Source organism: Streptomyces sp. NK15101 (assembly GCF_020400725.1).
Taxonomy (GTDB): Bacteria; Actinomycetota; Actinomycetes; order Streptomycetales; family Streptomycetaceae; genus Streptomyces.
In genome coordinates, this window is the sequence record NZ_JAINVG010000004.1 from 1 (window position 1) to 56,675 (window position 56,675).

The window sequence follows — 56,675 nt, forward strand, 5'->3', positions numbered from 1 at the left end:
CCCGCCGCAACCTCGTCGCCGTCGGCGCGGGCGCGCTCCTCGTCGCCGTCCTCGGCACCGTCGTCACCCTCGGCGCCACCTCCGGCAACGGCGAGAACCCCGCCACCGACCGCGTCACCTCCGACAGCACCGCGAGCGAGAGCGGCACCGACGACGGCCTCGACGGCGAGGAGCCGCCGGCCGACGGCGAGACCGCCCCCGCCGAGACGGGACAGTCGACCCGCTCGGACTCCCCGAGCCCGTCGAGCTCGGACAGCGCGTCGCCGTCCGCCTCGACGGACCCGTCCGCCTCGGGCTCGCCCTCGCCCTCGGACAGCCCGACGGGCACCAGCACTCCCACGACGACCAAGGCGCCGACGAGTCCGGCGGCCACGACCACGACGGGCGGGCCGCGCCCGACGATCACGCGCCCGCCGACCACGCCCACGTCGTCGACGTCCGCAAGCCCTTCGGAGAGCCCGAGCTCGTCCCAGTCGACGCCCACGTCGCCCTCTCCGACAGGGTCCACCAGCTCTCCCGCGACCGGCGAGACCACCACCCTCGGCGCCCCCTCCGCCTCCGGGACCACCGCCGCCTCGGAGACGCCGGCCTGACCCCGTACGAGAACGACGACGGCCCCGGGCGCGCTCACCGCGCCCGGGGCCGTCGTCCGGAAGACAGGTCTCAGAAGAGCCGCAGCTTGTCGTCCTCGATGCCGCGCAGCGCGTCGTAGTCGAGGACCACGCAGCCGATCCCGCGGTCCGTCGCGAGGACCCGCGCCTGCGGCTTGATCTCCTGGGCCGCGAAGACGCCCTTCACCGGTGCGAGGTGCGGGTCGCGGTTGAGCAGCTCCAGGTAGCGGGTCAGCTGCTCGACGCCGTCGATCTCGCCGCGCCGCTTGATCTCCACCGCGACCGTCCCGCCGTCGGAGTCCCGGCACAGGATGTCCACGGGGCCGATCGCGGTCGGGTACTCGCGGCGGATCAGGGTGTAGCCCTCGCCGAGGGTCTCGATGCGGTCGGCGAGCAGCTCCTGAAGGTGCGCCTCGACGCCGTCCTTGATGAGGCCCGGGTCGACGCCCAGCTCGTGCGAGGAGTCGTGGAGGATCTCCTCCATCGTGATGATCAGTTTCTCGCCCGCTTTGTTGATCACGGTCCAGATGCCCGCCTCGCCGTCGGCGCCCTCCTTCAGGGTGCACGGCGGGGACATCCAGTTGAGCGGTTTGTACGCCCGGTCGTCCGCGTGGACGGAGACGCTGCCGTCTGCCTTGACCAGGATCAGACGGGGTGCGGAGGGCAGGTGGGCGGTGAGCCGGCCCGCGTAGTCCACGGAACAACGGGCAATGACGAGACGCATGGTCGGCAACGCTACAAGACGGGCGCTCTTCCGCGCGATTCGGGCATCGCCCCGGCGTCTCCCAGGGGCCGTCGTGAGCCGAACACCCGTCGGTTATCAGCCGGTTGTGTGCCCATTCTTCTGGTGTCGCCCGGACCGCGCGCTTACCGTGGAAGCTGGAGGTCGTCGTCCGTGCACGCTGCGTGGCGCACGGCGGCCTTCGTCCCTGCCCGCAAGACCCCGTCCGCGGGGTCGCGAGAGGAGAACCCATGTCGCTCGACGTCTCACCGGCCCTGTTGGAACAGGCCGAGCGAGGCGAGGTCGACGAAGCCGACTTCGTCGACTGCGTCCGGACCTCCCTGCCCTACGCGTGGGAGATGATCAGTTCTCTGGTGGCCCAGCTGAAGGTCGACGGCGGAGAGTTCGCCGACAACCAGACGCCGCCGCCGAATGAGCAGGCACGTGGTCAGCTGCTGCGCGCGCTCGCGAGCGATGCCATTCGCGGTGCGCTGCAGCGGCACTTCGGGGTGCGTCTCGCCTTCCAGAACTGCCACCGCGTGGCGGTCTTCCCGCTGGACCCGTCGGTGGACGAGCGGCTCGCCCGTTTCACGTCCGTACGGGGGCAGCTGCTGAACCAGTCGCCGGAACTGCGCGACTGCTGAGACATGGTGCTGCCGCTCCGCACCGCGGGAGAACGCGACCGATGCGAGCCGACGCGCATCGCCGCCGACGGGCGCGGAAGCGGCAGCACAGTCCCGGACAGGAATCCGACGAGGCCCGGAGGGGTGATGAACGCCCTCACACCAGGAGCGGGAGGACCTCCGCGCCCAGGCGCCGGACGTTCTCCTCGGTCGCCGCGAGATCGCCCGAGCCTTCCGCGAGGAGGGCGAAGCGCGTGATGCCCGTGCGCTCCGCGGTCGCCGCGAGCCGGTCCGCCGCCAGCCGGGGCGTGCCCACCGGGTGCAGCCCGCACAGCAGTTCCGTGTACGCCAGGGGGTCCCGCATCACCCGGTGCCGGCCGTCCACCGTCACATGCGCGTCGAGCCCCTGCTTCAGCCAGCCCGGCATCGCCTTGACCAGTGCCTCCACCGCGTCCGCGCCCCGGTCCGCGAGCTGGGCCACCCCCGCCGAGACATGGCCGGCGCCGATCCGCGCGATCTCGTCCGGGTCCCGCCCGGCCTCCCGCGCGCACCGCGCCCAGGCCGCGACCATCTCGGCCTTGTCCTCGTCGCCGCAGTGCATGCCGAGCAGCATCGGCAGTCCGCGCTCCGCCGCGAGCCTCACGCTCTTCGGCGAGGTGCAGGCCACCACCACCTCGGGGGAGGCCGCGCCGCCGATCAGCTCGTCGGGGCGGGGCACCACGGGCACCTCACGGAAAGCGAATCGTTCCCCCTCGGCGCCGACGCGCGGCTCGGTGAGCCAGCGCAGCAGCAGGTCGAGCGATTCGGGGAACCCCTCCTCGTACGCCGCCAGACCCGAGCCGAAGACCTCCAGGTCCACCCAGGGCCCGCCCCGGCCCACCCCCAGGGTGAACCGGCCGCCCGAGGTGAGGTGCAGCAGCGCCGCCTGCTCGCCGAGGGCGACCGGGTGGACGGTCGGCAGCACGCTCACCGCCGTGCCGACCCGGAGCCGCCGGGTGCGGCCGAGGAGCAGCGCGGCCAGCGTCACGGCCGAGGGACAGACCCCGTACGGCACGAAGTGGTGCTCGGCCAGCCAGACGGAGTCGAGCCCCGCCTCCTCCGCCACCTCGGCGGTCCGCACCGCCCGGTGCAGTGCCTCCCCCTGGCCCTGGCCCGGGAACTGGGCTGCCAGAACGAACGTACCCACGCGCATCGCCTTCTGCCTCCTTGCGGCCGACGCGTATCTCCCCTCGCACTGGCACCAACGTCTGACACGTGCCAAAGGCAACGGCCGTTCATGAAGTTCTTGCGATTTTCCGCTAAGCCGTCCCGGGCGGGGCCCGGGGCACCACGTGGCGGCCCGTAGGCTGGAGGGAACGGTCCGTGTTCCCAGACCCCGTGAGGTGTGCCCGTGTCCCCGCGTCACAACCGCTCCCGAGGCGGCGAGAAGCCCGCGCAGCAGGGCGACCACGGAGACAGGTACGGGGGCGTGCAGCGCACCGAGACCTGGCAGGGCGAGGAGTGGTACGTCCGCCTCGTCGCCGGGGCGAGCGCACCGGGCAAGCGCTACCGCTGCCCGGGCTGCGACCAGGAGATCCCGCCGGGCGCCCCGCACGTGGTCGCCTGGCCGGAGTGGGGCGGGGTGGACGACCGCCGCCACTGGCACAAGGCCTGCTGGAACGCGAAGGACCGCCGCACCAGCAGGGTGCAGCGGTCCCGCAACGCGCCGAGGTACTAGGTCGGCCGAGGTACTGGGTCACACGTCCCGGCTGTTCAGCAGGGCGTACGCGCCGCCCAGCGCCGCCGCCGCGATCGCCGCCATGATCAGCAGCGGCTCCCAGCCCGCCGGGCCCGAGTCCCCGAACGGCGGGGTCTCGCTGTAGAGCGAGATCATCTGCGAGGGGATCGCGTACGTGAACAGGAACTCCTGCACCGACTTCAGCGCCGCCGAGAACATGAACAGGGCCGCCACCAGCGGAAGCAGCAGCAGACCGATCATCACCGTGATCGCGCCGGCCGAGTGCCGGATGAGCGTCCCGATCGCCAGCGACAGCAGGCCGAGCACGGCCAGGTAGCCGCCCGCGCCGACCGTCGCCCGCAGCCACTCCGCCGTCGTCGGCGTCGCCGCCGTGTCCACGATGGCGACCTGCGCCACCGCCACGAGCGTCGCGATCAGGGTGGTGACCGAGAAGACCAGCAGGAAGAAGACGATCGCCTTCGCCGTGAGCACCCGGGCCCGGCTCGGGCACGCCGTCAGGGTCGTACGGATCATGCCCGTGCCGTACTCGGAGGCGATCGTCAGGACGCCGAGCGTGATCACGCAGATCGACGCCGGCAGCATCCCGAAGAAGCCGAAGGCGAGCGCGGACTCCTCGCCCATCGGGGCGTCGGAGCTCGCGGCGACCGCCGCGACCCCCAGGCCGATGGCGAGCATCAGCAGGATCATGACCCCGAGCGTCCACATCGTCGAACGCACCGAGCGGATCTTCGTCCACTCGGAGGCGAGCGCGTCACCGAGGTGCGCGGCGCGGACCGGGATGGGGGAGACGTAGGCGTGCGGAGCCGGGGCGTGGTGGTGGGCGGGGGCGGTCATCGGGCGTCCTTCGGGGTGTCGCTCGGCTGCGGGAAGCCCGGCTGCGGGGCGGCCGGAGGGGCGTACGGACCCGGCGCGGGGGCGTGGGGGGCCTGCGGAGCAGCGCCGTACGGGTTCTGCCCGGGCGGCGGCGGGGCGTACCAGCCCTGCTGCGGCACGTCCGGGACCGGCGGCTGCGGCGGCATCCCGTACCCCGGCTGCCCGGGCTGCACCGGCGGCTGGAGGTGGGCGAGGCGGTCGTCGGTGGAGCGGTAGTCCACGGCGCCCTGCGTCAGCCGCATGTACGCCTCCTCCAGCGACGCCTGGTGCGGGGACAGCTCCCAGAGGCGTACGTCCGCACCGTGCGCGAGGTCGCTGATCCGCGGCAGCGGCAGGCCCGTCACGCGCAGCGCCCCGTCCGGCTCCGACAGCACCTGGCCGCCGGCCTCGGTGAGCACCGACGTCAGCTTCTCCCGCTGCGCCGGCTCGGTCCCCGGGGTCCGCACCCGGGCGAAGTCGGCGGAGTTCGCCGAGATGAAGTCCTTGACGGACATGTCCGAGAGCAGCTGCCCCCGGCCGATCACGATCAGGTGATCGGCCGTCAGCGCCATCTCGCTCATGAGGTGGCTGGAGACGAAGACCGTGCGGCCCTCGGCGGCCAGCTTCTTCATCAGGTTCCGCACCCAGAGGATGCCCTCGGGGTCCAGGCCGTTGACGGGCTCGTCGAAGAGCAGCACCTGCGGGTCGCCCAGGAGCGCCGCCGCGATGCCGAGCCGCTGGCCCATGCCGAGCGAGAAGCCCTTCGAGCGCCGCTTCGCGACGTCCTGGAGGCCGACCACGCCGAGGACCTCGTCGACGCGCTGCGCCGGAATGCCGGCCAGCTGCGCGAGCGAGAGCAGATGGCTGCGCGCGCTGCGGCCGCCGTGCACGGCCTTGGCGTCGAGGAGCGCGCCGACCTGCCGGGGCGCGTTCGGCAGCTGCCGGAAGGGGTGGCCGCCGATCGTGACGTGACCCGCGGTGGGCCGGTCGAGCCCCAGGATCATGCGCATGGTCGTCGACTTGCCGGACCCGTTGGGTCCCAGGAACCCGGTGACGACACCGGGCCTCACCTGGAAGGAAAGGTTGTACACGGCCGTCTTGGCGCCGTAGCGCTTCGTCAGGCCGACTGCCTCGATCATTCTCCAGCCCCATCGACAGGTCGGTCGCATCCATGTCGGGGCGTGGCGGCCGTCGGCCGGAGCCCCCCGTATGAGCTAGGAGCTTATCCAGCCGTTGACGGTTCTGGCCAAGCCCGGGGAATCAGGCGTCCCGTTTCTTCATCACCAGATAGCCGCCGACGAGCGAGGCCACCACCCAGAGCACCATGATCCCGAGCCCGCCCCACGGCCCGTACGGGGCCTCCTCCGAGTTCATCGCGTCCGGGACGATCCGCATGACCTTCGAGCCGGCCTGGTCCGGGAAGTAGAGCGCCACCTCCTTCGCCTTCGGCACGGCCGACAGGATCTGCGAGACCAGGAAGAAGAACGGCACGAGGATGCCCAGCGACAGCATCGACGAGCGCAGCATCGCCGCCACGCCCATGGAGAAGATCGCCATCAGGCCCATGTAGAGCCCGCCGCCGATGACCGCCCGCAGCACGCCCTCGTCCCCGATGGAGGTCCGGTGCTCGCCGAGCAGCGCCTGTCCCAGGAAGAAGGAGAGGAAGCTCGTCACGAGACCCACCAGGAGCGCGAGCCCGCCCGCCACCGCGATCTTCGAGAAGAGGAAGGTCGCGCGCTGCGGCACGGCGGCCAGCGAGGTGCGGATCATGCCGGAGGAGTACTCGGTCCCCACCACCAGGACGCCGAAGACCACCATCGCCAGCTGTCCCAGGATCATCCCGGAGAAGCTGATCAGGGTGGGGTCGAAGGTGGCCTTCTCGACCTCCCTCATGTCGTCGAAGGTGGCGTTCGTCAGGGCGCACAGCGCCGCGCCCATCGCCACCGTGACGAAGAGGGCGCTCGCCAGCGTCCAGACGGTCGACGAGACCGTCCGGATCTTGGTCCACTCGGACTGCAGGACCGCGGATGCCGCTGCCATCGATCAGGCTCCCTCGGAGGTCGTGCCCCAGCGGGGGCCGGGCGCCGCGGCGCCGCCGTGAACATCGGTGCCCTGCGCGTGGTACTCCACCGCGGCGGCCGTCATCTGCATGAACGCCTCTTCGAGGGAGGCGCGCTGGGCGCTCAGCTCGTGCAGCACCAGACCGTTCTCCGCGGCCAGCTCGCCCAGCTTCTCCGTCGTCGCCCCGTCCACCTCCAGGGCCCCGCCGCCGGCCTCGACCACGACGAATCCGTTCGCGTGGAGGACGTCCCGCAGGCGTTCCTGCTGCGGGGAGCGCATCCGCGCATAACTTCGGGAATTCTGCTGGATGAAATCCGCCATCGAGGTGTCGGCCAGCAGTTTCCCCTGCCCGATCACGATCAGGTGATCCGCCGTCAGCGCCATTTCACTCATCAGATGGCTGGAAACGAAGATCGTCCGGCCCTCGGCCGCCAACGCCTTCATCAGATTGCGGATCCAGTGAATTCCCTCGGGGTCCAGACCATTGACGGGCTCGTCGAACATCAGGATCTCGGGATCGCCGAGGAGCGCCGAAGCGATCCCGAGGCGCTGCCCCATGCCGAGGGAGAAACCCTTCGACTTCTTCTTCGCGACCGCCGTCAGGCCCACCAGGTCCAGCACCTCGCCCACCCGGCTCGCCGGGATGCGGTTGGACTGCGCCAGACACAGCAGGTTGTTGTAGGCGGAACGCCCGCCGTGCATCGCCTTGGCGTCGAGCAGCGCCCCGATGTACTTCAGCGGCTCGGCCAGGTCCCGGTAGTGCTTGCCGTCGATCCGGACCGTCCCGCTCGTCGGGTTGTCCAGGTCGAGCATCATCCGCATCGTCGTCGACTTGCCCGCCCCGTTCGGCCCGAGGAAGCCGGTGACCACGCCAGGACGGACCTGGAAGGACAGGTGGTCGACCGCCGTCTTCGTCCCGTAGCGCTTGGTCAGGCCCTCAAGCTCGATCATGCGTCCCAACCTACGGGCGCGCAAAACCCCCCGCCACCGGAGTGGCGGGGGGTTCCGTGACGTGCTGTCGGCCCGTTACCGCGACTGCTGGGCCGGGACGCCGGCCGTGCGCTCGTCGTCGATCGGGGAGCCGGCCGCCGCCACCGCGGCACCGGTCAGCGTCGCCAGCATCTCGCGGACGTTGGTCAGCTGCGCGTTGATCGAGTCGCGGCGGTTCGTCAGCGCCGCGAGCTCGCGCTCCGATTCCGAACGGATCCGGTCGGCCTTGGCGTTCGCGTCGGCCACGATGTCCTCGGCCTGGCGCTGCGCGGTCTCCACCGTCTGACGGGCCCGGCGCTCCGCGTCCGTGCGCAGCTTCTCGGCCTCCAGGCGGAGCTGCTCGGCGCGGTGCTCGATCTCCGCGAGGCGCTTCTCGGCCTTCGCCTGACGCGAGGCCAGGTCCCGCTCCGACTGCTCACGGCGCTTCGCCAGGTTCGTCTCGAAGTCCGCGGCGGCCTGGGCGGCCTTGGCGCGGGTCTCCTCGAAGAGGGCGTCGGCCTCCTCGCGCTTCGACTGCGCGTCCTTCTGGGCCTCGGCGCGCAGCGTGTTGGCCTCGCCCTGGGCCTTCTCGACGATCCGGACGCCCTCGTCCTCGGCCTTCGCCTTGCGCTCGGCCGCGAACGACTCGGCGTCGTTGCGCACCTGCTGGGCGGCCGACTCGGCCAGCTCGCGGTGCTGCTCGGCGGCGCGGCGGGCCTCCTCACGCAGGTCCTTCGCCTCCTCCTCGGCCAGCCGGAGGATCTTCTCGACCCGGGCACCGAGCCCCGCGTACGACGGCTCGGCGTCGGTGACCTGCGCCTGGGCGTTCTGCGTCTCGAGGTGGAGCTCCTCGATGCGCTTCTCCAGCGAGGTGATGCGGGACAGGGCGCTGTCGCGGTCGGCCACGAGCTTGGTAATGCGGTCGTCCACCTGACCGCGGTCGTAACCGCGCCGCACGAGCTCGAAGCCGAAGGGGGAGGAAGTGTCGCTCATGGGGTTCCTGTCGAATGAGACCGGTGAGGTGTTAGGGGGAATCCTAGGGGCCGAAGCGGCGTGTCATCGAGCGTATGCCCGTTTGATCTGGAGAATGTCCAGCCTTTTGAGTGGCTAGCCGTCCTGGGACTTGCCACCCGTCCGGGTGGAACCCGCCGAGGCACCCGCCTTGACCCCGTCCTTTCCGCCCGAAGGGGTCTCGAAAGACTCCAACGCCTCCAGCACGTCCTGGACACGGGAGATCTCGGCATTGATGTCCTTGCGACGGCGCGTCAGCACCTCCAGCTCGCGCCGACCCTCCGCGACCGTCTTCTCGGCCTCGGCCGCGGCCTCCGCGCGGATCCGCTCGGCCTCCGCCTTCACGGCCTCGGCCTCCGCGATGATCGAGGCCTTCTTCTGCGCGGCCTCCTTGAGGAGCGCGTCCGCCTTGCGGACCGCGGCGATCCGGACCTTGCTCGCCTCCGAACTCGCCTCGGAGACCAGCTCCTTCGCCTTCTCCTCCGCCTCGGCGCGCTGCTCGGTCGCGGCCTTCACCAGCTTGTCGACGCGCTCGCCCGCCGTCTTCATCTGCTCGGCCGTCTCGCGCCGCGCCCGCTCGTGCAGCTCCTCGATCTCGCTCTCGATCCGGCCCCGCAGCTCCTCGGCCCGCTCCCTTATGGCCGTCGCGTCGCTGCGCGCCCCGACCAGGAGCTCGTCCGCGTCCGCACGGGCCTTCTCCACCAGCGTGTTGCCCTCGACGGTCGCCTCGGCGACGATCCGCTCGGCCTCCTTGCGGGCCGCGCCGACCATCGTGTCCGCCTGCGACTCGGCCTCCGTGGTGGCGCGCAGCGCCTCCTCCTGGGCCTTGGCGACGAGCTGGTCGGCCTGCTCGGCCGCGTCCGAACGCTTCCGGGCCCCGGCCTCCCGGGCCTCGTCGAGGGTCCGGTCCGCCTCCGCGCGGGCCTCGGCGCGCATCTGCTCGCCCGCCGCCGCGGCCTCGGCCTTGACCCGCTCCGACTCGGTACGGATCCGCTCGGCGTCCCGCAGGGCCTCCGCGATCGCCTCGGCGCCCTCGGCGCGCAGCCGCTCGGCCTCCTCCGAGGCCGCGGCCACGGTACGGCCCGCCTCGGCACGGGCGTCCGCGCCGACCGAATCGGCCAGCTCGGCCGCCTCGTTCACGATCCGCTCGGCCTCGGCCGTCGCCTCGCCGACGAGGGTGTCGGCCTGCTCCGCCGCGTCCGTGCGGCGCTTGTCGGCGGCCTTGCGGGCCTCGTCCAGGATCTGGTCGGCGTCGGCGAGCGCGGCGTTGCGCAGGGCCTGCGCGTGCGCCTCGCCGTCGGCCTTGACCTGCTCGGCCTCCGCGCGCAGCCGCTGGGCGTCGCGCTCGGTCGTCTCCCGCAGCTCGGCGGCCTCGGCCGCGATCCGCTCCGCCTCGGCGGTGGCCTCGCCGACGAGGGTGTCGGCCTGCTCCGCCGCGTCCGTGCGGCGCTTGTCGGCGGCCTTGCGGGCCTCGTCCAGGACCCGCTCGCCCTCGGCGCGGGCCTCCGCCCGCAGCGCCTCGGCCTGTGCCACGCCGTCGGCCAGGACCTGCTCGGCCTCGGCGCGGATGCGCGCGGCGTCCTGCTCGGTCGTCTCCATGAGCTCGACCGCCTCGGCGGTGAGCCGTTCGGCCTCGGCGGTGGCCTCGCCGATGAGGGTGTCGGCCTGTTCGGCGGCGTCGGTGCGGCGCTTGTCGGCGGCCTTGCGGGCCTCGTCGAGGATCTGCTCGCCCTCGGCGCGGGCCTCCGCCCGCAGCGCCTCGGCCTGTGCCACGCCGTCGGCCAGGACCTGCTCGGCCTCGGCGCGGATGCGCGCGGCGTCCTGCTCGGTCGTCTCCCGCAGCTCGGCGGCCTCGGCCGCGATCCGCTCCGCCTCGGCGGTGGCCTCGCCGATGAGGGTGTCGGCCTGCTCGGCGGCGTCGGTGCGGCGCTTGTCGGCGGCCTTGCGGGCCTCGTCGAGGACCCGCTCCGCCTCGGCGGCGATCCGCTCCGCCTCCGCGCGCGCCTCGCCCACCGTCGTCTCGGCGCGCTCGGCGGCCTCCGAACGGATCCGGTTCGCGTCCTCCCGGGCGTCCGCGCGGGTGCGGGCCGCGTCCTGCTCGGCCGAGGCGAGCGAGTCCGTAGCCTCGGTCCGTACCCGCTGCGCGTACTCGGCGGTGTCCGCCCGCAGCTTCTCCGCCTCGGCGAGTGCGTCCGTGACCGTCCGCTCCGCCAGAGCCTTCGCGGCCTCCGACTCCTCCTGGGCACGCGCCCGCGTGCGGACGGCGTCCTCGGACGCCCGCTCCCGCTCCTCGTACGCGTCGGCGCGGACCCGGTCCGCCTCCTCCTGCGCCTCGGTGCGCGTCCGCTCCGCCGCGTGCTCGGCGGCGCTGCGCAGTCCGGCGATCTCCTCCTCGGCCTGCTCGCGCAGCCCGGCCACCGAGTCCCGCACCTCCTGGGCGGCTCGCGAGGCGGCGGCGACCATCTCGGTCGCCCGCGCGTCCGCCTCCTCGACCAGGCGCTGCGCCTCGGTCTGGGCCTCCTCCACCCGCTTGCGGGCGGCGGCGAGGAGCTCCTCGGACTGCTCGCGGGCGTGCTCGCGCTCCCGGCCGGCCTCGGAGCGGGCCGACTCGAGGGTCTCCTCGGCCTCCCGGCGGCGCCGGTTGGCCTCGTCCTGCGCGGCGGCCAGGGCCTCGGCGGCCTCGGCGGCCACCCGCTCGGCCGCGGCGGCGGCCTCGGCCCGCACCCGGTCGGCGGTCTCCTGGGCCTCCGAGCGCAGCCGCTCGGCCTCCTCGGAAGCCTCCGTGCGGAGCCGTACGGCGGCGGACTCGGCCTCCGTACGGGTGGTGGACGCGTCCGACGCGGCCTCGGCGCGCAGCCGCTCGGCCTCCTGCTCGGCCTGCTCCCGGAGCGAGCGGATCCGCTCGGCGGCCTCGGTCCGCAGCCGCTCCGTCTCCTCGGCGGCCTCGCGCCGGATCCGCTCGCCCTCGGCCCGCGCGTCGGTGAGCTCCTCGCCGGCGGCCGCGACCTTCGCCTCGGCGTCGGCGTGCAGCCGGGCCAGCTCCTCGGCGGCCTCCGCGCGGCGCGCCTCGGCGGCCCGCTCGGCGTCCGCGCGCAGCCCGGCGGCGGCCTCCTCGGCCGCGTCCTTCACCGACTCGGCCTGCTCCTCGGCCTCGGCGCGCAGCCGCTCGGCCTCGGCGCGGGTGCGCTCCAGGGTCTCCTCGGCCTGGGCGCGGAGCGTCTGGGCGCGCTCCATGGCCTCCGACTTGACCCGCTCGCTCTCGGCGCCGGCCTTGGCGCGCAGCTCGTCGGCGTCCGTACGGGCCTTGGTGAGGAGCTCCTCGGCGGTCTTGGCCGCCTCCTCGATCTGCTGGAGGGCCTCGCGCCGGGCCTCGCCGCGGATCCGCTCGCCCTCGTCGATGGCCTCGGCGCGCAGCTGCTCGGCCTCGCCGCGCAGCCGGCGGGCCTCCTCCTGGAGCTCGACCGTCTTGGCGCGGTACTCCTTGGTGTCGTCCTTCGCCGAGCCGAGCAGTTCGTCGGCCTGCTCCCCGGCCTCGGCGCGCAGCCGGTCCGCCTCGGCCTCGGCCTCGCGGCGGACCCGCTCGGCCTCCTCGGCGGCCTTGCGGGTGGTCTCCCGGGCGTCCTCGGACGCCTTGGTGAGGATCTCCTCGGCGCTGCGGGCGGCCTTGGCGAGCGCGGCGGCGGAGTCCTCGGCGGCGGCCGTGAGGGCCTTCTCGGAGGCCTCCGTGAGGAGCTTCTCCGCCTGGGCGGTGGCCTCGCGGAGCCTCTCCTCGGCCTCCGCCTTGAGCGCCTCGGCCTCCTTGGTGGCCTCGCCGACGAGCCGGGCGATCTCCGTCTTGGCGGTGCGGGTGCGCTGCTCGTTGACCGACTCGGCGGAGGCGAGCTGCCTGGCGGCGGCCTCCTTGGCCTCGGTGAGGGCCTTCTCGGCCTCGGCGCGGGCGAGCCGCAGCTTCTCCTCGGCCTCCTGCATGCGCTGCTCGGCGGCGCGGGAGAGTTCGGCGGCCTGCCGGCGGGCCTGGTCGGTCTCGGCGGCGGTGGTCGAACGGAGCTGCTCGGCGTGGCTGGTCGCCTCCTGCGCCTGGCTGGAGGCGGCGCTCAGGAGCCGCTCGGCGTCCTTGCGGGCGCGCAGCAGAATCGCTTCGGCCTCGGCTCGGGCGGACTCCGCCTCGGCGCCGACGCGGCGGCTGGTCTCCTCGGCGAGCCGGGTGGCCTCGGCGCGGGCGGCGGCGAGGGACTGCTCGGCCTCCGCGCGGGACTCGTCGAGGAGGCGGCGGGCCTGGGACTCCGTGCGGGCACGCAGCTGTTCGGCCCAGGCGACGTTCTCGTTGACGTGCGCCTCGACGGTCTGGCGGCGCTCGTTGAGCTCCTGGTCGAGCTGCTGGCGGCGCTGGACGGCCTCGTTGTGCAGCTCGGCCTGGAGCCGGGCCTGGTGCTCGGCGTGCTCCTGGAGGATGCGCTGGGTCTGGGCGCGGGCCTCGCGCAGCTCCCGCTCGGCGTCCTGACGGAGCTGCTCGGCCTGCGCCTGCGCGTTCCGCAACAACTGCTCGGCCTGATAGCCGATGTCGGCGCTGTCGTACGCGGGCCGGGACGCGATGGTGCGGCGCGCCTCGTGGAGCTTGGCGCGCAAGACCTCGACCTGGTAGCCCAGGTCCTCGGCATGCTGGACGGCCTTCTCGCGTTCGGTCTTCAGCCGGTCCATCTCGGCTTCGAACCTGGCGAGATGGTCGTCTTCAGCTCGGCGGCTCTCCTGGTGTTCGTAGCCCCGCACTGCGCGGTCCCATCCGTCCCCTGGTCGCAACACTCCTACGAGCACGCCCTCACGGCCGAGGACGGACCCCCGGGGAATCGTGGCAGATCGGACGACCCCGACATCCCGACTTCGGTTCCGCGCGGAGCGGCCCCGACCGGCCCCGGCCCGGAGCCGCCCACTCTACCGGGCCAGGAATCCGGAGGTCAGTGCTCCGCTGAGGAGTGGTCAGCGGACGGCTCCGCCGAAGTGACCAGTTCCGTGAGCACGCCGTGGCAGTCCTTGGGGTGGAGGAAGGTGATCCGGGAGCCCATGGAACCGATCCGCGGCTCGTCGTAGAGGACCCGGACGCCCTTGGAGCGGATGGCCTCGGCGTCCCCGTCGACGTCGGCCGTGCCGAAGGCGATGTGGTGCACGCCCTCGCCGTTCTTGGCGAGCCACTTGCCCACGGCGGAGTCCTCGCGGGTGGGCTCCAGGAGCTGGAGGTAGGAGGCCCCTCCGTCCGAGGTCCCGTTGATCTTGAGCATGGCCTCGCGGACGCCCTGCTCCTCGTTGACCTCGGAGTGGAAGACCTCGAAACCGTACGTGGCACGGTAGAACTCGACGGTCTTGTCCAGGTCGAAACAGGCGATCCCGATGTGGTCGATACGCGTCAGCATGGCTCCAGTGCACCCCTGCCGGGATGGTTACGCAACGTGCGCGCCGTCACACCGGCGGGCCGGTGACCGGGCGCCGCACCGCTCAGTACATTGGCGGTAAACCCTCGTTCACTCCTCATCCCAAGGGGCCGTGCCTCATGTCTGGAACGACCGGTACCACCTCAGTGATCGTCGCGGGCGCCCGCACGCCCATGGGTCGCCTCCTCGGCTCCCTCAAGTCCTTCTCGGGCGCCGACCTCGGCGGCTTCGCCATCAAGGCGGCCCTCGACCGGGCCGGCATCGGCGGCGACCAGGTGCAGTACGTGATCATGGGCCAGGTGCTCCAGGCGGGCGCCGGCCAGATCCCCGCCCGCCAGGCCGCCGTCAAGGCCGGCATCCCGATGAACGTCCCCGCGCTCACCATCAACAAGGTGTGCCTGTCGGGTCTCGACGCCATCGCGCTCGCCGACCAGCTGATCCGCGCCGGCGAGTTCGACGTCGTCGTCGCCGGTGGCCAGGAGTCCATGACCAACGCCCCGCACCTGCTGCCGAAGTCCCGCGAGGGCTTCAAGTACGGCGCGATCGAGATGCTGGACGCCATGGCGTACGACGGTCTCACCGACTCCTTCGAGGGCATCGCCATGGGCGAGTCCACGGAGAAGCACAACACCCGCCTGGGCATCCCGCGCGAGGTGCAGGACGAGATCGCCGCCCTGTCGCACCAGCGCGCCGCCGCCGCCCAGAAGAACGGCATCTTCGAGGCCGAGATCACCCCGGTCGAGATCCCGCAGCGCAAGGGCGAGCCGGTCGTCTTCTCCCAGGACGAGGGCATCCGCGCGGAGACCACCGTCGAGTCCCTCGGCAAGCTCCGCCCGGCCTTCGCCAAGGACGGCACCATCACCGCCGGCACCTCCTCGCAGATCTCCGACGGCGCCGCCGCCGTCGTCGTGATGAGCAAGGCGAAGGCCCAGGAGCTGGGCCTGGAGTGGATCGCCGAGATCGGCGCCCACGGCAACGTGGCCGGCCCGGACAACTCGCTCCAGTCGCAGCCGTCCAACGCGATCCTGCACGCCCTGAAGAAGGAGGGCCTGACCGTCGACGACCTCGACCTGATCGAGATCAACGAGGCCTTCGCCGCGGTCGCCCACCAGTCGATGAAGGACCTGGGCGTCACCCCCGAAAAGGTGAACGTCAACGGCGGCGCGATCGCCCTCGGCCACCCCATCGGCATGTCCGGCGCCCGCGTCGTGCTCCACCTCGCCCTGGAGCTCAAGCGGCGCGGCGGCGGCATCGGCGCGGCGGCCCTCTGCGGCGGCGGCGGCCAGGGCGACGCGCTGATCGTCCGCGTGTCCGGCAAGTAAGCGGCATCCGATCGAGGAGCAGCGCAGATGGTGGACGTCCCCGAACTCGTCGCCCAGGCACGAGAGGGCAGGCCGCGGGCCGTGGCCCGGCTGATCTCGCTCGTGGAGGGGGCGTCCCCGCAGCTGCGCGAGGTGATGGCGGCGCTCGCGCCGCTCACCGGCGGTGCGTACGTGGTGGGCCTGACCGGTTCGCCGGGCGTGGGCAAGTCCACGTCGACGTCCGCGCTGGTCTCCGCGTACCGCCGGGCCGGCAAGCGGGTCGGCGTGCTCGCCGTCGACCCGTCCTCGCCCTTCAGCGGGGGAGCGCTCCTCGGTGACCGGGTGCGGATGTCGGAGCACGCCTCCGACCCGGGCGTCTACATCCGTTCCATGGCGACCCGCGGCCACCTGGGCGGGCTCGCCTGGTCGGCCCCGCAGGCCATCCGCGTCCTGGACGCGGCCGGCTGCGAGGTGATCCTGGTGGAGACCGTCGGCGTCGGCCAGTCGGAGGTGGAGATCGCCTCCCAGGCCGACACCTCGGTGGTCCTGCTCGCCCCGGGCATGGGCGACGGGATCCAGGCCGCGAAGGCGGGCATCCTGGAGATCGGCGACGTGTACGTGGTGAACAAGGCCGACCGGGACGGCGCGGACGCCACCGCCCGGGAGCTCAACCACATGCTGGGCCTCGGCGAGGCGCGGGCGGCGGGCGACTGGCGGCCGCCGATCGTGAAGACGGTCGCGGCGCGCGGCGAGGGCGTCGACGAGGTCGTGGAGGCCCTGGAGAAGCACCGCGCCTGGATGGAGGAGCGCGGGGTCCTGGTGGAGCGCCGCCGGTCCCGCGCCGCGCGCGAGGTGGAGACCATCGCGGTCACGGCCCTGCGCGAGCGGATCGGCGACCTGCACGGCGACCGGCGCCTGGACGCCCTGGCCGAGCGGATCGTGGCGGGCGGCCTCGACCCGTACGCGGCCGCCGACGAGCTGGTCGCGGGCCTGACCGGGAACTGAGCTCCGGGACGTGCGGAAAGGGCCTCCCGGTCGTCCGGGAGGCCCTTTCCGCACGTGTCAGGTCACGGCTTGCCGCGGCGGCCGCGGAGCTGTTCGGCGATCGGCTTCAGGGACTCGTGGAGGTCGCCGAGGGCCTCGCCGGTGAGCTGGTCGATGAAGTGCTTGCGCACGGACTCGACGTGGTGCGGGGCGACCTTGCGCATGGTCTCCATGCCGTCGTCGGTGAGGACGGCGTAGAGCCCGCGGCGGTCGGACTCGCAGTTCTCGCGGCGTACGAGGCCGGCGTTCTCCATGCGGGTGATCTGGTGGGAGAGCCGGCTCTTCGACTGGAGGGTGGCGGCGGCGAGGTCGCTCATGCGCAGCCGCCGCTCCGCCGACTCCGAGAGGTTCACCAGGATCTCGTAGTCGTTCATCGTCAGGCCGAAGGGCTGGAGGTCCCGCTCCAGCTGGTACGTCAGCATTCTCTGGACGTCCAGGAACGTGCGCCAGGCGCACTGCTCGCCGTCGGTGAGCCAGGGGGTGGCCGTCTCGGTCTCCATATATGGATTCTACCTAAGAAGTTGAATACTTGACGAAGTATGGGAGTGTGACGCCGCGCACCACGTCCCGGGCGCCCCTGGCCCGGCGCGGCGCAGACGTTCGAGGGCGTGACACTCCGCAGACTACCGGCTACAGGCCGAAGCGACGCTGGAGGTCGCCGAGCTGGCCGGGAAGGCGCGGTACCGAGCCCAGCGGCCCCTGGCCGGAACCGGACGCCCCGTGACCCCCCGGAACACCCGCCTGCGCCGGCGGCGCGCCGGTCGCCCGCTCCTCCATCAGCAGCTCCGTCGACTGGAGCAGCACCGTACCCGCGCCGACGAACTCGAACTGGTGCTCCTCGCCCGAGGTCCCGCCGATGCCCGTCAGCGCGCGGACACCGCCCATCACGCCCGTCATGTAGCCGTGGTCGTAATGGTGACAGGGCGAGGGGCAGTCCGCCCAGCCGACGAGCGCCTGCGGGTCCACCCGCAGGGGCGGCTCCATGAAGACCACCGGACCGTTCGACGCGGCCACGAACTTGCCCGTGCCGATCAGCGTGACGAAGCCCGGCACGATCGACTGCTTCAGCGCCAGCGTCGGCTGGTAGGCCAGCAGGTTCCCGGAGCGGATCGTCAGATTGCCGTCGTCCAGGTCGTACGAGTTCACGTCGAAGGCCCGGTCCGCGAGCAGCATCTTCCCGCTGCCCTCGGCCACCACCCAGTCGCTCGCGTGCAGCGGCGAGTGGAAGGACGTCCGCACCAGCCGGTCCAGCCGGCCGTGCCCGATGCCGTTGAACTCGATCCGCCCGTAGTAGGCGATCATCTTCCCCTTCTGCAGGAACCACTGGGAGCCCTTCAGCTCCACGCAGAAGGTGTACGGATTGACGTTGTCGTCCGACGGAAGGGTCGTCGGGTCGTGGATCACCGGGGTGCTCACAGCTTCTCCTCCGAGGCCTGGACGTACACCACGCCGTTGCCGCTCAGCTCCAGCTGGAACGCCTCGCCGGAGCCGCGCCCCACCATGTCGCGCCAGCCCAGCGCCGTGGAGAGCTTGTTCCGCACGTCGCCACGGTGGGCCACGTACGCCTGCGGGTCCACGTGGACCGGGCGGGCCGGGGAGATCGGCAGCTCGATGACGCCGCCGTGCGCCATGACGGCCACCGAGCCGTGGCCCTTCAGGGTCGTGGTGAAGAGGCCCTGGCCGGTCACCTGGCCGCGGACCATGCCCATGACCCCGCCCTGCGAGCCCATGAACATCGTGCCCTGCTCCAGGGTCCCGTCGAAGGCGAGGAGCCGGTCGGCCTCGACGTACAGGGTGTCGCCCGCCAGCGCGATCACCTGGATGTGGTGACCGCCGTGCCCGAACATCACCGTGCCGTTGCCCTCGACGGTCATCAGCGGGGTCGCCTCGCCGGCCACCCGGCGGCCGATCATCGACATCAGGCCGCCCTGGCCGCCCGCCATGTTCGGCGTGAAAGTGACGTCGCCGCGGTACGCGAGCATCGCGCCGCGCTGGCTGAACATCCGCTGCCCGGGAATGACGGTCGCCTCGACCATCTTCGAGTTGATCTCGCGGAACGGCATCAGACGTCGCCCCCGATCGTGTTCCGCTCGCTCGGCTGGACGTACACGAGTCCGTCGCCCTCGAAGCGGATCTGGAAGGCCTCGCCGCCGCCCTCGCCCATCAGGGTGCGGAAGGTCACCCCGGACTGGAAGTGCTGCTGGAGGTTGCCCTGGTGGGCGATGTACGCGCCGGGGTCGACCTGGAGCGGGTACTGCGGTGTCACCCGCAGCACCACCGCCGGACCGTCCGACATGATCGCGGCCTGGCCGGTGCCCTCGACGGTCGTGGTGAAGAGCCCGTTGCCGGTCGCGCCGCCGCGCAGGCCCGTGAAGGTGGTGCCGGTGCGCAGCCCCGCGTCGGTGCAGAGCAGGTTGCTGGCCTCCACCCAGAGCTTGTCGCCGTGCAGGGAGACGAGATTGATCTCGGAAGCCCGGTCGGCGAACCAGCAGGTCCCCTGACCGCGTACCTCCATCACCTCCATCTGCTCACCCGTGAGCCGGCGGGTCACCATGCCGCGCAGGCCCTCACCGCCACCGCTCATCTTCTTGAACGCCATCTGGCCGTCGTAGGCGACCATCGAGCCGTTCTTCGCCTTGACGGCGTCACCGGTCATGGAGACGGCGAGCACTTTGCTGCCTTGGAGTCGGAACGTTGCCACCCCAGGAAGGTACTGGGCCCCCGGATAAAGAGACAGCAAAGTCGCCGTGCACAATGGACGGGCCCTTGTGCATCCGTTCACAAGATCGAACGAAGGTGACCCCCTCCGTGGACATCAAGACCGCTTCCTCCCTCCACCGGCTCCGGCTCGTCTCCGCTCCCGAGGCCGTCTCGTTCCTGCTCCTGCTGGTCTGCTCGGTGCTCAAGCGGACGACGGACTTCAACGCGGTGCCGGTCATGGGCGCGATCCACGGCGTGCTGTTCATCCTGTACGTCCTCTTCTGGCTGGACGCCTGGAACCGCACCAAGTGGAGCTTCGGGACCGCGGCCCTCTACTTCGCCCTCTCGGTGCTGCCCCTGGGCGGCTTCTACGCCGAGCGGAAGCTGAAGCGCGAGGCCGAGGACGCGGTCATCGCCTCCCGCGCGCGCCGCGAGGGCGTGGTGAACGCATGATCGTCGCGTTCTCCGTGACCCCCCTCGGAGTGGGGGAGGAGGTCGGCGAGTACGTCGCCGACGCCGTCCGGGTCGTCCGGGAGTCCGGGCTGCCGAACCGCACCGACGCCATGTTCACCTCCATCGAGGGCGAGTGGGACGAGGTGATGGACGTCGTGAAGCGCGCCGTCGCCGCCGTCGAGGCCCGCGCGCCGCGCGTCTCGGTGGTGATGAAGGCCGACATCCGGCCGGGCGTGACGGACGGCCTGACCGCGAAGGTCGAGGCGGTGGAGCGCCACCTCGGCGCCTGACGCCCCCGAACCGAGACAGCCCCCGGTCCTCCTCCGGACCGGGGGCTTTTCGCCGCCCTCCGGTTGAGCGACCGCTCAAAATCGGCTACCTTCGCTCGCGGGCAGTTTTGAGCAGTCGCTCAAAATGCCGGACGAGCAGGGGGAACACCCATGGGTCTCTACGTCGAGACGCGTGTGCGCGCGGACCTGGACACCATCTGGGAACGCACGCAGGAACCCGACCGGCACCAGCGGTGGGACCTGCGGTTCACGGAGATCGCGTACCTCCCGCGCGCCGAGGGCGAGCCCCGGCGCTTCCGCTACGCGACGCGCGTCCTGCCCTTCCTGGTCGTCGCCGGCACCGGTGTCTCCGCGGGGGAGCGCCACCGGGCCGGCGGCGACCGGGTCTCCGCCCTCCGCTTCGCCTCCCCGCACCCGCTCTCGCTCCTCGCCGAGGGCAGCGGGTACTGGAGGTACGTCCCCACCCCCGACGGCGTCCGCTTCCTCACCGGCTACGACTACCGGCCCCGCTGGGGCCGCCCCGGCCGGCTCGCCGACCGGCTCCTCTTCCGGCCCCTCATGGGTTGGGCCACCGCCTGGTCCTTCGACCGGCTGCGACTCTGGTGCGAGCGGGGCATCACCCCCGAACGCTCCCGCGACCGCTGGCTCCTCGAACTCGCCGCCCGGGCGCTGCTCGTGGCCGTCCCCTCCGTCCTGGCCGCCCCGCCGCTCGGTCTCGCCCCGCTCGCCGCCGTCCCGCTCACCGTCCTCGGACTCGCCGCCGCCGTCCTCGTGCCGCCCTCCCCGCACACCCCCGCGGCCCGCCGCTGTCTGCGCACCCCGCCCGCCCGCCACCGGGAGCCCCGGCTCCTCGCCACCCTGGAGCAGCCGTGACCTCGATCTTCCGCACCGCCATGGGCGACGCCGCGTTCGAGCGGCTGCACCCCGAACTCCAGCGGCGCTTCTCGGTCGGGCTCGCGAGCGGCGAGCTGTGCGTCGGGCGGGGCGTCATGGACCGGATCTGGCACGGCCGGGCCTTCGTGAAGCCCTTCCTCGCCCTCGGCGGACTGCGGAACATCCTGCTGCCCCGCACCGGCCGCGACGTCCCCTTCACCATCGAGAACGTGCCCTACGCCGATTCGTACGGACGGGAGACCGTCACCTTCGTCCGCACCTTCGCCCTGCCCGGCGGCCCCCTGCGCTTCGACGCCACCATGGTGCACAGCCCCGAGCGCGACTGCGTCCTCGACTACCTCGGCACCCACCAGCACCTCGCCAGCGACCTGCACCCGACCGCCGAACCCGACGGCTCGCTCCTCATCACCTCCGGCGAACACCGCTTCCGCGAGGGCCCCGTGGACGTGCGCGTCCCCGAGCTCCTGGCCGGCCGGGCCGAAGTGCGCGAGTCCTTCGACGAGCGCACCGGCCGCTTCCGCGTCGACGTCCGGGTCGTCAACCGCCGCTTCGGACCGCTCTTCGGCTACCACGGGTCCTTCACCGCCGCCTACGCCGACGTACGCTCCACCGGGGTGCGCGCGGGGCTGCGCCCGGTGCGCGAGGAGGTACGGGTGTGAGCGGACAGGTCGCGGCGGGCGCGAAGGCGCAGGACGCCAGGAGCCGGGAGACCCGGGAGAAGCTGCTCGACGGCGCCCTGCGCACCCTCGTCGAACAGGGCATCGCCAAGGCCTCCGCGCGCGCGATCGCGACCACCGCCGGGGTCAACCAGGCCCTGGTCTTCTACCACTTCGGCTCCGTGGACGAGCTGCTCTCCGCCGCCTGCCGGCACGGCGCCGAGCTGCGGGTGGCCCGCCACCGGGAGCGGCTCCGCTCCGTCGGCAGCCTCTCCGAGCTGCTCGCCTTCGGACGCGAGATGCACGCCGAGGAGCGGGACGCCGGCCACGTCGCCGTCCTCGGGCAGCTGCTCGCCGGCGCCCAGACCCACCCCCGGCTCGCCCCGGCCACCGCCGCCGGACTCGACCTGTGGATCGCCGAGATCGAGCAGGTGCTCGTCCGCGTCCTCGCGGGGACCCCGCTCGACGGGTTCACCGACCCCGCCGGGCTCGCCCGCGCGGTCGCCGCCTCCTTCGTCGGCCTCGAACTCTACGAAGGGGTCGATCCGGCGGGCGCGGAGGCCGCGCTCACCGCGCTCGAGCAGCTGGGCGCCCTGATGGCCGCGGTCGAGGAGCTCAACCCGGTGGCGCGCAGGGCCGTCACGTACGCCCTGCGGCACCGGCTGGAGTCCTGAGGCTCATCGCGGGTCCGGCTGCGACACCGCGATGCCCAGCGGGGTCCGCTCGTACAGCACCTGGTGGCCGTACCGCCGCGAGGTCAGCAGCCCCGCGTCCCGCAGCACCGCCAGGTGCGAGGAGACGGACGAGGGAGCCCGGCCGAGGAGGCGGGCGAGCGCCGTGGTGCCCATCGGCTCGGCCAGCGCGCACAGCACGTCCGCCCGCACCGGCCCGAGCAGCCGGGCGAGCGCCTCCGGGGTGCGGTCCCGGGGCTCCGACCACAGCCCGCCGATCCCGCGCGCCGGATAGACCACCGTCGGCTGCCACGGCGGGTCGAAGCCGCTCACCACGTCCGGCCAGGTGAACACCGACGGCATCAGCACGAGCCCCTGCCCGTCCAGCGGCCGGTCGTGCTCCCCGGGATAGTCCACCCGCAGCGTGGCCGTCTCCGCCGCCCAGTCGAAGGCCGGGTGCAGCTCGCCGAGCAGCCGCTCGAGGCCGCCCTCCGCGAGCCGCCGGGAGTGGTACGCCACGTCCGCCTCCAGGAGCGCGCGCAGCCGGGGCCACTCCGGGGCGATCAGCGCCTCCCACGCGGCCCGGAGCAGTTCCGCGAGCCGCAGCACCGCCCCGGCGGGGTCCGCGAGCAGCCGCCGCCCCTCGGCCGTCCCGGCCGCGCCCGGTGTCTCCGCGAGCGCCCGCCGGAAGTCGTCCAGGACCAGTGCCGGATCCGTCTCCCGTACGGCCGCGATCTCGTCCTCGAAGGAGGCGGCGGGGCCCAGCGGCGGGGGGTAGAGGAAGTCCGGGCTGTGTCCGCGCAGCGGCATCAGCAGCTGCAGCGGCCCGAGGTCGAGCTCCCGCGCGACGCCCGCGATCCGCCGCATCCACGGCAGGTGGTAGCCCTGCTTCGCGGGCCGCGCGAGCACCCGCACCGCGGAGTGCGTCTCCCAGAGCGGGGAGATCGCGAACCGGATCCGCAGCGGGTCGGCCTCGCCGAAGCGCAGGTGGTACGGCACGGGCCCTCCGGGGACGCGGCGGAACATTCGCCTGGAGCCGAAAGTCTAGGGCGCGGCCCCCGGGCCCGGCAGGCTGCCCCCATGCCCGAGAACGACACCCGGGCGCCCTCGGGGGCGCCCGCGCACACCCCTGCCCGCGCCGTCCCCACCGACACCCCGCCCACCACCCGAGCCACCCCCACCACCCCGCCTCCGGCCGCCGGCCCGGCCCCGGCAACCGGCTCGACCCCGGCAACCGGCCCCGCCTCGGCCGCTGCCCCGCCCCCGGCCGCCGGTGCCGGTCCGGGACCGGTCCATGGCCGACGCCCGGCGGGCGGCTCCGTCCCGGCGTCCGGCCCCGCCTTGGCTCCGGCCGTCCCGAGCGCCCCTGCTCCGGTCGGCGTCGAGCCCGGGACGGCCGCCGCCGCCGCCGGCGCCGGCGCCGGCCCCGCCCCGGTCTCGGTCCGCGCCGAGTCCGCCCCGGTCTCGGCCGCCGCGGGGCCCACGCCGGTCTCGGCCGCCGCCGCACCGGCCCCCGCACAACTCGCCGCGGCGTGCACCCCGGCCGCGCCCAGCGTCGCCGCGCCCGCCCGGACCGCCGCGCCCAGCGTCGCCGCGCCCGCCGCGCCCGCCCGGACCGCCGCGGCCGGTTCGGGCCGGGCCGGGGGTGCCGGGGCCGTCCGGCCCGGTACCGCGCCGGGCCGGGGCGCGGGGCCCGAGGCCGTACCCGGGGCCGGGTACCTCGCCGTCTTCGCCGTGCCCGAGTTCCGGTTCGTGTTCGTGGCGCACCTGTTCTCGTTGCTCGGGGTCGTCGTCAGTGAGCTCGCGCTCACCGTGCTCGTGTACGACCTGACGCGGTCACCGCTCCTCTCCTCCCTCACCTTCGCCCTCGGGTTCCTGCCCTACCTCCTCGGCGGCACCCTCCTCGCCGGACTCGCCGACCGGCTTCCGCCCCGCCGGATCCTCGTCGCCTGCGACCTCGTCTGCGCCGGCTGCGTCGCGCTCATGGTCGTGCCCGCCACCCCCGTCGCCGTGCTGCTCGTGCTGCGCTGCGCCGTCGCCGTCGTCTCGCCCGTCTTCAACGGCACCCGCATGGCGACCCTCGCCGACATCCTCGGCGAGGGCGACCTCTTCGTGCTCGGGCGCTCGCTGATGCGGATCGTGTCGCAGAGCGCGCTGCTCGCCGGCTTCGCCGCCGGCGGCGTCCTCCTCACCCTCGTCCCGCCGCGCGGCGCCCTCGCCGTCACCGCCGCCACGTTCCTCGTCTCCGCGCTGCTCCTGCGCCTCGGCACCGCCCGCCGCCCCGCCCGGGCGGCCGCGTCCACGGGCGGCCTCGCCGGCACCTTGGCGGTGCTGCGGAACCGGCGCGTGCGCGCCCTGATGCTGATGTTCTGGGTGCCGCCGCTCTTCGCCGTCGTCCCCGAGGCGCTCGCCGCCCCCTACGCCGACGAGATCGGCGTCTCCACCGCCGCCCTCGGCCTCCTGATGTGCGCGCTGCCCGTCGGCACCGTCGCGGGCGAGCTCTTCGCCGGATCGTTCCTCTCCGCCGGGACCCGCTCCCGGATCGTGCTGCCGCTCGCCGTCACCGGCGTCCTGCCGTACCTCCTGTACGCCCCCGAGCCGGGCGTCGCCCTCGCGGCCGTCGCCCTGTTCCTGGCCGGTGCCACCGGCGCGTACACCCTCGGCCTCGACGCCCGGTTCGTCGCCGCCGTCCCCGAGGAGCAGCGGGGGAGGGCCATGACCCTGATGACCGCGGGCATGATGACCGTGCAGGGCGTCGGCATGGCCGGGGCCGGGATCGCGGCCGAGTTCGCCCCCGTGCACACGGTCGTCGCGGGCACGGGCGTCCTCGGCACGGTCTGCCTCCTCGCCGCCGCCGCGGAGCTGCGGGCGACCGAAAGGCGAGACGGGGCTGACCGGCATATGACCAGTCGGTAAGGTCGATGCGTGCCGAAGCCGCTCAGTCTCCCCTTCGACCCCATCGCCCGAGCCGACGAACTCTGGCAGAAGCGCTGGGGCCCGGTCCCCTCGATGGCCGCGATCACCTCGATCATGCGCGCCCACCAGATCCTCCTCGCGGAGGTCGACGCGGTCGTCAAGCCGTACGGACTGACCTTCGCGCGGTACGAGGCCCTGGTCCTGCTCACCTTCTCCAAGGCGGGCGAGCTGCCGATGTCCAAGATCGGCGAACGGCTGATGGTCCACCCGACCTCGGTGACGAACACGGTGGACCGGCTGGTGAAGTCGGGGCTCGTCGCCAAGCGGCCCAACCCCAACGACGGCCGCGGCACCCTCGCCTCCATCACGGAGAAGGGCCGCGAGGTGGTCGAGGCCGCGACCCGCGACCTGATGGAGATGGACTTCGGCCTCGGCGCGTACGACGCCGAGGAGTGCGCGGAGATCTTCGCGATGCTGCGCCCGCTGCGGGTCGCGGCGCACGACTTCGACGAGGGCTGACCGCACCCCGACCCCCGCGAAGATCGCCCGGAACGTGCCGTTACGCTCGACGGCATGAAATCCAGCGTGCTGACCCGCTACCGCGTCATGGCCTACGTGACCGCCGTGATGCTCCTCATCCTGTGCGCGTGCATGGTCGCCAAGTACGGCTTCGGCGTCGGCGAGGACCTGACCTTCGCGGTCTCCCAGCTCCACGGTGTCCTCTACATCATCTACCTGGTCTTCGCCTTCGACCTGGGCTCCAAGGCGAAGTGGCCGTTCGGCAAGCTCCTCTGGGTCCTGGTGAGCGGCACCATCCCCACCGCCGCCTTCTTCGTCGAGCGCAAGATCGTCGCCGAGACGCTCCCGCTGGTCAGCGGCGCGCAGGCGCAGCCGGTCAAGGCCTGACCCCCGCCCCCGTACGTCCGTGCGGGGGTTTGCCGTCGACATTTACTAGGACGTCCTAGTAAATTCGAAGGATGGACGCTGACGCCATCGAGGAGGGCCGCCGCCGCTGGCAGGCCCGCTACGACAAGGCCCGCAAGCGGCAGGCGGACTTCAGCACGCTCTCCGGCGACCCCGTCGAGCCGGTCTACGGCCCCCGGCCCGGCGACACCTACGAGGGGTTCGAGCGCATCGGCTGGCCCGGCGAGTACCCCTTCACCCGCGGTCTGCACCCGACCGGCTACCGGGGCCGGACCTGGACCATCCGCCAGTTCGCCGGCTTCGGCAACGCCGAGCAGACCAACGAGCGGTACAGGATGATCCTGGCCGCCGGCGGCGGCGGGCTCTCCGTCGCCTTCGACATGCCGACCCTCATGGGCCGCGACTCCGACGACCCCCGCTCCCTCGGCGAGGTCGGCCACTGCGGCGTCGCCGTCGACTCCGCCGCCGACATGGAGGTCCTCTTCAAGGACATCCCGCTCGGGGACGTCACGACGTCCATGACGATCTCCGGCCCCGCCGTCCCGGTCTTCTGCATGTACCTGGTCGCCGCCGAGCGCCAGGGCGTCGACCCGGCCGTGCTCAACGGCACGCTGCAGACCGACATCTTCAAGGAGTACATCGCACAGAAGGAGTGGCTCTTCCGGCCCGAGCCGCACCTGCGCCTGATCGGCGACCTGATGGAGCACTGCGCGGCGCACATCCCCGCGTACAAGCCGCTCTCGGTCTCCGGCTACCACATCCGCGAGGCCGGGGCGACGGCCGCGCAGGAGCTGGCGTACACCCTCGCCGACGGTTTCGGCTACGTCGAACTCGGCCTCTCCCGCGGCCTCGACGTCGACGTCTTCGCGCCCGGCCTCTCCTTCTTCTTCGACGCGCACCTCGACTTCTTCGAGGAGATCGCCAAGTTCCGCGCCGCCCGCCGGATCTGGGCCCGCTGGATGAAGGAGGTCTACGGCGCCAGGACCGACAAGGCCCAGTGGCTCCGCTTCCACACCCAGACCGCCGGCGTCTCCCTCACCGCCCAGCAGCCGTACAACAACGTCGTGCGGACCGCGGTCGAGGCGCTCGCGGCCGTCCTCGGCGGCACCAACTCCCTCCACACCAACGCCCTCGACGAGACCCTCGCGCTTCCCAGCGAGCAGGCCGCCGAGATCGCGCTGCGCACCCAGCAGGTGCTGATGGAGGAGACCGGCGTCGCCAACGTCGCCGACCCACTGGGCGGTTCCTGGTACGTCGAGCAGCTCACCGACCGAATCGAGGCCGACGCCGAGAAGATCTTCGAGCGGATCGAGGAGCGCGGTCTGCGCGCCCATCCGGACGGCAGGCACCCGATCGGCCCGATCACCTCCGGCATCCTGCGCGGCATCGAGGACGGCTGGTTCACCGGCGAGATCGCCGACTCCGCCTTCCGGTACCAGCGGTCCCTGGAGAAGGGCGAGAAGCGGGTCGTCGGCGTCAACGTCCACCACGGCTCGGTCACCGGCGACCTGGAGATCCTGCGGGTCGGCCACGAGGTCGAGCGGGAGCAGGTCCGGGTCCTCGGTGAGCGCAAGGGGCGGCGTGACGACGCCCGGGTCCGCACCTCGCTCGACGCGATGCTCACGGCGGCCCGGGACGGGGCGAACATGATCCCCCCGATGCTGGAGGCCGTCCGCGCCGAGGCCACGCTCGGCGAGATCTGCGACGCCCTGCGCGAGGAGTGGGGGGTCTACACGGAGCCCCCGGGCTTCTGATGCCCCGCCGGATCCCGCCCCTTCAGCCGGTGGCCGCCGCCGCGCCCAGGCCGCCCACCAGGAGCGCGGAGAGGCGGGCCACCCAAGGGGCGTCCACCGGTTCGGCGCTGACCAGGGCGCGGTGCACGACCGCGCCCGCGATGACGTCGAAGATCAGGTCGTCGGTGGCGTCCGCGGCCATCGGGTCGCGGCCCGCCGGGAGTTCGCCGCGCCGCTGGGCCCGCTCGCGGCCCGCCAGGACCAGCCGCTTCTGGCGGTCGACTATCGAGGCGCGGATGCGCTCGCGGAGCGGCTCGTCCCGGGTCGACTCGGCCACCACGGCCATGAGGGCCGTCTTCGTCTCGGGCCGTTCGAGGAGGGCCGCGAACTGCAGCACCACGTGTTCGATGTCGGCCTGGAGGGAACCCAGGTCGGGGAGTTCGAGTTCGTCGAAGAGGACGGCGACGGCGTCCACCACGAGCTCGTTCTTGTTGGCCCAGCGGCGGTAGAGGGTCGTCTTCGCGACCCCGGCGCGGCCGGCCACGTCCCCCATCGTGAGCTTGGACCAGCCCAGCTCGACCAGGGCCGCGCGGGTCGCCTCCAGGATGGCCGTGTCGGCCTCGGTGGAGCGGGGGCGCCCGGTGCGGCTGCCGCGGGGGTTGGTGCGCTTACACATGGAAAGCGACCATACCCGCCGGTAGGTATACCGCCAGAGGTCGGTGATGTGAGGCAGTTCACCGTGCGGATCCCGCCTCCGCCCTCCCGCCGGATCCTTCCCCGGAGTTACGCTACGACCTGTAGCGAAAGGCATTGAGCGGCCTGAGCGACAACCGCAGTGCCGGATGGGGATCCGGCGCGACAGAAGGTGCCGGGTGGGGACCCGGTGCCACCGAAGACGAAGAACCGTGTCGTCCACGCGTCTCGCACACCGGCGGGAGATGCGCGGACGGCGCGGTTCAGCCATGGCTTACCGGTTACGCGCGCGGAAGGGGGAGGATGTATCCATGCAGCCCCGAAACATGTCCATGAGCGGCGTCGTCGACCTCGCCGCGGTGAAGGCGGCCGGAGAGGCCAAGGCGAAGGCGGAGCAGGTGCGCGCCGAAGCCGCCCGGCAGGGTGGTTCCGCCGCCGTGCCCCCCTCGGCCCTGGTGATCGACGTCGACGAGGCCGGCTTCGAGCGCGATGTGCTCCAGCGCTCGGCCGAGGTTCCGGTCGTCCTCGACTTCTGGGCCGAGTGGTGTGAGCCGTGCAAGCAGCTCGGCCCCCTCCTGGAGCGCCTCGCCGTCGAGTACAACGGCCGCTTCCTGCTCGCGAAGATCGACGTCGACGCCAACCAGATGCTGATGCAGCAGTTCGGCATCCAGGGAATTCCGGCCGTTTTCGCGGTGGTCGCCGGTCAGGCGCTGCCGCTCTTCCAGGGCGCGGTGCCCGAGGCGCAGATCCGGGAGACCCTCGACCAGCTGATCCAGGTCGGCGAGGAGCGCTTCGGCCTCACCGGCATCGTCGTGGACGCGGACGCCAACGCCTCGGCCCCCGCGGCGCGGCGGCCCGGTCCGTACGACGCCCTCCTGGAGGCGGCCATGTCCGCGCTCGACGCGGGCGACCTGGCGGGCGCCGTCCAGGCGTACAAGAACGTGCTCGCCGACGACCCGGTCCACCCGGAGGCCAAGCTCGGCCTGGCGCAGGCCGAACTCCTCGCCCGGGTGCAGGACCTCGACCCGGCCGCCGTCCGCAAGAGCGCGGCGGACGATCCGGCCGACGTCACCGCGCAGATCGCCGCCGCCGACCTGGATCTGGTGGGCGGCCACGTGCAGGACGCCTTCGGGCGGCTCGTGGAGACCGTGCGCCGCACGGTGGGCGAGGACCGGAACGCGGCGCGGCTGCGCCTCCTGGAGCTGTTCGAGGTGATCGGCGCCGACGATCCCCGTGTGACGGCCGCCCGGCAGGCCCTCGCCCGGGTGCTTTTCTGAGGCGTTCCCGGCCCGCTCGCGGGCGCCGGATCGTCTGACGATTTGGCAGCAGCGTGACAAAACGCGGCCGCGCTTTACCAAAACTTGGTAATCGCGGCCGCTGTTACTTGCAGTAAATCGAACCCGGCGTTCTGTCCGGATTCATGTAGCGATCTCCTGACATTCCCCGTCGTTCGAACGCACCCAGCGTGCCCGTTCGGCCCCGGGCCGCCATGACGTGGTTATCCACCCGTTACTAGCCAGTAACGAACCCCCTTGTGCGGGGGCCCGGAATGGACCACGATCGGCGACGCTCGGTCCGAACCGCACCGCCCCGGCAACCAACCGGGAACGCGGCGAGGGTCCCCACCGAGTGGACCGGTGTTCCGGCACCGGTCGTGGACAGGGGGGTTCCCGATCTCACCGAACGGGGCCTGTCCAATCAGGTCGCGCTCGAAGGCGTGACCCATGGTTGTCGCTCGGGGGTGATCGCCGGTGATTCGGACGCGCATCGCGCCGCCTGATGCCTCGGCGCTCTCCTTCCCGAGGACGTAGCTCTTCTCCCATCCCAGGGCGGCCCCCCGGGCCCCTCCGGAGATGTACGTCCGAGAAGGAGGAATTCTCATGAAGTCCCAGGTTCGTGGCGGGACCAGATGGAAGCGGTTCGCCGTCGTCATGGTCCCGAGCGTGGCCGCGACGGCCGCGATCGGTGTCGGCCTCGCCCAGGGCGCGCTCGCCGCGTCCTTCAGCATCTCCGGCCAGGAATTCAAGGTTAAGGCCAACAGCCTCGTCGGTACGGACTTCGTCCAGTACGGCAGCGTGGACGCGGGCAAGGACCTCGAGGGCAAGGACTTCGCCGCCCCTGTGGCCGTGTCCGGCTTCTCCGAGGCCTGGATCACCAACATGTGCCAGTCGGTCGTCACGCCGAAGGTGCCGTTCATCGGTGACGTCACCCTCCGCCTGGAGGCCGGCACCGAGGCCGCCAAGACCGGCAAGGACGAGGACAAGGTCTACGCGAAGGGCATCTACCTCGATGTCTCCGAGCTCAAGGCCGACGCCGAGTTCAGCAACATCGACATCGGCGTCGCGGCCGGTGCCCTCCCGAAGTCGCAGGGCAAGCCGGGCATCCAGCCCAACACCAAGGCCAACCCGTACGGCTTCGGCCAGCGCGCCGAGCAGGCGACCCTGAGCAACGTGCAGCAGAAGGCCTGGGCCACCACGGCCGGCACCTTCAAGCTGCCCGACCTGCACCTGTCGCTGCACCGCGGCACGGACGCCGAGTGCTACTAGGACCGGCCGGTCCCTGAGGACCATCCGTCCGGAGGGTGGGGCCGTCGCGTGCGGTCCCACCCGCCAGGTTCCTTCTTCATCTTTCTCAGCAACACCGCTTCCAGGGAGCTGTTCCATGAGCGCCGAGATCCCCGCCTCCCGCGAAGTCCCCGAAAAGGAGAACCGGTTCAAGGTCTGGAGGCAGACCCGGCCCTTCTGGGCGGGACTGTTCACCATGATCGGCGGCGTACCGATCGCCTACCTGCCGTACGGGGACATGCGGCTCGGCAACGTCACGCTCGCCATGCAGACGACCGCCGGAGCCGGCGCGCTGATCATCGGCGTCCTGCTGATCACGCTCGGTCTGACGATGTGGTTCCAGCCCGTCGTCCGGGTCTTCGCGGGCATCGCGTCGATCGTCCTGGCACTCGTCTCCATCCCGGTGTCGAACTTCGGCGGCCTCGTCATCGGATTCCTGTTCGCCCTCGTCGGAGGCGGCATGTCCGCCGCCTGGGCGCCCGCGCCCCCGGTCGAGGAGACCCAGGACGCAGAGCACGACGGTCGGCCGGAGGCCTCGGACGAGGCCGGCGCGGAGCCCGCGACGGAGGTCGTGCCCGCGGCCCTGGTCCCGGAGCAGCGCGAGGCGGAGCAGCAGGCGACCGAAACGACGATCGACGCCAACGGCGGGAGGAACAGTGCGGGGTGACGAGACTCAGTCGGCGCTCGCGAAGGAGGGCCCGCGGCACGCGGCCCCGCGCAAGTCGCTGCTGAACAGGATCCAGGGACCCGCGGGGAAGGCGATGGCCCTGGCGGCCATGCCGACCGCGGTGTTCGTGGGGATGGGCCTCACGCCCAGGCTCGCCCTCGCCGACGACAAGGACGTCCCCTTCGCTCCCGGTCCCTGCGTGACGCGCTCGGACGAGCCGGCGCCGGAGGCGACGGACACCGCGACGCCGAAGGAGAGCACGAAGCCCACCGCCACGGCCAAGCCGACGGACACCCCCTCGGCCACCGCCACGCCCTCCGCCACCGCGACGCCGACCTCGGCCCCGACGCCCGCCGCGACGCAGACCGGACAGACCGCCGTGCCGCAGACGCAGGGAGGCGCGACGACCGCCCCCGCGCCCGCCGCGACCTCCACGGCCACCCCCTCGCCGACGCAGTCCAGGAACCCGCTGGACCCGCTGGGCGTGGGCGACGCCCTCAAGGACCTCTTCGACGGCCCCGACCAGGAGCCGACGGCCACGGCCACGGCCACGGCCACGGCGGCGCCGACCACGGCCGCGCCCGAGCAGACCGGGGCCCCCGCCGACGAGCCGCCGGCGACCGGGGAGCCGTCCACGACCGCCACCACGGCCCCGAAGCCGAAGACGGACGCGGCCACGGAGGAGACGAGGACGGCGATCGAGAAGGCCGCCGGCGAGGCGGGCGTGAAGGTCGAGGAGCTCCCGGAGGGCGCCAAGGGCCTCGACGTCACGAAGGACACGGACATACCCGACGGGGCCAAGCCCCGCTTCCCGTGCCCCGAGTACGACGCGCAGGCGCTCGCCGACGCCGAGCTGGAGCCCGGCATCCCGCTGCTGCCGGACGAGCCGTGGCGCCTGGAGAGCACCAAGCTCACGCTGCACGGCCTGAAGTACCACGGCATCGTCGAGGTGAAGACCGGCAGCGGCAAGATCAAGAAGGTGCTGAAGTTCACCGCGTCCGGGGTGGAGATCAGGGACCTGCACCAGCTGACGGAGCACTCCGAGGGCCGGACGGCGCACGTCCGGTCCACCCCCGGCAAGGAGTCGACCATCACCGACGGCACGGTGACGATGTACACGGAGGAGCTGAAGGGCAACCTCATCGGCCTCATCCCGATCACCTTCAGCCCCGAGGCCCCGCCGCCGCTGAACCTCCCGGAGGTCTTCTTCACCAACGTGAAGCTCAAGCAGGCGGGCCAGTTCGGCGGCACCCTCCGCATCCCGGGCCTCCGCAACACGATCGAGCCGAGCTGATCCCCCACACGATCGAGCCGAGCCGATCCCCGTACCACTCCGGGAGCCGCACACGACGAGGCCCCCGTCCGCACCGGACGGGGGCCTCGTCGTGCGTCGGGCGCGTCAGGCGTGCTCGCCGCCGCCCAGGTGGTGGACGCGGACCATGTTGGTCGTGCCGGGGACGCCGGGGGGCGAGCCGGCGGTGATGACCATGGTGTCGCCCGCGTTGTGGCGCTGGAGCTTGAGGAGCTCGGCGTCCACGAGGTCGACCATGGCGTCCGTGTTGTCCACGAACGGGACGAGGAAGGACTCCACGCCCCAGCTCAGGGTGAGCTGGTTGCGGGTGCCCTCGTCCGTCGTGAAGGCGAGGATCGGCTGCTGCGTGCGGTAGCGCGAGAGGCGGCGCGCGGTGTCGCCGGACTGCGTGAAGGCGATCAGCGCCTTGCCGTCGAGGAAGTCCGCGATCTCGCAGGCCGCGCGGGCGACGGAGCCGCCCTGGGTGCGCGGCTTCTTGCCCGGGACCAGGGGCTGGAGGCCCTTGGAGAGGAGCTCCTCCTCGGCCGCGGCGACGATCTTCGACATCGTCTTCACGGTCTCGATCGGGTACGCGCCGACCGAGGACTCGGCCGAGAGCATGACCGCGTCGGCGCCGTCCAGGATCGCGTTGGCGACGTCGCTCGCCTCGGCGCGGGTCGGCCGGGAGTTGGTGATCATCGACTCCATCATCTGGGTGGCGACGATGACCGGCTTGGCGTTGCGGCGGCACATCTCCACGAGGCGCTTCTGCACCATCGGGACCTTCTCCAGCGGGTACTCCACCGCGAGGTCGCCGCGGGCCACCATGACGGCGTCGAAGGCGGCGACGACGTCCGCCATGTTCTCGACCGCCTGCGGCTTCTCCACCTTGGCGATGACGGGGACCCGGCGGCCCTCCTCGTCCATCACCTTGTGGACGTCCTTGACGTCGTTGGCGTCGCGGACGAAGGACAGGGCGACCATGTCGCAGCCCATCCGCAGCGCGAAGCGCAGGTCGTCGACGTCCTTCTCCGACAGCGCGGGCACGTTGACCGCCGCGCCGGGCAGGTTGATGCCCTTGTGGTCGGAGATGACGCCGCCCTCGACGACGATGGTCTTGACCCGGGGGCCGTCGACCTCGACGACGCGCAGCTCGACGTTGCCGTCGTTGATCAGGACCTGGTCGCCCTTGGAGACGTCGCCCGGCAGACCCTTGTAGGTGGTGCCGCAGATCGACTTGTCGCCCGGGACGTCCTCGGTGGTGATGGTGAACTCGTCACCGCGCACCAGCTCGACCGGTCCCTCCGCGAAGGTCTCCAGACGGATCTTGGGGCCCTGGAGGTCGGCGAGGACGCCGACGGCGCGCCCGGTGTCCGCGGAGACCTGCCGGACGCGGTCGTACCGCTCCTGGTGCTCCGCCTGGGACCCGTGGCTGAAGTTGAATCGGGCCACGTTCATACCGGCCTCGATGAGAGCCTTCAGCTGCTCATACGAGTCGACGGCGGGGCCCAGCGTGCAGACGATTTTGGAACGGCGCATGAGGCGGATCCTATCGGTTTGTTTCACTGCGGAATATTCCGTCTGGCGGAAAGTACAAATGGGCGCGGGCCCGCTCAGGCGTTCACTCGTTCGAGCTCGCCCCTTCCAGAACGAGCGCGTAGCTCTGGCGCGCGATCTCCAGCTCCTCGTCCGTCGGCACCACCGCGACCGCCACCCGCGCGTACACCGGCGAGATGATCCGGGCCTCGTCGGAACGCACGGAGTTCAGGTCCGCGTCCACCGCGAGCCCCAGCTCCTCCAGGCCCGCGATCGCAGCCTCCCGCACCGGCGCCGCGTTCTCGCCGACCCCCGCCGTGAACGCCACCGCGTCCACCCGGCCGAGCACCGCGTAGTACGCCCCGATGTACTTCTTGAGCCGGTGGACGTAGATGTCGAAGGCGAGCGCCGCCCGCTCGTCGCCCTCGTCGATCCGCCGGCGGATCTCCCGCATGTCGTTGTCGCCGCAGAGCCCCACGAGACCCGACCTCTTGTTCAGCAGCACGTCGATCTCGTCCGCCGACATCCCCGCCACCCGCTTCAGGTGGAAGGTCACCGCCGGGTCGATGTCGCCCGAGCGGGTGCCCATGACGAGGCCCTCCAGGGGCGTCAGACCCATCGAGGTGTCCACGCAGCGGCCGCCCCGCACCGCCGACGCCGAGGCGCCGTTCCCCAGGTGCAGCACGATCACGTTCACCTCCTCCGGCTCCTTGCCGAGCAGCCGCGCCGTCTCCCGCGAGACGTACGCGTGCGAGGTGCCGTGGAAGCCGTACCGGCGGATCCGGTGCGCGTCGGCGGTCTCCACGTCGATCGCGTACCGCGCCGCCGACTCCGGCATCGTCGTGTGGAAGGCGGTGTCGAAGACCGCCACCTGCGGCAGGTCCGGACGCATCGCCATCGCCGTACGGATGCCGACGAGGTTCGCCGGATTGTGCAGCGGCGCCACCGGCACGAGCCGCTCGATCTCCGCGAGCACCTCGTCGTCGATCACCGTCGGCTCCGTGAACCGCAGCCCGCCGTGCACCACCCGGTGGCCGATCGCCGCCAGCTCGGGGGAGTCGAGGCCCAGACCGTCCGTCGCCAGCTCCTCGGCGACCGCCTTCAGCGCGGCCGCGTGATCCGCGATCGGCCCGCTCCTCTCCCGCTTCCCGCCGCCCCGGAGCGGGGTGTGCACGATCCGCGAGGTCTCCTCGCCGATCCGCTCCACCAGCCCCTGCGCCAGGCGGCTGTCGTCACGCATGTCGAGCAGCTGGTACTTCACCGACGAGGAGCCGGAGTTGAGGACCAGCACGCGGGAGGGAGGGGTCGTGGACGCGTTCGCGGGGGTGGCGGTCATGCCGGGAGCTCCTGGGACTGGGACTGGATCGCCGTGATGGCGACCGTGTTGACGATGTCGCTGACGAGCGCGCCGCGCGAGAGGTCGTTCACGGGCTTGCGCAGACCCTGGAGCACCGGGCCGACGGCCACGGCGCCGGCCGAACGCTGCACGGCCTTGTAGGTGTTGTTGCCCGTGTTGAGGTCCGGGAAGATCAGCACGGTCGCCTGACCGGCGACCTCCGAACCCGGCAGCTTGGTCGCCGCGACCGACGGCTCGACGGCCGCGTCGTACTGGATCGGGCCCTCGATCCGCAGCTCCGGATGCGCCTCCCGGACCAGCTTCGTCGCCTCCCGCACCTTGTCCACGTCCGCGCCGGAGCCCGACGTGCCCGTGGAGTACGAGAGCATCGCGATCCGCGGCTCCACCCCGAAGCGGGCCGCGGTCGCCGCCGACTGGGCGGCGATGTCCGCCAGCTGCTCGGCGTTCGGGGCGGGGTTGACCGCGCAGTCGCCGTACACGAGCACCTTGTCGGCGAGGCACATGAAGAACACCGAGGAGACGATCGACGCGTCCGGCTTCGTCTTGATGATCTCGAACGCGGGCCGGATCGTCGCCGCCGTGGAGTGCACCGACCCCGACACCATGCCGTCGGCGAGACCCTCCTGCACCATCAGGGTGCCGAAGTAGTTCACGTCCGAGACGACGTCGTACGCCAGCTCGACGGTGACGCCCTTGTGGGCCCGCAGCGCCGCGTACTTCTCGGCGAAGGAGTCCCGCAGCTCCGAGGTCTGCGGGTCGATCAGCTGCGTGTCGCCCAGGTTCACGCTCAGGTCGGCGGCCTTCTTGCGGATGGCCTCGACGTCGCCGAGCAGCGTCAGGTCGCAGACGTCACGGCGGACCAGCACGTCCGCCGCGCGCAGCACCCGCTCCTCGGTGCCCTCCGGCAGCACCACCCGGCGCCGGTCGGTCCGGGCCTGTTCGAGCAGCTCGTGCTCGAACATCATCGGGGTGACCCGGCCGCTGCGCGCGACCGAGATCCGCTTGAGGAGGTCGGCGGTGTCCACGTGCCGCTCGAAGAGGCCGAGGGCGGTCTCCGCCTTGCGCGGGGTCGCCGCGTTCAGCTTGCCCTCCAGCGCGAACAGCTCGGCGGCGGTCGGGAAGCTGTTGCCGGGCACGGAGATCACCGGCGTGCCGGGCGCGAGGCGGGCCGCCAGGGTCAGGATCTCGTCGTCGGGCCGCTCGTTCAGCGTGAGCAGCACACCGGCGATCGGCGGGGTGCCGGCCGAGTGCGCGGCGAGCGCGCCGACGACCAGGTCGGCCCGGTCCCCGGGAGTGACGACGAGACAGCCCGGCGTCAGCGCCTTGAGGAAGTTCGGCAGCATCGCGCCGCCGAAGACGAAGTCGAGCGCGTCCCGCGCCAGCCCCGCGTCGTCGCCGAGGACGACGGAGGCGCCCAGCGCGTGGGTGATCTGGGCGACCGTGGGCGCGGCGAGCGCCGGCTCGTCGGGCAGCACGTAGCAGGGGACCGGCAGCCGGGCCGCGAGCCGCTCGGCGATGGCCCCGCGGTCCTCGCCGGAGACCCGGTTGACGACCATCGCGAGCACGTCGCAGCCGAGCCCGTCGTACGCCCGGAAGGCGTTGCGCGCCTCGGCCCGCACGGACTCGGCGGGCTGGCCCTTGCCGCCGACCACCGGGATGACGGAGGCGCCGAACTCGTTGGCGAGGCGCGCGTTGAGCGCGAGCTCGTCGGGGAGCTGGGTGGCGGCGAAGTCGGTGCCGAGGACGAGGACGACCTCGTAGTCGCGGGCGACGGCGTGGAAGCGGTCGACGAGCCGGGAGACCAGCTCGTCGGTGCCCCGCTCGGCCTGGAGCGCGGAGGCCTCGTGATAGTCCATGCCGTAGACCGACGACGGGTCCTGCGAGAGCCGGTAGCGGGCGCGCAGCAGATCGAAGAGCCGGTCGGGACGGTGGTGCACCAGCGGACGGAACACCCCCACCCGGTCCACCTGGCGGGTGAGGAGCTCCATGACTCCCAGCTCGACGACCTGGCGGCCGTCACCGCGGTCGATCCCGGTCACGTACACGCTGCGCGTCACGCCGTGGTCTCCTGTCCAGTCCTGCGGAAGGGCCGAGCGGTGCCCTCGAGGCACCGGTCCGCGGCCCGTGGGTCAATCGACAGTGCTCAGAAAGCCCCGATAGGGCGGCATTACCCCCTTGACAATACCTCCGCCGATGGTTAGGTCGCCCGCCGGGCGAAGGGCCCGGAAAGCCGGGACGAAAGGCCTCCGCGGGCCCCCGGCCGGGACGCGCGGACCGGCGACGGCCACGCCCGTCGGGCGGCGCGTGTGAGAATTGGAGTGGCTCACAACGGACCGCGACCGAGCAGGAGACCAAGCACGATGCGCATCGGAGTTCTCACCGCAGGCGGCGACTGCCCCGGCCTGAACGCAGTGATCCGGTCGGTCGTACACCGGGCCGTCACCCACTACGGCGACGAGGTCATCGGCTTCGAGGACGGCTACGCGGGCCTCCTCGACGGCCGCTACCGCCCTCTCGACCTCAACGCCGTCAGCGGCATCCTCGCCCGCGGCGGCACCATCCTCGGCTCCTCCCGCCTGGAGCGCGACCGCTTCCGCGCGGCCTGCGACAACGCCAAGGAGCTCATCGAGAAGAGCGGCTTCGACGCGCTCGTCCCGATCGGCGGCGAGGGCACCCTCACCGCGGCCCGGATGCTCCACGAGGCCGGCGTGCCGGTCGTCGGCGTCCCCAAGACCATCGACAACGACATCTCCTCCACCGACCGCACCTTCGGCTTCGACACCGCCGTCGGCGTCGCCACCGAGGCCATGGACCGGCTCAAGACCACCGCCGAGTCCCACCAGCGCGTGATGGTCGTCGAGGTGATGGGCCGCCACGCCGGCTGGATCGCCCTGGAGTCCGGCATGGCCGGCGGCGCCCATGGCATCTGCCTCCCCGAGCGGCCCTTCGACCCCGCCGACTTGGTCAAGATGGTCGAGGAGCGCTTCTCCCGCGGCAAGAAGTTCGCCGTCATCTGCGTCGCCGAGGGGGCCCACCCCGCCGAGGGCACGATGGACTACGTCAAGGGCGAGATCGACCAGTTCGGCCACGAGCGCTTCCAGGGCATCGGCACGGCCCTCGCGTACGAACTCGAGCGCCGCCTCGGCAAGGAGGCCCGCCCCGTCATCCTCGGCCACGTCCAGCGCGGCGGCACGCCGACCGCGTACGACCGCGTGCTCGCCACCCGCTTCGGCTGGCACGCGGTGGAGGCCGTGCACCGCGGCGACTTCGGCCGCATGACGGCCCTGCGCGGCACGAACGTCGAGATGGTGCCGCTGGCCGAGGCCGTGACCCAGCTCAAGAGGGTCCCCGAGGACCGCATGCGCGAGGCCGAGTCGGTCTTCTAGCCGGGACCCCCGGGCGAACCGAGTGGCCCCGACCGTCCCCCCGTGGACTGTCGGGGCCACTCCGCCGTGTCCGGCACCCCCCCGGAAATGCCGGATTCCACTCTTGAGCCCCGGCGCGAGATCAACAAGGCTTGGGGCTGTCCCGGACATGTCCCAACCCTGTCCGGGGGAGGGGGGACGCGCGGATGACGCCGGGGGAGCACGCTCCTGATCCACGGGAGGCACGGAACCCCGCCGAGTTCCTCGCGCGCCTCCAGGCCCTCAAGGACTGGTCGGGCCTGACCTACCGCGAGCTGTCGGCGCGCGCGGAGACGCGCGGCGACGTCCTGCCCCGCTCCACGGTGGCGAACATGCTGGCCCGCCCGACCCTGCCCCGCGAGGAACTGCTCACCGCCTTCGTGCGCGCGTGCGGGGTGGAAGACGGTGAGGCGGAGGCCTGGCGGACGGTACGGAGGGAACTGGCGACCCGGAGGGCGTACGGGGCGGACCGGGCGGGGGCGGTGCCGGGAGCCGGGATGGAGGCGGCGCCGGGAGCCGAGGCGGAGGCGACGGACGACGGGGCGCAGGCGGGGGCCATGGGCCCGGGCCCCGCCGAGGCGCCCGCCGGCCCCGAGGGGGCTGAGGGGCCCGACGCCGCCGGTGGTCTCGGTGGTTCCGGTGACCTTGGCGGCCCCGGCGGTCCCGGTGATGGCAGTGCGGCCGGTTCCCCGGGCGGGCCGGGTTCCCCGGCCGGGACCGCTTCCCGGATACGGCGCGCCCTCGTCGCGACGGTCGCGTTCGCCGGGCTCGTGCTGGCCGGCGGCAGCGTCGTCGCCTTCCTGCGGGACGGGCACGCCGGGCACCCGCCCCGCACCCCCACCGCCCCCGCCGCCGGGGACGTCCGGATCCGCGTGGCCGGCACCGACTTCTGCCTCGGCGAGCGGCGCGGCACCCGCAGCGGCCAGGTCCACCAGCTGCCCTGCGCCGCCGCGGGCCTCCCGCGCTACTCGCTGGCGGAGGCGGGCGGCGGCCGGTGGAGGATCGTTTCGGACCACCCCGACTTCGGACCCGGCTGCTCCGGCATCCCCTCGGGCGGCCGGATACCCGACGCCGCGTACGAGGACTCCGAGTGCGGCGACCCGACCAGGGTCGAGTCCTTCGCCCTGGAGGCGTACGGCACCCCCGTCGAGGGCTACCGGATCGTCCCGGTGGACTCCGCGACCCCCGGCAGCTGCGTCACCGTCGTCGGCGACCGCTCGGCCGCCTGGGCCCGGCTCGCCCAGGCGCCCTGCGCACCGGACGCGGCCGGGCAGCTCTTCGACTTCGACCGGTGGGACTGAGGCGGCCCGGTCGGGACGTGCGCGAAGGCGTCGCCGACGGGACCGCGGCCGGGAGCACCGAGGTCCTGGCGGAGCCTCAGGGAGCCTCGACCAGACGGGCCTTGAGCGCCGTCACCACCGCCGGGTCGAGCCCCACGTGGCCGGTGACGTACTCGTACACCGAGCCGTACCGCTCGCGCAGGTCCACGAGGAACAGCCGGATGACGTCGGCGGGCGCCCGGCCGTAGCCCGGCCAGCGCGGCTCCCGGCCCGGGTGCGCGGCCCGCCAGTCGGCGATCAGCCGCTCCGTGGCCAGCTCGGTGAGCGCGAAGTCCGCGAGGATCTCCTCGTCCGGGACCTCCAGGAGGCCGAGGACGACGGCCGCGAGCAGACCCGTGCGGTCCTTCCCGGAGGCGCAGTGGAAGACGAGCGGCCCCTCGGCGGCGGCGATCAGCTCCAGGGCCGCACGGAGCTCCTCCGCCCCGTCCTCGGCGACCTCGGCGAAGCGGTCGGCGAGGTAGCGCCACGGGTCGAGGGCCGGGTCGATCGCCTCCTGGTCGTAGGGGCGGTGCTCGATGGAGAGGTTGTGCCAGGAGACCCCCTCGGTCTCCGGCAGGCGGCCCTTTCCGGCGATCTCCCACGGATAGCGCAGGTCGATCACCGTGCCCACGCCCAGCGCGCGGAAGCGCTCCAGGTCGGCGGGGCCGGCGTCCGCGAGCTTGCCGAGGGAGTCGGAACGGTAGAGGGTCTCCCACCGCACGGTCCCGCCGTCGGCGGTCCGATAGCCGCCCAGGTCACGGAAGTTGTGGAGTCGGTCGAAGGGTATGTGTCGTCTCACGGCCGCCAATGTACGTCCCCGGTCCCGGACGGCCTACGGGCCGACCGCCGCCCAGAAGTGGCCGGTGATCCCGTCCAGGTAGGCGCGTCCCTCGTCGCCGGTCGTCCCCGGGGCGCCCCAGCTGCTGACCGCCGTCACCAGGGCGTGGTAGTCCGAGTGGAGCTGCTGGAGCGCGGCCTCCACGATCCGCTTCGGCAGCGGCACCAGCTTCACGGTCGGCTTCACGTACGCCTGCCAGCGGGTGGTCGCCGCGTCGCGCAGCAGCTCGGCGAGGGCCTCGTCGCCGCCGGTCGCGGTGATCAGGGCGCGCGGGCCGAGGCCGAGCGCCTCGGCGAGGGCGGCCGTCTGGCGTTCGGTGCCGCGCCAGCGGCCCTCGTCCTCCATCCGCTGGTACGCGTGGGTCGCCACGCCCACCCGCCGGGCGAGCTCCTCGACGGAGAGCCCGCGCGCCACCCGGTGCTCGCGCAGGGTGGAGGCGGTGGCGATGAGGTCCGCGGGGGAGCACCACAGGACGCCCGCGAGGGCGGTGAGCTCCTGCTCGTTCGGGACCGCCCGGCCGCGTTCCCAGGCGAAGACGGTCTCGGGTTCGACGAAGAGGCCGTACTGCGCCCGCAGGCCGTAGGCGACGTGTTCGGGAAGCATGCCGAGGCCCTCGCGGAGGCGGCGGGCGGCCTGGGCGTCGAAGGGCGGGGAGGGTTGGTGCACCCGGCCACGGTAGGTGCGGAGGGTGACGGCTGGCTACGGTGTGTTCTTCCAACATGCGGCGTCGTAGGAACGTGGGAACCAGGCGGTAACAGCGGGTCCGCTCAGTGACCGCGCGCCGGCCCGCCGAGCCAGCGGTACTGGAGCTCGGGGCGACCGATCTGCCCGTACTGCGGGGCGCGCACGGCCCGGCCCTCCGTGACCAGGTGCTCGAGGTAGCGGCGGGCGGTGATCCGGGAGATCCCCACGGCCGTGCCCGCCTCGGCGGCGGTGAGCCCCGCCGGGGCGGACCGGAGGGTGCGCGTGACGGCTTCGAGCGTCGGGGCGCTGAGGCCCTTGGGGAGCGCGGCGGGGTGCGGGGCCCGGAGCGCGGCGAGGGCCCGGTCCACCTCGTCCTGGCCGGAGGCCTCCCCGGCGGCCGCCCGGAACTCGGCGTACCGGGCGAGCCGGTCCCGGAGGGTGGCGAAGGCGAACGGCTTCAGGACGTACTGGACGACGCCGAGGGACACGCCCTCGCGGACGACGGCCAGGTCGCGGGCGGAGGTCACCGCGATGACGTCCGCGGAGTGGCCGGCGGCCCGCAGGGCCCGCAGCAGCTGGAGGCCGTGGCCGTCGGGCAGGTAGAGGTCGAGCAGGATCAGGTCGACCGGCGTCCGGTCCAGGATCCGCACGGCCTCTGCCCGCGAGTGCGCGACCCCGACGACGGTGAAGCCCTCGACGCGTCCGGCGTAGAGCGCGTGGGCGTCGGCGGCGACGGGATCGTCCTCGACGACGAGGACCCGAAGGGGCTGCGCACTCACGGAGCCACCTCCGCACCGGTCGCCTCGGAGGTCCCGGCTGCTTCGGAGGCCCCGGTCGGCCCGTCGCCGCCGGGGCGTACGGACCGGTGCGGGGCGCCGGGCCCGCCCGGGTACGCGAGGTCGCGGGGGCCGCCGGCCCACCCCGGCACGGCCGGGTCGAGACCGGCCCCCGGGGTGCGGGCCCGGCGCGGGTGGCCGGGCTCGTCCGGGGTTTCGGCCTGACCCGGGGCGCCGGGTCCGCCCGGGGTTTCGGCCTGGCGCGGGATGTCGGGCTCGCCCGGGGTTTCGGTCCGACTGGGGTGGTCGGGGGCGTCCGGGTCTTCGACCCGGCCCGGGTGCCTGGGGGCGTCCGGGGTTTCGGCCTGGCTCGGGCGTCCGGGGGCGCCCGGACCTGCGGCCCGACGGGAGTGGCCGGGCTCGTCCGAGGCCTCGGGGGGTCTTGCGCCCGTCCCGTGCGGTCCGTCCCCTTCGTCCGTCCACTCCGCGGCCTCCCCCCGCAGGGGCAGGCGGACGGTGAACTGTGCGCCGCCCTCCTCCGCCTCCGCGAGGTGCAGGGTGCCCGAGGCGCGGGAGACCGCCTGGCCCACCAGGGCGAGGCCGAGGCCGCGGCCGGGGCCCCGGGTGGACCAGCCGCGGCCGAGGACCGCCTCCCGGTCGGCGGGGCGGACGCCCGGGCCGCTGTCGCCGACCCGGAGCAGCAGCTCGCCGTCGCCCGCGCGGGCCGCGACCGTGACCGTCACGCGCGCGTGCGGGGTCCCGCCGGCCGCCTCCACCGCGTTGTCGATGAGGTTGCCCAGGATCGTCACCAGGTCCCGGGAGGGCAGGGCCGCCGGGACCCGGCCGTCGTCGATGCGGCTGTCCTCGGTGAGGACCAGTTCCACGCCCCGCTCGTTGGCCTGCGCCGCCTTGCCCAGCAGCAGCGCCGCGAGGACCGGTTCGCCGACGGCGTCGACGACGCGGTCGGTGAGCGCCTGGGCGAGTTCCAGCTCCGCCGTGGCGAACTCCACCGCCTCGGCCACCCGGCCCAGTTCGATGAGCGACACGACCGTGTGCAGCCGGTTCGCCGCCTCGTGGGCCTGGGAGCGGAGCGCCTCCGTGAAGCCCCGCTCGGAGTCCAGCTCGCCGGAGAGCGCCTGGAGTTCGGTGCGGTCCCGGAGCGTGACGACGGTGCCGCGCCGCTCCCCGCCCACCACCGGGCGGGTGTTGACCACGAGGACCCGGTCGGCCGTCAGGTGCGTCTCGTCGACGCGCGGCTCCGAGGAGAGCAGCGCGCCGGTCAGGGACGCGGGCAGGCCGAGCTCCGCGGCCGGCCGGCCCACCACGCCTTCGTCCAGGCCGAGGAGCTCCCGCGCGCCGTCGTTGATGAGGGCGATCCGCCGCCCGCCGTCGAGCATCACGAGCCCTTCCCGCACCGCGTGCAACGCGGCCTCGTGGTAGTCGTGCATGCGGCTCAGCTCCGTGGCGTTCATGCCGTGCGTGTGGCGGCGCAGGCGCGCGTTCACGACGTACGTCCCCGCCCCGCCGAGCACGAGCGCCGCGCCCGCCATGCCGAGCAGGGCGGTCACCTGCTCCCGTACCTGCTCGCTGATCTTGTCGATCGTGATGCCCGCGCTCACCAGGGCGACGACCCGGCCGTGGCGGTCGAAGACGGGGGCCACCGTCCGCACGGAGGGGCCGAGGACGCCCAGGTGGGTCTCGGAGTAGAGCCGGCCCTGCCGCGCCTGCTCGATGTGCCCGAGGTACGTGCGGCCTATCTGCTCCGGCTCGGGATGCGTCCAGCGGGTGCCGTCCGGGGCCATGACCACCACGAAGGCGACGCCCGCGTGGCGGCGCAGCGACTCCGCGTACGGCTGGAGGGCGGCCGTCGGGTCGGCGGAGCGGGCGGCGGCGACCACGGACGGGGAGTCGGCGACGGCGGCGGCGGTCGCCGTGGACTGGCGCCGGGCGGTCTCCTCGGCCTGCGCGAGGTCCGTGACGTACGCGAAGACCGCGCACCCCGCCACGACGACGGCCACGAGCACGACCTGCATCGCGAAGAGCTGACCGGCCAGACTGCGGGGACGGGGGAGGGGGAAACGCATGCGGCGCATGCCGGTAAGTGTGCACGTGGGAATGTGCGCGGCGGCACCGCGTTTTCGAATCGTGCCCTTCCGGCCGGGCCGCTCCTCGTTTCGGTCGTGAACGAAACGTACGTAACCGTGACCCCGGTCACAGGCTGGTGGATAGTCGCGGAGGTCCACCGGGACGTGGACACCCACCAGCACGAGGAGGATCCCGTGGCCGCACGCCGGGACCGTACCCACTATCTGTATCTGGCCGTCATCGGCGCCGTGCTGCTCGGCATCACGGTCGGGTTCCTGGCGCCGGGCGTCGCCGTGGAGCTCAAGCCGCTGGGCACCGGCTTCGTCAACCTGATCAAGATGATGATCTCGCCGATCATCTTCTGCACGATCGTGCTCGGCGTCGGCTCGGTCCGGAAGGCCGCGAAGGTCGGCGCCGTCGGCGGCCTCGCCCTCGGCTACTTCCTCGTGATGTCGACCGTCGCACTCGCGATCGGTCTGCTCGTCGGCAACCTCCTGGAACCCGGCTCCGGGCTCCACCTCACCAAGGAGATCGCCGAGGCCGGCGCGAAGCAGGCCGAGGGCGCGCACGAGTCGACGCCGGACTTCCTGCTCGGGATCATTCCGAAGACCCTCGTCTCGGCCTTCACCGAGGGCGAGGTCCTCCAGACCCTCCTCGTCGCCCTCCTCGCCGGCTTCGCGCTCCAGGCCATGGGCGCCGCCGGGGAACCCGTCCTGCGCGGCATCGGGCACATCCAGCGGCTCGTCTTCCGCATCCTCGGCATGATCATGTGGGCCGCGCCGGTCGGCGCGTTCGGTGCGATCGCGGCCGTCGTCGGCGCGACCGGCGCCGCCGCCCTCAAGTCCCTCGCCGTCATCATGATCGGCTTCTACCTGACCTGCGGGCTCTTCGTCTTCGTGGTCCTCGGCGCGCTGCTCCGCCTGATCGCCGGGATCAACATCTGGTCGCTCCTGAAGTACCTGGGACGCGAGTTCCTGCTGATCCTCTCCACCTCCTCCTCGGAGTCCGCGCTGCCCCGGCTCATCGCGAAGATGGAACACCTGGGCGTCAGCAAGCCGGTCGTCGGCATCACCGTGCCGACGGGCTACTCCTTCAACCTCGACGGCACCGCGATCTACCTGACGATGGCCTCGCTCTTCACCGCCGAGGCGATGGGAGACCCGCTGTCGGTCGGCGAGCAGATCTCGCTCCTCGTCTTCATGATCATCGCCTCGAAGGGGGCGGCGGGCGTCACCGGCGCGGGGCTCGCCACCCTCGCGGGCGGCCTCCAGTCGCACCGGCCCGAGCTGGTCGACGGGGTCGGCCTGATCGTCGGCATCGACCGCTTCATGAGCGAGGCGCGCGCCCTCACCAACTTCGCGGGCAACGCGGTCGCGACGGTGCTCGTCGGCACGTGGACGAAGGAGATCGACAAGGCGCGGGCGGTGGAGGTGCTGGCCGGGAGGGTCCCCTTCGACGAGACGACCCTCGTGGACGACCACGGGACGACGGCGGTGCCGGACCAGCGTGCGGACCAGGGCGACGAGAAGGCCCGCGCGGGCGTCTAAACCCTGCCCCGGAGCCCCCGGGCCCGAACACCCGGGACCTCGCCCCGCTCCCGAACCCTGACCCGGAGCTCCCGGGCCCGAGCCCCGAGCTCCGGAGCCTGGACCCGAGCCCCCGGACCCCGGACCCGAGCCCTGGGGCCTCGCCCCGCTCCCCGGCCTCGGGGCTCGGTCGGCTCCGGCCCGCGGGGCGGCCCCCGCCGTGTGGGCAGTCGTCCCGCTGGGGCAGGGGCCCCCTGCTCGAGCGAAGCCGAGAGCTCGGGGGAGGGTGGGCACACGGGACGGCGCCCTTCAGCGGCGCCTCCGCGTTCCGCGCCCGGACCCGCACCACGTGTGCGCCGCACAGCGGGTGCGGGTCCGGGCGCATGAGCCTCGGGCGCCGGCAAGGGGCGCCGTTCCGTTGTGCCCACCCGTTCCGCCCCTTGCGGAACGCCTGCCCACAACGGTGGGGTGGGCACCGCCCCGGCGACTGCCCACAACGGGGGCGTCGGCCCGGTGGCGCGAGGGGGCGGAGCGGACGGGGAGCGGGGGCGCGGGCGGGCGTGTGGTGCGTCAGGTCGTGTTCAGGAGGGCCAGTTCCTCCGGGGAGAGCCGCAGGGACGCCGCCCCCGCCGAGTCCCGGGCAGTCTCCGGGCGGCTCGCGCCCGGGATCGGGAGGACCGTCTCCGAGCGGGTCAGGAGCCAGGCGAGGGCCACGCGCTGGGGGCTGACGCCGCGCGCCCGGGCCACACGGTGGAAGGCGCCGAACTCCGGGTCCTCCTCCAGGGCGGACGCCCCGTCCAGGGAGCTGCGCGAGATCCCGCCCAGGGGGCTCCACGGCAGGAAGGCGAGGCCGAGTTCCGCGCAGAGCCGCAGCTCCGCCTCGCCGTCCCGTACCGCCGGCGAGTAGCGGTTCTGCACGGAGACCAGCCGGTCGCCGAGGACCTCGCGGGCCACCCGTATCCGGGAGACGTCCACGTTCGAGACGCCGGCGAGGCGGATCGTGCCCGCGTCCAGCAACTCCCGTACCGCCCCGAGGGATTCGGCGTACGGGACCGCCGGGTCCGGCTTGTGCAGCTGGTAGAGGCCGATCGCGTCGCCGCCGAGCCGTCGCGCCGAGGCCTCCGCCGCCCGCCGCAGGTGCTCGGGCCGGCCGTCCACGGTCCACCCGCCGTCCGCCGTGCGCCCCCGGCCGCCCTTGGTGGCGACGAGCACGTCGTCCGTGCCGCCGCCGTACGAGGCGAGGGCCCGCCTCACGAGGAGCTCGCCCTCGCCCGGGGTGCCGCCCGGCGGGTGGTAGGAGTCGGCTGTGTCGAGGAGGGTCACCCCGGCGTCGAGGGCGGCGTGCACGGTGGCGACGGCCCGCGCCTCGTCCGGGCGGCCCTCGATGGAGAGCGGCATGGTGCCGAGCCCGACGGCCCCGACGCGTACGTCCCCCAGCATCCGGTGCCGCGTCATCGGCGCACCGCCCCGATCGTTCCGATCGTCTCCGAGACGGCCTTCGCGAGCCATTCGCCGGAGTCGCTGAAGGAGTAGCCGAGGGAGACCGCGCGGGAGTCGTCCATGCCGTACGAGCGGGCGAAGGAGAACGGCGAGACCTCGCCGACCTCCACCTCCTGGAACACGGTCCGGCCGCCCACCAGCTTCTCGATCTCCGCGCAGATGTCGGCGGTGGTGAGCGGGGAGCGGGAGTGCGCGTTCACCGGTCCGGTGAAGTCCGCCCGGGCCGCCCAGGCGAGGAACTCCGCGATCTCCTCCACGTACACGTAGGTCGCCGGGTGGTTCACCACCGGCACGGCGATGGGCTCGCCCGCCCGGACGCGCCGCGCGTAGTGGTCGAGCCGGCCGGTGAAGTCGTCCGCGCCGCCGAGGACGTGGGCCACCCGGACCGAGGTCCAGGCGAACGCCGCCCCCGCCGCGAAGACGGCCTCGGCCTGCCGCTTCCCCTCCCCGTAGTGCGCGTCGAGGAACTCCGGGTCCTCCCAGGGCAGGCCCGTGTCGACGGTCACCGCGGCCAGGTCGAGGGCGGACTCGGCGACCGGCGAGGCCGAGTCCTCGTACTCGTAGACCTCGACCGTCGACGTCATCACATAGCGCCGCGTGCGCGTCGCGAACACGCGCCGTGCGATCTCGGCCTGGCGCGGCGTGTAGCAGACCTGGTCCACGACGACGTCGAAGGATCGGCCCGCGAGAACGGTTTCGAGCGCGTTCTCGTCGTCGCGGTCGGCGACCAGCTGCTCGATTCCCTCCGGGGGCGGGGAAGAACCCCGGTTGAGCACCGTGACGCGGTCCCCGGATTCCCGCAGCAGCGCGATGAGCCGCTTTCCGAAATAGCGGTTACCGCCGATCACCAGGATGTCCATGAATGCCAACTCCCTTTCCTCCGGGGACAAGTGTTACGTTGTGCGCTCGCTCATTGAAGGGGGAAAAATGGGAGTGCAGGCCGTCCCGCCGAGGGAACCACGGCATTCGCGCGTCGCCGCCGACGAAACCTCGGCGGCCGCTTTCGACCCCATCGACCGGCAGATCCTGGACCTCCTGCAGACCGACGGCCGCATCAAGCTCAGCGAGCTCGGCCGCCGCGTCCGGCTCAGTCCCGCCGCCGTCACCGAACGGGTCCGCCGCCTGGAGGCGAGCGGCGCGGTCACCGGCTACGGCGCGCACGTCGCGCCGGCCCTGCTCGGCTACGGCATCCAGGCCTTCATCCGCGTGAACCCGCACGGCGGCTACAACCTGAAGCACCCCCGCACCCTGGAGCTGACCGCGCGCCCCGAGGTCCTGGAGGTCCACCACGTGGTCGGCGAGGACTGCTGGATCCTGAAGGTCGCCGTCACCGACACCGTCCACCTGGAAGAGATCCTGGAGCAGACCTCGGCCCTCGGCCGGACCACGACCTCGATCGTGCTGTCCTCCCCGGTGGTCCGCAAACCCCTCCTGCCGCCGGCCGCGCGCTGACCCCTTGCCCTGACGTCGGCGTCAAGGCCTACCGTCGGGGACATGCGCATCGGAGAGCTGGCCGAGCGGGCCGGGACGACCACGCGGACCCTGCGGTACTACGAGTCCCGCGGTCTGCTGACCGCACGGCGTACGGAGCAGGGGCACCGCACGTACGACGAGGGCGACCTGCGGCTGCTCCAGCAGATCAGGACCCTGCAGGACTTCGGGTTCGAGCTGGAGGAGACGCGGCCGTTCGTCGACTGCCTGCGCGCGGGGCACCCGGCGGGGGACTCGTGCCCCGCGTCGATCGCCGTCTACCGGCGGAAGGTCGCCGAGCTGGACGGGCTGATCGAACAGCTCCGGGCGGTACGCGCCCAGGTGGGCGCCCAGCTGCTGCGGGCCGAGGCGGAACTGCCGCACGGTCCGGAGCCCCGGTGCGAACTGGAAGCGGCGACGGAGACGGAGGGGTGACGGAGATGACGACGTACGCGGAGGGCGTGGCCGAGGTCACGGACGAGGACTTCGGCACGGAGGTGCTGGGCGCCGGACTGCCGGTCCTGGTGAAGTTCACGGCGGAGTGGTGCGGGCCCTGCCGGCAGATGAAGCCGGTGCTCGGCGCGATCGCCGCCGAGGAGGCGGAGCGGCTGAGGATCGTCGAGGTCGACGTGGACCGCAGCCCGGAGACCGCGCTGAGGTACGGGATCCTCGGGACCCCGACCTTCGTGGTGTTCCGCGCGGGCGAGCCCGTGAAGTCGATCGTCGGCGCCCGCCCGAAGCGCCGTCTCCTGGCGGAACTGGAGGACGTGCTGGACTGAGGAAGGCCGGCACCGGGGCACACCGAGGCATACAGAAATACCCCGACTAGAATTGACAGTCGGGGTATTGCTTCGCGTATATTGATGGATTCCGTGTCCGACGCGCCGTTCAGGCGCACCGAAAACGCGGAGAAGTTCAATAAACGCACTGTATCGCGCCGGGAGTCGAATTGTCAACCGAGGAATTTCGGAATGAGCAGAGATTCATCACGGATCTCTACGCGCGACTCGACGACCTGAGGGACCAGGCCGAAGCCGCCGTCGAGCAGGCGCTGCGCACCCCCGGGGTCGGCAGCAGCCAGGGGCGGCTCGAACGGGACGTGATGGTCGCCGAGCAGTCCGGGCTGCTCGCCGCGCTCAACGCCGGCGAGAGCGGCCTCTGTTTCGGCCGGCTCGTCTTCAAGGACGGCCGCGACCACCACATCGGCCGGCTCGGCATCCGCCAGGACGACCCGAACCGCACCCCGCTCGTCGTCGACTGGCGCGCCGAGATCGCCCGCCCCTTCTACCTCGCCACCGGGTACGAGCCGATGGGGCTCTCCCGCCGCCGGCACATCACCACCAAGGGCCGCGAGGTCGTCTCCCTCCACGACGAGGTCCTCGACCTCGCCGACGCCACCCGCACCGGCCACGAGAGCCGGGACGCCGACGAGGTGCTGCTCGCCGCGCTCGACGCCGCCCGCACCGGCCGCATGCACGACATCGTGCAGACCATCCAGGCCGAGCAGGACGCCATCATCCGCTCCCCGCACCGCGGGGTCCTCGTCGTCGAGGGCGGCCCCGGCACCGGCAAGACCGCCGTCGCCCTGCACCGCGCCGCGTACCTCCTCTACGCGCACCGCGAGCAGCTCGCCAAGCGGGCCGTCCTCATCGTCGGCCCCAACCCCGCCTTCCTCGGCTACATCGGCAACGTCCTGCCCTCCCTCGGCGAGACCGGCGTCCTCCTCGCCACCCCCGCCGAGCTCTTCCCCGGCGTCCACGCCACCGGCACCGACACCCCGCGCGCCGCCGCCGTCAAGGGCGCCGCCGCCATGGCCGACGCCCTCGCCGCGGCCGTACGGGACCGCCAGCAGGTCCCCGAGCGCGGCGAACCGCTGATCGTCCCGCACGAGGACGGCGACCTGGTCATCGACTGGGACATGGCCCTCGAAGCCCGCCACAAGGCCCGCGAGACCTTCCTCCCGCACAACCTCGCCCGCCCCTACTTCGTCTTCCGCATCCTCGACGCCCTCGCCGAGCAGCTCGCCGACCGCATCGGCGCCGACCCCTACGGCGGCCCCAACTTCCTCGGCCCCGACGACATCGCCCTGCTCGCCAAGGGCGTCGCCGCCAACCCCGAGGTCCACGCGGCGATCGACACCCTCTGGCCCGCCCTCACCCCGCAGGAGTTCCTCGCCGACTACCTGGAGGACCCCACACACCTCCCCGAGGAGGACATCGAGGCCGTCCGGCGCACCGGCGGTCCCTGGACCCCCGCCGACGTGCCCCTGCTCGACGAGGCCGCCGAACTCCTCGGCGAGGACGACTCCGCCCTCCGCGCCGCCGAGGAGGCCGAACGGCAGAAGCAGATCCAGTACGCGCAGGGCGTCCTCGACGTCTCCTTCGCCTCCCGCACCTACGAGTTCGAGGACAAGGAGGAGCTCGACAAGGACGCCTCCGAGGTCCTCTCCGCCCACGACATCATCGACGCCGAACGCTTCGCCGAACGCCACGAGGAGGCCGACCACCGCACCGCCGCCGAGCGGGCCGCCGCCGACCGCACCTGGGCCTTCGGCCACATCATCGTCGACGAGGCCCAGGAGCTCTCCGCCATGGCCTGGCGGCTCCTCATGCGCCGCAGCCCCAGCCGCTCCATGACCCTCGTCGGCGACCCCGCCCAGACCGGCGACCCGGCCGGCGTCGGCGCCTGGCAGTCCATCCTCGGCCCGTACGTCGAGGACCGCTGGGACCACGTCCGCCTCGGCGTCAACTACCGCACCCCCGCCGAGATCATGGCCGTCGCCGCCGAGGCGCGCCGGGCCGCCGACCCCGGCTTCGAACCGCCCCGCTCGGTGCGCTCCACCGGCGTGGAACCCTGGGACCGGACCGTGGACGACCCGGTGAAGGAGGCCGCCGACGCGGTCGCCGCCGAACTCCGCGAGGAGGGCCGGATCGCCGTGATCGCCCCGACGGAGTTCCACCCGGGCCTGATCGCGGCGCTCCCCGGCGTCTCGTACGGCCCGAAGCCCGACCTCACCCGCCCGGTCGTCCTCCTCGACCCCCGCCAGGCGAAGGGCCTCGAATTCGACACGGTCCTCGTGGTCGACCCCGACGGCATCCGGGAGGGCGCCACGCACGGCGTCAACGACCTGTACGTGGCGCTCACCCGGGCCACTCAGCGGATGGGCGTGATCAGGCCGGCCGTCACGCGGGCCTGAGCCAGACCGTCGCCAGCGGCGGCAGCGTCATCCGCACGCTCGCCGAACGGCCGTGACACGGCACCGACTCGGTCTTCACCGGGTCGGTGCCCACCACGTCCGAGCCGCCGTACCGCGCCGCGTCCGTGTTCAGCACCTCCGTCCAGGCCGCGAACTCCTCCGGCACCCCCAGCCGGTAGTCGTGCCGCACCACCGGCGAGAAGTTGCAGACCGCGAGCAGCGGCGCACCGAAGCCGTCGTACCGCAGGAACGCGAAGACGTTGTCGTCGGCCGCGTCCCCCACCACCCACTGGAACCCCTCCGGAGCGGTGTCCCGCTCCCACAGCGAGGGCGTCGCCACGTACACCGTGTTCAGGTCCCGGACGAGATCCCGCACCCCCCGGTGGTCCGCCTCCGCCCCGTACGCCGGATCCAGCAGCCACCAGTCCGGCCCGTGGTCGACGGACCACTCGCCGCCCTGCGCGAACTCCTGCCCCATGTACAGCAGCTGCTTGCCCGGGTGCGCCCACATGAAGCCCAGGTAGGCGCGGTGGTTGGCGCGCTGCTGCCACCAGTCCCCCGGCATCTTCGACACCAGGGACCGCTTGCCGTGCACCACCTCGTCGTGCGAGATCGGCAGGATGTAGTTCTCGCTGTACGCGTACACCATCGAGAACGTCATCTCGTGGTGGTGGTACTTGCGGTGCACCGGCTCCTTCTGCATGTACTCCAGCGAGTCGTGCATCCAGCCCATGTTCCACTTCATGCCGAAGCCCAGACCGCCGAAGCCGCCCGGACCCACCTGGTCCGTCGCCCGCGTCACCCCGTCCCAGGCGGTCGACTCCTCGGCGAAGGTGACCACGCCGGGGCAGCGGCGGTAGACGGTGGCGTTCATCTCCTGCAGGAAGCGGACCGCGTCCAGGTTCTCCCGGCCCCCGAACTCGTTCGGCACCCACTCGCCGTGCTCCCGCGAGTAGTCCAGGTAGAGCATCGACGCCACCGCGTCCACCCGGAGGCCGTCGATGTGGAACTCCTGGCACCAGTACACGGCGTTCGCCACCAGGAAGTTCCGCACCTCCTTGCGGCCGTAGTCGAACTCCAGGGTCCCCCAGTCGGGGTGGTGCGAACGGCGCGGGTCCTCGTGCTCGTACAGCGGACGCCCGTCGAACTCCGCCAGCGCCCAGTCGTCCTTCGGGAAGTGCGCCGGCACCCAGTCCATCAGCACCCCGATCCCCGCCCGGTGCAGCGAGTCCACCAGGAACCTGAAGTCGTCCGGGGTGCCCAGGCGGGCCGTCGGCGCGTAGAAGCCGGTGACCTGGTAGCCCCAGGACCCGCCGAAGGGGTGCTCGGTGACCGGCATCAGCTCCACGTGCGTGAAACCGAGGTCACGCACGTACGCGGGCAGCTGCTCGGCCAGCTCGCGGTAGGTCAGACCCGGCCGCCAGGACGGCAGGTGCACCTCGTACACGGAGATCGGCGCCTCGTGCGGCGGACGCGCCCCGCGCCGCTCCATCCACTCCGCGTCCTCCCACGTGTGGTGCGAGTCGGTGACGATCGACGCGGTGTTCGGCGGGCACTCCGTGCGGCGGGCCATCGGGTCCGCGCGGAGCGTGTGCGAACCGTCCGGCCGCGTGATGTCGTACTTGTAGACGGCACCCTCGCCGATCCCCGGCACGAACAGCTCCCACACGCCCGTCGAACCGAGCGAGCGCATCGGCAGCGCCGTGCCGTCCCAGTGCGTGAAGTCACCCGTGACCCGCACCCCGCGCGCGTTCGGCGCCCACACGGCGAAGCGGGTGCCGGACACGCCCTCGTGGGTCATGGGGCGGGAGCCGAGCGCCGTCCACAGCTCCTCGTGCCGGCCCTCGCCGATCAGGTGCAGGTCCAGCTCGCCGAGGGAGGGGAGGAACCGGTACGGGTCCTGGAGCGGCAGCTCGTCCCCGTCGTAGCGGACCCGCAACTCGTACGCGGGCACCTTGCGCAGCAGCGGGACGAACACCGAGAAGAGCCCGTCGCCGTCCTCGTCCATCACGAGGCGCTTGCCCTTGGTGAGGACGGCGACCTCCTTCGCCCACGGGCGCAGCGCCCTGATGACGACACCGCCCTTCACCGGGTGCGCGCCGAGCACGGCGTGCGGATCGTGATGCTCCCCGGCGAGCAACCGGGCCCGATCGCCCGGGTCGAGCGCCGGCGCCTTCCGTACGGAGCGGGACGTCTTGCCTGCGGAGCGGGCGGTCACGGGGGTGCCTCCTGGGGGCAGGGGAAGGGGGTACGGGTACGGAACGGTGGTGCGGTGACGGGGGACACTCGGCCGAACGGGGGCGGGTCCTGCTTTCGCAGGCGGGACCCGGTGCGAGGGCGACGGGGACTGCTCCGAACGAGTCGGACCACCCCTGCGCTCCCGTTGTGGGCAGGCGTTCCGCAAGGGGCGGAACGGGTGGGCACAACGGACGGCGCCCTTGCCGGCGCCCGAGGCTCATGGGCCTGGACCCGCACCCCGTGCACAGCTCCCTGGTGGTGCGGGTCCGGGCGCGGAACGCGGAGGCGCCGCGAAGGGCGCCGTCCCGTGTGCCCACCCGTCCCGCCCTGCGGGACGATCGCCCACACGGCGGGTGGCGGAGGGGCGCCGCCCAGCAGGGCGCGGGCCCACACGGAGGCGGTCGGGGGTGGCCGCCCCCGTGGGGGCGGTCGGCACCGGGGCGGAGCCTCACGAGGTCGCGAGCCGTTCGATCGCGGACATGGGGACCGGCAGCCAGTCCGGCCGGTGCCGGGCCTCGTACACGACCTCGTACACCGCCTTGTCCGTCTCGTAGGCGCGGAGGAGCGCCGGGTCCGCCCGGGGGTCGACCCCCGCCGCCTCCGCGTAGCCCGTGCAGTACGCCGCCCGGCACCGCGCCGCCCAGTCCGGCCTCCAGGGCCGGTGGGTGCGGGCCGCGTAGTCGAAGGAGCGGAGCATGCCGGCGACGTCGCGGACGGTGGGCTGGGGGCTGCGCCGCTCGTCCAGCGGCTTCGCCGGTTCGCCCTCGAAGTCGATGACGGCCCAGCCGCCGTCGGAGCCGCGCAGGGTCTGGCCGAGGTGCAGGTCCCCGTGGATGCGCTGGACGACCCCCGTGCCCGGGGCCCCGCCGGCCGCCGCGAACACGGCCCGCAGGCCCGGTACGTGGGGCAGCAGCGCCGGTACGGCCTGGGCCGCCGCGTGCAGCCGGCGGTCCATCGCGGCGGCCAGCTGCTCGGTCTCCGAGCGGGCGAGCCGCCGGGTGGGGAGGGCCTTGGCGAGGGCCAGGTGGACCTCGGCCGTCGCGCGGCCGAGGGCCCGCGCCTCGGCGGTGAACTCCCGCCCGTCGGCGAGGGCGTCGAGGGCGAGCCGCCAGCCGTCCCGGGAGTCCCGCAGATAGGGCTGGAGGACGCCGAGGGTGGAGGCTCCCGACTCGAACCAGGCGACGGGTGCCGGGACCCGGGCGCAGCCGGCTCCGGCGAGGGCGAGCGGCAGTTCCAGGTCGGGGTTGGCGCCGGGGCTGACGCGCCGGAAGATCTTCAGGATGAAGGAATCCCCGTAGACGAGCGACGAGTTGGACTGCTCGGCGTCCAGCATGCGCGGGGCCAGGGCCGGGGGCAGTGCCGTGGTGGCGTGGAAACGGAGGGGCCCCGTGCTCCCCGGGGTGCGCAGCCGCTCGTAGAGGAGGCCGGCGAGCCGCGGGTCGCGCAGCCCTTCGTAGACGGCCCGTCCGGCGAGCGGCCCCTGCCGGATCCGCCCGATCAGGGCGGGGGCGAGGCGGGGCGGGAGCTGGGTCCGTACGCCCAGGAGCAGTTGGTAGCAGTCGACGGGCGTCCCGGCCGGGCGGCCCGGCTGTTCGACCCGTACGAGGAGATGGAGGAGTCCGGGCCCGGTGCCGTCCAGGGGCAGCAGCTCGGTGGCCGCGTCCAGCGTGAATCCGGTGACCCGGCGGCCCTTGCCCGCGAACCAGCGCTGCCGTGGCAGCCATTCGTGGAGCAGGGGGGCGAGGGACGGAAGGAGGGCGTCCGGGGCCCGGGTGGTGGATGCGGTCTCCGGCATGGCATCGCGTCCTTTCCCCGGGGCGCGCAAGTGGCTTTCGTATGCGTTCAAATGCGCAGAGTGTCCCGGATGGCGGCTGTGACTGTCCGGATGTGCGGGACGTGTCGGAAAGGGAAGATCCGTACGGGTCCGGCGAGTAGACCCG

The 56,675-nt window shown here is 72.9% G+C and carries 49 protein-coding genes and 2 pseudogenes; 25 read left to right on the forward strand and 26 right to left on the reverse strand.

The genetic code is table 11. From position 1 onward, the window contains the following. Positions 1-593 (forward strand): annotated as a pseudogene (locus K7G60_RS02870) (ATP-binding protein); the annotation flags it as partial. A 70-nt stretch (positions 594-663) separates the two neighbouring features. Here K7G60_RS02870 and nucS read toward each other — a convergent pair. Further along, positions 664-1,335 (reverse strand): endonuclease NucS, encoded by a 672-nt coding sequence (gene nucS, locus K7G60_RS02875; protein WP_225799173.1) that lies wholly within the window; start codon positions 1,333-1,335, stop codon positions 664-666. A 248-nt stretch (positions 1,336-1,583) separates the two neighbouring features. On the opposite strand from nucS, the gene K7G60_RS02880 reads away from it, so the two are divergent. Beyond that, complete coding sequence (locus tag K7G60_RS02880; protein ID WP_015036224.1) at positions 1,584-1,976, forward strand: SCO5389 family protein; 393 nt, start codon at positions 1,584-1,586, stop codon at positions 1,974-1,976. A 136-nt stretch (positions 1,977-2,112) separates the two neighbouring features. Here K7G60_RS02880 and K7G60_RS02885 read toward each other — a convergent pair whose 3' ends face one another. Then, entirely contained in the window at positions 2,113-3,147 is a 1,035-nt protein-coding gene (locus tag K7G60_RS02885; RefSeq protein ID WP_225799174.1) for an LLM class flavin-dependent oxidoreductase, read from the reverse strand. Between the two features lie 198 nt (positions 3,148-3,345). On the opposite strand from K7G60_RS02885, the gene K7G60_RS02890 reads away from it, so the two are divergent. Beyond that, positions 3,346-3,672 carry an ATP/GTP-binding protein gene (locus K7G60_RS02890; protein WP_225799175.1) on the forward strand — a complete coding sequence of 109 codons (327 nt, stop codon included), beginning with the start codon at positions 3,346-3,348 and terminating at the stop codon, positions 3,670-3,672. An 18-nt stretch (positions 3,673-3,690) separates the two neighbouring features. On the opposite strand, the gene K7G60_RS02895 is transcribed toward K7G60_RS02890, so the two are convergent. From K7G60_RS02895 to mce, 7 genes are all read right to left on the reverse strand, one after another. Further along, on the reverse strand, positions 3,691-4,527 hold the full coding sequence (locus K7G60_RS02895) for an ABC transporter permease (RefSeq protein WP_225799176.1): 837 nt from the start codon (positions 4,525-4,527) through the stop codon (positions 3,691-3,693). After that, positions 4,524-5,684, reverse strand: a complete 1,161-nt coding sequence (locus K7G60_RS02900; RefSeq protein WP_225799177.1) for an ABC transporter ATP-binding protein — start codon at positions 5,682-5,684, stop codon at positions 4,524-4,526. Before K7G60_RS02900 ends, K7G60_RS02895 begins: the two co-directional genes overlap by 4 nt. A 121-nt stretch (positions 5,685-5,805) precedes the next feature. Beyond that, positions 5,806-6,585: an ABC transporter permease gene (locus K7G60_RS02905; RefSeq protein WP_225799178.1), complete on the reverse strand. Its 780-nt coding sequence runs from the start codon at positions 6,583-6,585 to the stop codon at positions 5,806-5,808. 3 nt (positions 6,586-6,588) lie between these two features. Then, a complete protein-coding gene (locus K7G60_RS02910; protein ID WP_225799179.1) occupies positions 6,589-7,557 on the reverse strand; it encodes an ABC transporter ATP-binding protein in 969 nt (322 codons plus the stop codon). 75 nt (positions 7,558-7,632) lie between these two features. Beyond that, the gene (locus K7G60_RS02915) at positions 7,633-8,568 is read right to left on the reverse strand and encodes a cellulose-binding protein (protein ID WP_030694501.1); all 936 of its coding nucleotides are present in this window, start codon (positions 8,566-8,568) and stop codon (positions 7,633-7,635) included. 114 nt (positions 8,569-8,682) lie between these two features. After that, entirely contained in the window at positions 8,683-13,353 is a 4,671-nt protein-coding gene (scy, locus tag K7G60_RS02920) for a polarized growth protein Scy (protein ID WP_225799180.1), read from the reverse strand. A 185-nt stretch (positions 13,354-13,538) separates the two neighbouring features. Further along, complete coding sequence (mce, locus tag K7G60_RS02925) at positions 13,539-13,991, reverse strand: methylmalonyl-CoA epimerase (RefSeq protein ID WP_225799181.1); 453 nt, start codon at positions 13,989-13,991, stop codon at positions 13,539-13,541. A gap of 137 nt (positions 13,992-14,128) precedes the next feature. Here mce and K7G60_RS02930 point away from each other — a divergent pair, with 137 nt between their 5' ends. After that, positions 14,129-15,331: an acetyl-CoA C-acetyltransferase gene (locus tag K7G60_RS02930; protein WP_225799182.1), complete on the forward strand. Its 1,203-nt coding sequence runs from the start codon at positions 14,129-14,131 to the stop codon at positions 15,329-15,331. A gap of 27 nt (positions 15,332-15,358) precedes the next feature. Further along, entirely contained in the window at positions 15,359-16,315 is a 957-nt protein-coding gene (gene meaB / locus K7G60_RS02935; protein WP_225799183.1) for a methylmalonyl Co-A mutase-associated GTPase MeaB, read from the forward strand. 62 nt (positions 16,316-16,377) lie between these two features. Here meaB and K7G60_RS02940 read toward each other — a convergent pair whose 3' ends face one another. The 4 genes from K7G60_RS02940 to K7G60_RS02955 all read right to left on the reverse strand — a co-directional run bounded on the left by K7G60_RS02940 (position 16,378) and on the right by K7G60_RS02955 (position 19,055). Further along, complete coding sequence (locus K7G60_RS02940) at positions 16,378-16,854, reverse strand: MarR family winged helix-turn-helix transcriptional regulator (protein WP_225799184.1); 477 nt, start codon at positions 16,852-16,854, stop codon at positions 16,378-16,380. A 130-nt stretch (positions 16,855-16,984) separates the two neighbouring features. Further along, a complete protein-coding gene (locus K7G60_RS02945; protein ID WP_225799185.1) occupies positions 16,985-17,770 on the reverse strand; it encodes an AIM24 family protein in 786 nt (261 codons plus the stop codon). Beyond that, positions 17,767-18,417, reverse strand: coding sequence for an AIM24 family protein (locus K7G60_RS02950; protein WP_225799186.1), 651 nt, complete (start codon positions 18,415-18,417; stop codon positions 17,767-17,769). The genes K7G60_RS02945 and K7G60_RS02950 overlap by 4 nt, the downstream gene beginning before the upstream one ends. Further along, entirely contained in the window at positions 18,417-19,055 is a 639-nt protein-coding gene (locus K7G60_RS02955) for an AIM24 family protein (RefSeq protein WP_041662875.1), read from the reverse strand. Before K7G60_RS02955 ends, K7G60_RS02950 begins: the two co-directional genes overlap by 1 nt. Positions 19,056-19,162: 107 nt before the next feature. Here K7G60_RS02955 and K7G60_RS02960 point away from each other — a divergent pair, with 107 nt between their 5' ends. The 5 genes from K7G60_RS02960 (at position 19,163) to K7G60_RS02980 (ending at position 22,021) form a co-directional block, all read left to right on the forward strand. Next, on the forward strand, positions 19,163-19,507 hold the full coding sequence (locus K7G60_RS02960) for a DUF3817 domain-containing protein (protein ID WP_225799187.1): 345 nt from the start codon (positions 19,163-19,165) through the stop codon (positions 19,505-19,507). Further along, positions 19,504-19,797, forward strand: a complete 294-nt coding sequence (locus K7G60_RS02965; protein ID WP_225799188.1) for an MTH1187 family thiamine-binding protein — start codon at positions 19,504-19,506, stop codon at positions 19,795-19,797. Before K7G60_RS02960 ends, K7G60_RS02965 begins: the two co-directional genes overlap by 4 nt. A 150-nt stretch (positions 19,798-19,947) precedes the next feature. Then, on the forward strand, positions 19,948-20,670 hold the full coding sequence (locus tag K7G60_RS02970; protein WP_225799189.1) for a hypothetical protein: 723 nt from the start codon (positions 19,948-19,950) through the stop codon (positions 20,668-20,670). After that, the gene (locus K7G60_RS02975) at positions 20,667-21,350 is read left to right on the forward strand and encodes a DUF4166 domain-containing protein (RefSeq protein WP_225799190.1); all 684 of its coding nucleotides are present in this window, start codon (positions 20,667-20,669) and stop codon (positions 21,348-21,350) included. Before K7G60_RS02970 ends, K7G60_RS02975 begins: the two co-directional genes overlap by 4 nt. Then, positions 21,347-22,021, forward strand: coding sequence for a TetR/AcrR family transcriptional regulator (locus K7G60_RS02980; protein ID WP_225799191.1), 675 nt, complete (start codon positions 21,347-21,349; stop codon positions 22,019-22,021). The genes K7G60_RS02975 and K7G60_RS02980 overlap by 4 nt, the downstream gene beginning before the upstream one ends. A 3-nt stretch (positions 22,022-22,024) precedes the next feature. On the opposite strand, the gene K7G60_RS02985 is transcribed toward K7G60_RS02980, so the two are convergent. Next, positions 22,025-23,017 carry a DUF5937 family protein gene (locus K7G60_RS02985; protein ID WP_225799192.1) on the reverse strand — a complete coding sequence of 331 codons (993 nt, stop codon included), beginning with the start codon at positions 23,015-23,017 and terminating at the stop codon, positions 22,025-22,027. An 81-nt stretch (positions 23,018-23,098) separates the two neighbouring features. Here K7G60_RS02985 and K7G60_RS39340 point away from each other — a divergent pair, with 81 nt between their 5' ends. The 4 genes from K7G60_RS39340 (at position 23,099) to K7G60_RS03005 (ending at position 27,612) form a co-directional block, all read left to right on the forward strand. Continuing rightward, complete coding sequence (locus K7G60_RS39340) at positions 23,099-24,934, forward strand: MFS transporter (protein WP_374115570.1); 1,836 nt, start codon at positions 23,099-23,101, stop codon at positions 24,932-24,934. 9 nt (positions 24,935-24,943) lie between these two features. Further along, complete coding sequence (locus K7G60_RS02995; RefSeq protein ID WP_123455446.1) at positions 24,944-25,453, forward strand: MarR family winged helix-turn-helix transcriptional regulator; 510 nt, start codon at positions 24,944-24,946, stop codon at positions 25,451-25,453. A gap of 54 nt (positions 25,454-25,507) precedes the next feature. Beyond that, positions 25,508-25,840, forward strand: coding sequence for a DUF3817 domain-containing protein (locus K7G60_RS03000; protein WP_225799193.1), 333 nt, complete (start codon positions 25,508-25,510; stop codon positions 25,838-25,840). A gap of 71 nt (positions 25,841-25,911) precedes the next feature. Next, a complete protein-coding gene (locus K7G60_RS03005; protein WP_225799194.1) occupies positions 25,912-27,612 on the forward strand; it encodes a methylmalonyl-CoA mutase in 1,701 nt (566 codons plus the stop codon). A gap of 22 nt (positions 27,613-27,634) precedes the next feature. Here K7G60_RS03005 and K7G60_RS03010 read toward each other — a convergent pair whose 3' ends face one another. Further along, positions 27,635-28,267 carry a TetR/AcrR family transcriptional regulator gene (locus K7G60_RS03010; RefSeq protein WP_225799195.1) on the reverse strand — a complete coding sequence of 211 codons (633 nt, stop codon included), beginning with the start codon at positions 28,265-28,267 and terminating at the stop codon, positions 27,635-27,637. Between the two features lie 328 nt (positions 28,268-28,595). On the opposite strand from K7G60_RS03010, the gene K7G60_RS03015 reads away from it, so the two are divergent. The 4 genes from K7G60_RS03015 (at position 28,596) to K7G60_RS03030 (ending at position 32,809) form a co-directional block, all read left to right on the forward strand. Continuing rightward, on the forward strand, positions 28,596-29,561 hold the full coding sequence (locus tag K7G60_RS03015) for a tetratricopeptide repeat protein (RefSeq protein ID WP_225799196.1): 966 nt from the start codon (positions 28,596-28,598) through the stop codon (positions 29,559-29,561). A gap of 603 nt (positions 29,562-30,164) precedes the next feature. Next, positions 30,165-30,830, forward strand: a complete 666-nt coding sequence (locus tag K7G60_RS03020) for a DUF6230 family protein (RefSeq protein ID WP_225799197.1) — start codon at positions 30,165-30,167, stop codon at positions 30,828-30,830. A 115-nt stretch (positions 30,831-30,945) separates the two neighbouring features. After that, a complete protein-coding gene (locus K7G60_RS03025; protein ID WP_225799198.1) occupies positions 30,946-31,515 on the forward strand; it encodes a DUF6114 domain-containing protein in 570 nt (189 codons plus the stop codon). Then, a complete protein-coding gene (locus tag K7G60_RS03030; RefSeq protein WP_225799199.1) occupies positions 31,505-32,809 on the forward strand; it encodes a hypothetical protein in 1,305 nt (434 codons plus the stop codon). The genes K7G60_RS03025 and K7G60_RS03030 overlap by 11 nt, the downstream gene beginning before the upstream one ends. 105 nt (positions 32,810-32,914) lie before the next feature. Here K7G60_RS03030 and pyk read toward each other — a convergent pair whose 3' ends face one another. The 3 genes from pyk to pta all read right to left on the reverse strand — a co-directional run bounded on the left by pyk (position 32,915) and on the right by pta (position 37,756). Continuing rightward, entirely contained in the window at positions 32,915-34,345 is a 1,431-nt protein-coding gene (pyk, locus tag K7G60_RS03035) for a pyruvate kinase (protein ID WP_225799200.1), read from the reverse strand. An 82-nt stretch (positions 34,346-34,427) separates the two neighbouring features. After that, complete coding sequence (locus K7G60_RS03040; protein WP_225799201.1) at positions 34,428-35,678, reverse strand: acetate kinase; 1,251 nt, start codon at positions 35,676-35,678, stop codon at positions 34,428-34,430. After that, entirely contained in the window at positions 35,675-37,756 is a 2,082-nt protein-coding gene (gene pta / locus K7G60_RS03045) for a phosphate acetyltransferase (protein WP_225799202.1), read from the reverse strand. Before pta ends, K7G60_RS03040 begins: the two co-directional genes overlap by 4 nt. Before the next feature lie 303 nt (positions 37,757-38,059). Between pta and K7G60_RS03050 the strand changes: the two genes are divergently transcribed. Both K7G60_RS03050 and K7G60_RS03055 read left to right on the forward strand, forming a co-directional pair. Further along, positions 38,060-39,085 carry an ATP-dependent 6-phosphofructokinase gene (locus K7G60_RS03050; RefSeq protein ID WP_225799203.1) on the forward strand — a complete coding sequence of 342 codons (1,026 nt, stop codon included), beginning with the start codon at positions 38,060-38,062 and terminating at the stop codon, positions 39,083-39,085. A gap of 185 nt (positions 39,086-39,270) precedes the next feature. Then, positions 39,271-40,404 (forward strand): helix-turn-helix transcriptional regulator, encoded by a 1,134-nt coding sequence (locus K7G60_RS03055; RefSeq protein WP_225799204.1) that lies wholly within the window; start codon positions 39,271-39,273, stop codon positions 40,402-40,404. Positions 40,405-40,480: 76 nt separating this feature from the next. Here the strand turns inward: K7G60_RS03055 and K7G60_RS03060 are convergent, their stop codons facing one another. From K7G60_RS03060 to K7G60_RS03075, 4 genes and pseudogenes are all read right to left on the reverse strand, one after another. After that, positions 40,481-41,221 carry a tyrosine-protein phosphatase gene (locus K7G60_RS03060; protein ID WP_225799205.1) on the reverse strand — a complete coding sequence of 247 codons (741 nt, stop codon included), beginning with the start codon at positions 41,219-41,221 and terminating at the stop codon, positions 40,481-40,483. Between the two features lie 33 nt (positions 41,222-41,254). Beyond that, positions 41,255-41,926 (reverse strand): helix-turn-helix transcriptional regulator, encoded by a 672-nt coding sequence (locus K7G60_RS03065; protein ID WP_225799206.1) that lies wholly within the window; start codon positions 41,924-41,926, stop codon positions 41,255-41,257. A gap of 101 nt (positions 41,927-42,027) precedes the next feature. After that, positions 42,028-42,723: a response regulator gene (locus tag K7G60_RS03070; protein ID WP_225799207.1), complete on the reverse strand. Its 696-nt coding sequence runs from the start codon at positions 42,721-42,723 to the stop codon at positions 42,028-42,030. Between the two features lie 482 nt (positions 42,724-43,205). Continuing rightward, positions 43,206-44,804 (reverse strand): annotated as a pseudogene (locus K7G60_RS03075) (ATP-binding protein); the annotation flags it as partial. Positions 44,805-44,999: 195 nt separating this feature from the next. Here K7G60_RS03075 and K7G60_RS03080 point away from each other — a divergent pair. Further along, positions 45,000-46,352, forward strand: coding sequence for a cation:dicarboxylate symporter family transporter (locus K7G60_RS03080; RefSeq protein ID WP_225799306.1), 1,353 nt, complete (start codon positions 45,000-45,002; stop codon positions 46,350-46,352). Between the two features lie 549 nt (positions 46,353-46,901). Here K7G60_RS03080 and K7G60_RS03085 read toward each other — a convergent pair. Then, positions 46,902-47,786 (reverse strand): aldo/keto reductase, encoded by an 885-nt coding sequence (locus K7G60_RS03085; protein ID WP_225799208.1) that lies wholly within the window; start codon positions 47,784-47,786, stop codon positions 46,902-46,904. Beyond that, positions 47,783-48,691, reverse strand: a complete 909-nt coding sequence (locus tag K7G60_RS03090) for an NAD-dependent epimerase/dehydratase family protein (protein ID WP_225799307.1) — start codon at positions 48,689-48,691, stop codon at positions 47,783-47,785. Before K7G60_RS03090 ends, K7G60_RS03085 begins: the two co-directional genes overlap by 4 nt. Positions 48,692-48,758: 67 nt before the next feature. On the opposite strand from K7G60_RS03090, the gene K7G60_RS03095 reads away from it, so the two are divergent. From K7G60_RS03095 to K7G60_RS03110, 4 genes are all read left to right on the forward strand, one after another. Then, positions 48,759-49,283 (forward strand): Lrp/AsnC family transcriptional regulator, encoded by a 525-nt coding sequence (locus tag K7G60_RS03095; RefSeq protein ID WP_225799209.1) that lies wholly within the window; start codon positions 48,759-48,761, stop codon positions 49,281-49,283. Positions 49,284-49,325: 42 nt separating this feature from the next. Continuing rightward, the gene (locus K7G60_RS03100; protein WP_225799210.1) at positions 49,326-49,736 is read left to right on the forward strand and encodes a MerR family transcriptional regulator; all 411 of its coding nucleotides are present in this window, start codon (positions 49,326-49,328) and stop codon (positions 49,734-49,736) included. 5 nt (positions 49,737-49,741) lie between these two features. Further along, the gene (locus K7G60_RS03105) at positions 49,742-50,080 is read left to right on the forward strand and encodes a co-chaperone YbbN (protein WP_263985460.1); all 339 of its coding nucleotides are present in this window, start codon (positions 49,742-49,744) and stop codon (positions 50,078-50,080) included. A gap of 170 nt (positions 50,081-50,250) precedes the next feature. Next, on the forward strand, positions 50,251-52,497 hold the full coding sequence (locus K7G60_RS03110) for a UvrD-helicase domain-containing protein (protein ID WP_225799211.1): 2,247 nt from the start codon (positions 50,251-50,253) through the stop codon (positions 52,495-52,497). On the opposite strand, the gene glgB is transcribed toward K7G60_RS03110, so the two are convergent. Beyond that, on the reverse strand, positions 52,484-54,715 hold the full coding sequence (gene glgB / locus K7G60_RS03115) for a 1,4-alpha-glucan branching enzyme (protein ID WP_225799212.1): 2,232 nt from the start codon (positions 54,713-54,715) through the stop codon (positions 52,484-52,486). The two genes, K7G60_RS03110 and glgB, sit on opposite strands and share 14 nt — an antisense overlap. Before the next feature lie 468 nt (positions 54,716-55,183). Continuing rightward, positions 55,184-56,530, reverse strand: a complete 1,347-nt coding sequence (locus K7G60_RS03120) for a maltokinase (RefSeq protein ID WP_225799213.1) — start codon at positions 56,528-56,530, stop codon at positions 55,184-55,186. Positions 56,531-56,675: the final 145 nt, after the last annotated feature.

Excerpts from the sequence above, each read along its gene's own strand:
- K7G60_RS03100 (WP_225799210.1), top strand. The coding sequence starts at position 49,326 with ATGCGCATCGGAGAGCTGGCCGAGCGGGCCGGGACGACCACGCGGACC.
- K7G60_RS02950 (WP_225799186.1), bottom strand. The coding sequence starts at position 18,417 with ATGCCGTTCCGCGAGATCAACTCGAAGATGGTCGAGGCGACCGTCATT.
- K7G60_RS03120 (WP_225799213.1), bottom strand. The coding sequence starts at position 56,530 with ATGCCGGAGACCGCATCCACCACCCGGGCCCCGGACGCCCTCCTTCCG.
- K7G60_RS02970 (WP_225799189.1), top strand. The coding sequence starts at position 19,948 with ATGGGTCTCTACGTCGAGACGCGTGTGCGCGCGGACCTGGACACCATC.
- K7G60_RS02965 (WP_225799188.1), top strand. The coding sequence starts at position 19,504 with ATGATCGTCGCGTTCTCCGTGACCCCCCTCGGAGTGGGGGAGGAGGTC.
- nucS (WP_225799173.1), bottom strand. The coding sequence starts at position 1,335 with ATGCGTCTCGTCATTGCCCGTTGTTCCGTGGACTACGCGGGCCGGCTC.
- K7G60_RS03095 (WP_225799209.1), top strand. The coding sequence starts at position 48,759 with ATGGGAGTGCAGGCCGTCCCGCCGAGGGAACCACGGCATTCGCGCGTC.
- K7G60_RS02915 (WP_030694501.1), bottom strand. The coding sequence starts at position 8,568 with ATGAGCGACACTTCCTCCCCCTTCGGCTTCGAGCTCGTGCGGCGCGGT.
- K7G60_RS02900 (WP_225799177.1), bottom strand. The coding sequence starts at position 5,684 with ATGATCGAGGCAGTCGGCCTGACGAAGCGCTACGGCGCCAAGACGGCC.
- K7G60_RS02905 (WP_225799178.1), bottom strand. The coding sequence starts at position 6,585 with ATGGCAGCGGCATCCGCGGTCCTGCAGTCCGAGTGGACCAAGATCCGG.
- meaB (WP_225799183.1), top strand. The coding sequence starts at position 15,359 with ATGGTGGACGTCCCCGAACTCGTCGCCCAGGCACGAGAGGGCAGGCCG.
- K7G60_RS03020 (WP_225799197.1), top strand. The coding sequence starts at position 30,165 with ATGAAGTCCCAGGTTCGTGGCGGGACCAGATGGAAGCGGTTCGCCGTC.
- K7G60_RS03025 (WP_225799198.1), top strand. The coding sequence starts at position 30,946 with ATGAGCGCCGAGATCCCCGCCTCCCGCGAAGTCCCCGAAAAGGAGAAC.
- K7G60_RS03015 (WP_225799196.1), top strand. The coding sequence starts at position 28,596 with ATGCAGCCCCGAAACATGTCCATGAGCGGCGTCGTCGACCTCGCCGCG.
- K7G60_RS02930 (WP_225799182.1), top strand. The coding sequence starts at position 14,129 with ATGTCTGGAACGACCGGTACCACCTCAGTGATCGTCGCGGGCGCCCGC.
- mce (WP_225799181.1), bottom strand. The coding sequence starts at position 13,991 with ATGCTGACGCGTATCGACCACATCGGGATCGCCTGTTTCGACCTGGAC.
- K7G60_RS02885 (WP_225799174.1), bottom strand. The coding sequence starts at position 3,147 with ATGCGCGTGGGTACGTTCGTTCTGGCAGCCCAGTTCCCGGGCCAGGGC.
- K7G60_RS03040 (WP_225799201.1), bottom strand. The coding sequence starts at position 35,678 with ATGACCGCCACCCCCGCGAACGCGTCCACGACCCCTCCCTCCCGCGTG.
- pyk (WP_225799200.1), bottom strand. The coding sequence starts at position 34,345 with ATGCGCCGTTCCAAAATCGTCTGCACGCTGGGCCCCGCCGTCGACTCG.
- K7G60_RS03090 (WP_225799307.1), bottom strand. The coding sequence starts at position 48,691 with ATGGACATCCTGGTGATCGGCGGTAACCGCTATTTCGGAAAGCGGCTC.
- K7G60_RS03000 (WP_225799193.1), top strand. The coding sequence starts at position 25,508 with ATGAAATCCAGCGTGCTGACCCGCTACCGCGTCATGGCCTACGTGACC.
- K7G60_RS02880 (WP_015036224.1), top strand. The coding sequence starts at position 1,584 with ATGTCGCTCGACGTCTCACCGGCCCTGTTGGAACAGGCCGAGCGAGGC.
- K7G60_RS03050 (WP_225799203.1), top strand. The coding sequence starts at position 38,060 with ATGCGCATCGGAGTTCTCACCGCAGGCGGCGACTGCCCCGGCCTGAAC.
- K7G60_RS02895 (WP_225799176.1), bottom strand. The coding sequence starts at position 4,527 with ATGACCGCCCCCGCCCACCACCACGCCCCGGCTCCGCACGCCTACGTC.
- K7G60_RS03085 (WP_225799208.1), bottom strand. The coding sequence starts at position 47,786 with ATGACGCGGCACCGGATGCTGGGGGACGTACGCGTCGGGGCCGTCGGG.
- K7G60_RS03010 (WP_225799195.1), bottom strand. The coding sequence starts at position 28,267 with ATGTGTAAGCGCACCAACCCCCGCGGCAGCCGCACCGGGCGCCCCCGC.
- K7G60_RS02910 (WP_225799179.1), bottom strand. The coding sequence starts at position 7,557 with ATGATCGAGCTTGAGGGCCTGACCAAGCGCTACGGGACGAAGACGGCG.
- K7G60_RS39340 (WP_374115570.1), top strand. The coding sequence starts at position 23,099 with ATGCCCGAGAACGACACCCGGGCGCCCTCGGGGGCGCCCGCGCACACC.
- K7G60_RS03055 (WP_225799204.1), top strand. The coding sequence starts at position 39,271 with ATGACGCCGGGGGAGCACGCTCCTGATCCACGGGAGGCACGGAACCCC.
- K7G60_RS02940 (WP_225799184.1), bottom strand. The coding sequence starts at position 16,854 with ATGGAGACCGAGACGGCCACCCCCTGGCTCACCGACGGCGAGCAGTGC.
- K7G60_RS03005 (WP_225799194.1), top strand. The coding sequence starts at position 25,912 with ATGGACGCTGACGCCATCGAGGAGGGCCGCCGCCGCTGGCAGGCCCGC.
- K7G60_RS03105 (WP_263985460.1), top strand. The coding sequence starts at position 49,742 with ATGACGACGTACGCGGAGGGCGTGGCCGAGGTCACGGACGAGGACTTC.